The sequence below is a fragment of the Pseudomonas sp. m6p genome (assembly GCF_055760375.1).
Genome location: NZ_CM147084.1, coordinates 6,593,105 through 6,650,775 on the forward strand (window position 1 = coordinate 6,593,105; position 57,671 = coordinate 6,650,775).

The 57,671-nt window shown below is 61.6% G+C and carries 47 protein-coding genes and 1 pseudogene (2 of these 48 running past the window's edge); 24 read left to right on the forward strand and 24 right to left on the reverse strand.

Going from position 1 to position 57,671, the window contains the following annotated elements; all coding sequences use genetic code 11:
- The 8 genes from ACYZUM_RS30045 to cbiE form a co-directional block, all read right to left on the reverse strand.
- Positions 1–992 carry the 5' portion of a PepSY-associated TM helix domain-containing protein gene (locus ACYZUM_RS30045; protein WP_108181546.1) on the reverse strand. It extends 388 nt beyond the left edge of the window, so the window shows 992 of its 1,380 coding nt (coding positions 1–992); it begins with the start codon at positions 990–992; its stop codon lies off the left edge, out of view.
- Between the two features lie 115 nt (positions 993–1,107).
- A complete protein-coding gene (locus ACYZUM_RS30050; RefSeq protein ID WP_108181547.1) occupies positions 1,108–3,228 on the reverse strand; it encodes a TonB-dependent copper receptor in 2,121 nt (706 codons plus the stop codon).
- A gap of 85 nt (positions 3,229–3,313) precedes the next feature.
- Positions 3,314–3,754, reverse strand: a complete 441-nt coding sequence (locus tag ACYZUM_RS30055) for a DUF2946 domain-containing protein (RefSeq protein WP_108181548.1) — start codon at positions 3,752–3,754, stop codon at positions 3,314–3,316.
- 21 nt (positions 3,755–3,775) lie between these two features.
- Complete coding sequence (locus ACYZUM_RS30060) at positions 3,776–4,252, reverse strand: copper chaperone PCu(A)C (protein WP_108181549.1); 477 nt, start codon at positions 4,250–4,252, stop codon at positions 3,776–3,778.
- Between the two features lie 48 nt (positions 4,253–4,300).
- Positions 4,301–4,699, reverse strand: coding sequence for a DUF2946 domain-containing protein (locus ACYZUM_RS30065; protein WP_108181550.1), 399 nt, complete (start codon positions 4,697–4,699; stop codon positions 4,301–4,303).
- Between the two features lie 279 nt (positions 4,700–4,978).
- Entirely contained in the window at positions 4,979–5,707 is a 729-nt protein-coding gene (locus tag ACYZUM_RS30070; protein ID WP_108181551.1) for a cobalt-precorrin-6A reductase, read from the reverse strand.
- Entirely contained in the window at positions 5,704–6,801 is a 1,098-nt protein-coding gene (locus tag ACYZUM_RS30075; RefSeq protein WP_108181552.1) for a cobalt-precorrin-5B (C(1))-methyltransferase, read from the reverse strand. Before ACYZUM_RS30075 ends, ACYZUM_RS30070 begins: the two co-directional genes overlap by 4 nt.
- Complete coding sequence (gene cbiE / locus ACYZUM_RS30080) at positions 6,794–8,005, reverse strand: precorrin-6y C5,15-methyltransferase (decarboxylating) subunit CbiE (protein WP_108181553.1); 1,212 nt, start codon at positions 8,003–8,005, stop codon at positions 6,794–6,796. Before cbiE ends, ACYZUM_RS30075 begins: the two co-directional genes overlap by 8 nt.
- Positions 8,006–8,233: 228 nt before the next feature.
- Between cbiE and ACYZUM_RS30085 the strand changes: the two genes are divergently transcribed.
- The 6 genes from ACYZUM_RS30085 to ACYZUM_RS30110 all read left to right on the forward strand — a co-directional run bounded on the left by ACYZUM_RS30085 (position 8,234) and on the right by ACYZUM_RS30110 (position 20,864).
- The gene (locus tag ACYZUM_RS30085; RefSeq protein WP_108181554.1) at positions 8,234–8,890 is read left to right on the forward strand and encodes a hypothetical protein; all 657 of its coding nucleotides are present in this window, start codon (positions 8,234–8,236) and stop codon (positions 8,888–8,890) included.
- A 147-nt stretch (positions 8,891–9,037) separates the two neighbouring features.
- Complete coding sequence (gene cobG, locus ACYZUM_RS30090) at positions 9,038–10,336, forward strand: precorrin-3B synthase (RefSeq protein ID WP_473061376.1); 1,299 nt, start codon at positions 9,038–9,040, stop codon at positions 10,334–10,336.
- Positions 10,329–10,955, forward strand: coding sequence for a precorrin-8X methylmutase (locus ACYZUM_RS30095; RefSeq protein WP_108181556.1), 627 nt, complete (start codon positions 10,329–10,331; stop codon positions 10,953–10,955). The genes cobG and ACYZUM_RS30095 overlap by 8 nt, the downstream gene beginning before the upstream one ends.
- Positions 10,952–11,686, forward strand: coding sequence for a precorrin-2 C(20)-methyltransferase (locus tag ACYZUM_RS30100; protein ID WP_371260372.1), 735 nt, complete (start codon positions 10,952–10,954; stop codon positions 11,684–11,686). Before ACYZUM_RS30095 ends, ACYZUM_RS30100 begins: the two co-directional genes overlap by 4 nt.
- The gene (gene cobJ, locus ACYZUM_RS30105; RefSeq protein WP_108181557.1) at positions 11,686–13,386 is read left to right on the forward strand and encodes a precorrin-3B C(17)-methyltransferase; all 1,701 of its coding nucleotides are present in this window, start codon (positions 11,686–11,688) and stop codon (positions 13,384–13,386) included. The genes ACYZUM_RS30100 and cobJ overlap by 1 nt, the downstream gene beginning before the upstream one ends.
- A 410-nt stretch (positions 13,387–13,796) precedes the next feature.
- Positions 13,797–20,864 carry a TcdA/TcdB pore-forming domain-containing protein gene (locus ACYZUM_RS30110; RefSeq protein WP_142579688.1) on the forward strand — a complete coding sequence of 2,356 codons (7,068 nt, stop codon included), beginning with the start codon at positions 13,797–13,799 and terminating at the stop codon, positions 20,862–20,864.
- Between the two features lie 99 nt (positions 20,865–20,963).
- On the opposite strand, the gene ACYZUM_RS30115 is transcribed toward ACYZUM_RS30110, so the two are convergent.
- On the reverse strand, positions 20,964–21,560 hold the full coding sequence (locus ACYZUM_RS30115) for a MarC family protein (protein WP_003221263.1): 597 nt from the start codon (positions 21,558–21,560) through the stop codon (positions 20,964–20,966).
- Positions 21,561–21,800: 240 nt separating this feature from the next.
- Here ACYZUM_RS30115 and ACYZUM_RS30120 point away from each other — a divergent pair, with 240 nt between their 5' ends.
- Both ACYZUM_RS30120 and ACYZUM_RS30125 read left to right on the forward strand, forming a co-directional pair.
- Positions 21,801–22,583 carry a hypothetical protein gene (locus ACYZUM_RS30120; RefSeq protein ID WP_108181559.1) on the forward strand — a complete coding sequence of 261 codons (783 nt, stop codon included), beginning with the start codon at positions 21,801–21,803 and terminating at the stop codon, positions 22,581–22,583.
- A 69-nt stretch (positions 22,584–22,652) separates the two neighbouring features.
- Positions 22,653–23,333, forward strand: coding sequence for a hypothetical protein (locus ACYZUM_RS30125; protein WP_142579689.1), 681 nt, complete (start codon positions 22,653–22,655; stop codon positions 23,331–23,333).
- Between the two features lie 50 nt (positions 23,334–23,383).
- Here the strand turns inward: ACYZUM_RS30125 and ACYZUM_RS30130 are convergent, their stop codons facing one another.
- The 12 genes and pseudogenes from ACYZUM_RS30130 to gcbA form a co-directional block, all read right to left on the reverse strand.
- Positions 23,384–26,158 carry a hybrid sensor histidine kinase/response regulator gene (locus tag ACYZUM_RS30130; RefSeq protein ID WP_108181561.1) on the reverse strand — a complete coding sequence of 925 codons (2,775 nt, stop codon included), beginning with the start codon at positions 26,156–26,158 and terminating at the stop codon, positions 23,384–23,386.
- Positions 26,159–26,257: 99 nt separating this feature from the next.
- Entirely contained in the window at positions 26,258–27,553 is a 1,296-nt protein-coding gene (gene purD, locus ACYZUM_RS30135) for a phosphoribosylamine--glycine ligase (RefSeq protein ID WP_108181562.1), read from the reverse strand.
- 153 nt (positions 27,554–27,706) lie between these two features.
- Entirely contained in the window at positions 27,707–29,314 is a 1,608-nt protein-coding gene (gene purH, locus ACYZUM_RS30140; RefSeq protein ID WP_108181563.1) for a bifunctional phosphoribosylaminoimidazolecarboxamide formyltransferase/IMP cyclohydrolase, read from the reverse strand.
- An 82-nt stretch (positions 29,315–29,396) separates the two neighbouring features.
- A complete protein-coding gene (gene fis, locus ACYZUM_RS30145; RefSeq protein WP_003221275.1) occupies positions 29,397–29,717 on the reverse strand; it encodes a DNA-binding transcriptional regulator Fis in 321 nt (106 codons plus the stop codon).
- Positions 29,714–30,724 (reverse strand): tRNA dihydrouridine synthase DusB, encoded by a 1,011-nt coding sequence (gene dusB / locus ACYZUM_RS30150; protein ID WP_007961945.1) that lies wholly within the window; start codon positions 30,722–30,724, stop codon positions 29,714–29,716. Before dusB ends, fis begins: the two co-directional genes overlap by 4 nt.
- 185 nt (positions 30,725–30,909) lie before the next feature.
- Positions 30,910–32,202, reverse strand: coding sequence for a DUF3426 domain-containing protein (locus ACYZUM_RS30155; RefSeq protein ID WP_108181564.1), 1,293 nt, complete (start codon positions 32,200–32,202; stop codon positions 30,910–30,912).
- A gap of 30 nt (positions 32,203–32,232) precedes the next feature.
- Entirely contained in the window at positions 32,233–33,111 is an 879-nt protein-coding gene (prmA, locus tag ACYZUM_RS30160) for a 50S ribosomal protein L11 methyltransferase (RefSeq protein WP_041068147.1), read from the reverse strand.
- Between the two features lie 238 nt (positions 33,112–33,349).
- Positions 33,350–34,708: an acetyl-CoA carboxylase biotin carboxylase subunit gene (accC, locus tag ACYZUM_RS30165; protein ID WP_041068145.1), complete on the reverse strand. Its 1,359-nt coding sequence runs from the start codon at positions 34,706–34,708 to the stop codon at positions 33,350–33,352.
- A gap of 17 nt (positions 34,709–34,725) precedes the next feature.
- Positions 34,726–35,190, reverse strand: coding sequence for an acetyl-CoA carboxylase biotin carboxyl carrier protein (gene accB / locus ACYZUM_RS30170; protein ID WP_024164417.1), 465 nt, complete (start codon positions 35,188–35,190; stop codon positions 34,726–34,728).
- A gap of 48 nt (positions 35,191–35,238) precedes the next feature.
- Complete coding sequence (gene aroQ / locus ACYZUM_RS30175; RefSeq protein WP_108181565.1) at positions 35,239–35,691, reverse strand: type II 3-dehydroquinate dehydratase; 453 nt, start codon at positions 35,689–35,691, stop codon at positions 35,239–35,241.
- A gap of 262 nt (positions 35,692–35,953) precedes the next feature.
- Positions 35,954–36,460: pseudogene (locus ACYZUM_RS30180) on the reverse strand (methyl-accepting chemotaxis protein); the annotation flags it as partial.
- Positions 36,461–37,951: 1,491 nt separating this feature from the next.
- Positions 37,952–39,622: a diguanylate cyclase GcbA gene (gcbA, locus tag ACYZUM_RS30185; protein ID WP_108181567.1), complete on the reverse strand. Its 1,671-nt coding sequence runs from the start codon at positions 39,620–39,622 to the stop codon at positions 37,952–37,954.
- A 322-nt stretch (positions 39,623–39,944) separates the two neighbouring features.
- Here gcbA and ACYZUM_RS30190 point away from each other — a divergent pair, with 322 nt between their 5' ends.
- The 11 genes from ACYZUM_RS30190 (at position 39,945) to ACYZUM_RS30240 (ending at position 50,604) form a co-directional block, all read left to right on the forward strand.
- The gene (locus tag ACYZUM_RS30190) at positions 39,945–41,093 is read left to right on the forward strand and encodes a DUF2515 family protein (RefSeq protein WP_108181568.1); all 1,149 of its coding nucleotides are present in this window, start codon (positions 39,945–39,947) and stop codon (positions 41,091–41,093) included.
- Between the two features lie 109 nt (positions 41,094–41,202).
- The gene (locus ACYZUM_RS30195; protein WP_313902814.1) at positions 41,203–41,811 is read left to right on the forward strand and encodes a hypothetical protein; all 609 of its coding nucleotides are present in this window, start codon (positions 41,203–41,205) and stop codon (positions 41,809–41,811) included.
- Positions 41,790–42,296: an Hcp family type VI secretion system effector gene (locus tag ACYZUM_RS30200; RefSeq protein ID WP_108181570.1), complete on the forward strand. Its 507-nt coding sequence runs from the start codon at positions 41,790–41,792 to the stop codon at positions 42,294–42,296. Before ACYZUM_RS30195 ends, ACYZUM_RS30200 begins: the two co-directional genes overlap by 22 nt.
- A gap of 20 nt (positions 42,297–42,316) precedes the next feature.
- On the forward strand, positions 42,317–42,769 hold the full coding sequence (locus ACYZUM_RS30205; RefSeq protein ID WP_262947777.1) for a hypothetical protein: 453 nt from the start codon (positions 42,317–42,319) through the stop codon (positions 42,767–42,769).
- Between the two features lie 137 nt (positions 42,770–42,906).
- Positions 42,907–43,974 (forward strand): DUF2333 family protein, encoded by a 1,068-nt coding sequence (locus ACYZUM_RS30210; protein WP_007963034.1) that lies wholly within the window; start codon positions 42,907–42,909, stop codon positions 43,972–43,974.
- Positions 43,975–43,977: 3 nt separating this feature from the next.
- Entirely contained in the window at positions 43,978–44,535 is a 558-nt protein-coding gene (locus ACYZUM_RS30215; RefSeq protein WP_108181572.1) for an NUDIX hydrolase, read from the forward strand.
- A gap of 316 nt (positions 44,536–44,851) precedes the next feature.
- Entirely contained in the window at positions 44,852–45,223 is a 372-nt protein-coding gene (locus tag ACYZUM_RS30220; RefSeq protein WP_041068080.1) for a translation initiation factor Sui1, read from the forward strand.
- Positions 45,224–45,442: 219 nt separating this feature from the next.
- Entirely contained in the window at positions 45,443–47,356 is a 1,914-nt protein-coding gene (gene speA / locus ACYZUM_RS30225) for an arginine decarboxylase (RefSeq protein WP_108181573.1), read from the forward strand.
- A gap of 231 nt (positions 47,357–47,587) precedes the next feature.
- Positions 47,588–48,925 (forward strand): contractile injection system protein, VgrG/Pvc8 family, encoded by a 1,338-nt coding sequence (locus ACYZUM_RS30230; protein WP_108181574.1) that lies wholly within the window; start codon positions 47,588–47,590, stop codon positions 48,923–48,925.
- Positions 48,922–49,716 carry a DUF4123 domain-containing protein gene (locus ACYZUM_RS30235; protein WP_108181575.1) on the forward strand — a complete coding sequence of 265 codons (795 nt, stop codon included), beginning with the start codon at positions 48,922–48,924 and terminating at the stop codon, positions 49,714–49,716. Before ACYZUM_RS30230 ends, ACYZUM_RS30235 begins: the two co-directional genes overlap by 4 nt.
- Positions 49,717–49,728: 12 nt before the next feature.
- Positions 49,729–50,604: an alpha/beta hydrolase gene (locus ACYZUM_RS30240; RefSeq protein ID WP_108181576.1), complete on the forward strand. Its 876-nt coding sequence runs from the start codon at positions 49,729–49,731 to the stop codon at positions 50,602–50,604.
- Here the strand turns inward: ACYZUM_RS30240 and ACYZUM_RS30245 are convergent.
- Both ACYZUM_RS30245 and ACYZUM_RS30250 read right to left on the reverse strand, forming a co-directional pair.
- Complete coding sequence (locus ACYZUM_RS30245) at positions 50,598–51,947, reverse strand: MATE family efflux transporter (RefSeq protein ID WP_108181577.1); 1,350 nt, start codon at positions 51,945–51,947, stop codon at positions 50,598–50,600. The genes ACYZUM_RS30240 and ACYZUM_RS30245 overlap by 7 nt on opposite strands.
- A 152-nt stretch (positions 51,948–52,099) precedes the next feature.
- Positions 52,100–52,393 carry a hypothetical protein gene (locus tag ACYZUM_RS30250; protein WP_007963021.1) on the reverse strand — a complete coding sequence of 98 codons (294 nt, stop codon included), beginning with the start codon at positions 52,391–52,393 and terminating at the stop codon, positions 52,100–52,102.
- 239 nt (positions 52,394–52,632) lie between these two features.
- Between ACYZUM_RS30250 and ACYZUM_RS30255 the strand changes: the two genes are divergently transcribed.
- The 5 genes from ACYZUM_RS30255 to ACYZUM_RS30275 all read left to right on the forward strand — a co-directional run bounded on the left by ACYZUM_RS30255 (position 52,633) and on the right by ACYZUM_RS30275 (position 57,174).
- The gene (locus ACYZUM_RS30255; protein WP_108181578.1) at positions 52,633–52,935 is read left to right on the forward strand and encodes a MazG-like family protein; all 303 of its coding nucleotides are present in this window, start codon (positions 52,633–52,635) and stop codon (positions 52,933–52,935) included.
- Positions 52,935–53,684, forward strand: coding sequence for a methyltransferase (locus tag ACYZUM_RS30260; protein WP_108181579.1), 750 nt, complete (start codon positions 52,935–52,937; stop codon positions 53,682–53,684). Before ACYZUM_RS30255 ends, ACYZUM_RS30260 begins: the two co-directional genes overlap by 1 nt.
- A 12-nt stretch (positions 53,685–53,696) precedes the next feature.
- A complete protein-coding gene (locus tag ACYZUM_RS30265; protein ID WP_108181580.1) occupies positions 53,697–54,308 on the forward strand; it encodes a DUF4136 domain-containing protein in 612 nt (203 codons plus the stop codon).
- A 51-nt stretch (positions 54,309–54,359) separates the two neighbouring features.
- The gene (locus ACYZUM_RS30270) at positions 54,360–54,917 is read left to right on the forward strand and encodes a DUF4136 domain-containing protein (RefSeq protein ID WP_007963018.1); all 558 of its coding nucleotides are present in this window, start codon (positions 54,360–54,362) and stop codon (positions 54,915–54,917) included.
- 253 nt (positions 54,918–55,170) lie between these two features.
- Positions 55,171–57,174 carry a pilus assembly protein TadG-related protein gene (locus ACYZUM_RS30275; RefSeq protein ID WP_108181581.1) on the forward strand — a complete coding sequence of 668 codons (2,004 nt, stop codon included), beginning with the start codon at positions 55,171–55,173 and terminating at the stop codon, positions 57,172–57,174.
- Here the strand turns inward: ACYZUM_RS30275 and ACYZUM_RS30280 are convergent.
- A protein-coding gene (locus tag ACYZUM_RS30280; protein ID WP_108181582.1) for a PAS domain-containing sensor histidine kinase crosses the window boundary here: on the reverse strand, positions 57,171–57,671 show its 3' end. Its footprint extends 2,247 nt past the window's final position; 501 of the gene's 2,748 nt are visible here — the last part of the coding sequence; its start codon lies beyond the right edge, outside the window; it ends in the stop codon at positions 57,171–57,173. The genes ACYZUM_RS30275 and ACYZUM_RS30280 overlap by 4 nt on opposite strands.

Below are 57,671 nucleotides of genomic sequence, written 5' to 3' on the forward strand. Positions count from 1 at the left end.
ACATGCAGGGTCGCATCGTTACGCGGGTCGTCGGCGAACACGGCAATGGTGAATACCCCGGTCGCGGTGGTCGGCAGAGTGATGCTGTAGCCGGGTTCGACCTTGCGCTCAATGGCGATGTTCTGCACGTCTTGCAGGGTGATCGCGGGTGCGGCGGGACCGTGTTGCATGCCGCCGTGGGCCATGTGCTCGGCATGGTCACCGGACATCGGCATCGGCGTGTTTTCCATTGCCCATGGCACGGTCTGGCGCGCGGCGTTGTTGAGGCTGCCGGCCTCGACATCGGAGGTCGGCACGTTGTTCCACATCGCGGCCGGGAACACGTTCCAGACTTGGGCGTATTGCTTGCCCCAGAAGCCGGTCCAGGTCATGCCGCTGAGCAGCATCACCAGCAACAGTGCGGCGCCCCAGAATCCGGTGACGGCGTGCAGATCACGCCACAACACCCGACCGCGACTGTTCAGGCGTGGCCACAGAATTCCGGCGGCCTGCCCGCGCGGCCACCACAGGAACACTCCGGACACCACCAACACCACACCCCAACCGGCGGCGAGTTCGATCAAGCGGTCACCGAGCGTGCCGATCATCAATTCGCCGTGAATGGCGCGGGCGACGGCTTGCAGATTTTTCTTTGCATCCTGCTCGCCGAGGATGTCGCCGTGATACGGATCGATGAATACGTTGAGTTCATGACCTTCGTTCTTCACGACAAATTGCGCACTGCGTTCGGCGTTGGCCGGCGGTAGATATTGGGTGATTTGGCCCTGTGGATAAGCGCTCTTGACCCGTTGCAGCAGGTCATCGGCCGGCACCGTGTGATGCCCGGCCGGAACCTTGAGCAGGCTGCTGTACATCAGTGAGTCGAGTTGCGGTTTGAACAGGTAAACGATGCCCGTCAGGGCCAGCATCACCATGAACGGCGCGACGAATAATCCGGCATAGAAATGCCAGCGCCAGGCCAGGTTGTAGAAATTCGGTTTGGGCTTTTGCATCACGTTTGCTCCGCTTGGCGAATCGTTTTTAGATCAAAAGATCGCAGCCTTCGGCAGCTCCTACAGGATCTACGCGCTCCCATGCAGGAGGCTGCGATCTTTTGATTTTTTCTTGTCAGAAACTCATGTCGACCTTGGTCCAGAGCGTGCGCCCCGGCTCGTTAATCGCTTGCGGGTCGTTGGCCGGGTAGCCGAAACCGGCGTTGCCCGCCAGGTTCAGGTGCTCGGCGTAAGCCTTGCCGAACAGGTTGTCGACGCCGGTGCTGACCTTCCAGTTCTTGTTGATCCGGTAGGCGCCGTTGAGCGAGAACACGCCAAAGCCGCCGCTCTTGTCGTAGTCCTTGCCGACCACGTTGCCTTTGTTCTGGTCGATGCGGTTTTGCGCCGCGACCACGCGCCACAGCGCCCCGGCGCTCCAGTGGTCTTCGCTGTAGGTCAGGCCGAAGCGGGCATCCAGTGGCGGCATTTGCGGCAGGGCCTTGCCATCGCTGCTGTTCTTGCCCCAGGCGTACGCCAGGGTCGCGTCGGCTTTCCAGTTATCGGTGAGTTTGTAGGCGGCGCCGAGTTCGCCACCTATGATCCGTGCGTCGATGTTTTCCGCGCGCGAAGTGCTCATGCCCATCATCGTTGGCGTGTAGTCGAACAAGATGTAGTCGCGCACCACACCGACGTAGCCCGAGGCCCAGGCTTCGAGTTCGGCGGTCTTGTAGTTCACGCCAAAGTCGAACTGGGTGGTCTTCTCCGGCTTGATCGAGTCGAACGCATTCAGCGAACCGGCCGGGCCGGACTTCGGTGAAAACAGCTCCCAGTAATCCGGAAAGCGCTGCGCGTGACCGAGGCCGGCGTACAGCGTGGCCGGTGTGTCGGCCAGGTCATGCTCGTAGCGCACGAAACCGCTGGGCAGGGTGTCGGCGCGGGTCTCGTCGGCGGTCGGGTTTGGCCGGCTCATCATTCCCGAACCAATGCGCTGCCGGTAATCCTTGGCCGAAGCACGGTCAACCCGGGCGCCGGTAATCAGCCGATCGCGGTCGGCGGCGTACCAGGTCATTTCGCTGAACACGCCGTAGTTATGGAAATCGGCGTCCTTGGTGTAGGGCTGATCCTTGTAGGTGTCGATGCCCATGCCGCTGCGCTGGCGGTGTTCGTTGGTCTGCGCATCGAGGCCGGTGATCAGCTGGATGTCGGCCCAGCGCCAGGTCGCCTTGATCCGCGCGCCGAGGGTCCGACGGTCGACGTTGGAGGCCATGGGCCCGGCCATCATCCCGGTGCCGGACGGTGTGCGCAGGGTGTAGTTGTCCATCACGTGGTCGGCGTAGTTGTAGTAGACCTGTGCTTCGAGTTTCTCCAGCACGTCGGTGATGTTGGATTTTTCGAAGCGCAGGCCGAGGCTTTCGCGCAGGAACTGCGAACCGTCCATGCCGCGTCCGGCGTAGCGCGCTTCGCCATCGCCCTTGCCGGCGGTCAGCTCGATCAGGGTGTCGGCGTCCGGGGTCCAGCCGACGGCGATGTCACCGTTCCACTTGTCGTAGCGCGAGGCAACGATGTCGTTGTTGCCGTCGCGGTAGTCGTCGGAGTGCGCGGTGTTGCCGATCACCCGCACGTAGCCCAATGGCCCGCCGGCAGCAGCATCGACGACCTTGTCGAAGCGTCCGTTGGAGCCGGCCAGCACGCTGGCATTCACCCGCGTGCCGAGTTCGCCGAAGCTCTCCGGCTCACGGTCGAAGAGGATCGTGCCCGCCGATGCGCCCGGGCCCCAGAGTACGGTTTGCGGGCCTTTGATCACCGTGAGCTTGTCGTAGGTTTCCGGCGAGATGTAGGAGGTCGGTGCGTCCATGCGCCCCGGGCAGGCGCCGAGCAGCATGCTGCCGTTGGTGAGAATGTTCAGCCGCGAACCGAACATGCCGCGCAGCACCGGGTCGCCATTGGTGCCGCCGTTGCGCACCAGGGCGAAGCCGGGAATGGTCTTCAGGTAATCGCCGCCGTCGCTGGCCGGCACCGGTTGGCGCGGGTCCTTGGGGTTGGTGACGATGGTCAGCGGCGAGTTCGGGGCGATGGCCGTGATCACCGTCGGGCTCAATTCTTCGTTGTGCCCGGCGTGGTCATCGGCCAGCACCAGCGGCGACAGCAGGACGCCGCAAAGGACGGCGGTAGCGTGCGAGAAACGAATCCGCGATTCGTTCAAGGCGAAAGACGCTTGAGCAGTGCTCAAACGTGGAACAGCAGAAAACCTGGACATGACAATTTCCATCAAACAGTCGTAAACGACACGGCCGGCAGCCTGAAGCTGTCTTCTCAACCGTGTGCAATCAAAGGTGCGGTGTTTACGCTGTGACGGGCGGGGCGCGGGTGCGGGCGCCAGGGAAGAAGGTCTGCCGGGCATGGCCCAGACGCGGGGAGGATGGGACGAAGGTGTTGACGTGGGCGATGCTGAACGTGGCGAACGTGCCGCCACCGGTCAGCGCCGGGCAATTGAACAGCAGGCTGCAATAACCACACTTTTCCCACAGGGCGTGGTGCGAGGATTGCGGCGGACAGTGTTCGGCAGCCGGTTGTGCGCCGTGCGCGGCGTGATCCATACCCGGCATGGCCATGTCCATGCTCATCGGCATGGAACTCGAGGCGTGCTGATCCATCGGCATCGACTGAGAAATCAGCGGGCCGATGAAGATCATCAACATGGCGAACAGGGCGATCCAGCTACCGCGGGTCAGAGCCTGACTCTGGCGATGCTTGCTGGACGCCCCGGCGCGTTGCGGGCGCACGGGCGTGGTCAGCCGGATCGGTTACTGGGCGTGATCGTGTGCCTTGGTTTCCGGTGGTTTCTTCTGCACCGCGACTTCGACGGTCACGTTGCCGGCCTTCTCGAAATGCAGGGTCAGCGGGAAGCGTTTGCCGTCGCTGAGCAGGCTGCGGTCTTTCGGGTTGAGCAGCATCACGTGATAGGCCATCGGCGCGAACGTCACTTTGCCGCCGGCCGGGATCACCACGTTGGGCACTTGCTGCATTTTCATCAGATCGCCCTGCATCACGTGCTCGTGCAACTGAGCCTCGTCAGTGATCGGCGAGTCGACGCTGAGCAGACGGTCGTCGGTCTTGCCGGGATTACTGATCACAAAATAAGCGGCGACGGTTGGCGCGTTGGGCGGCAACTCCTGCGACCACGGGTGAGCGATTTCCAGCTCGCCGGCCTTGTATTCGTGGGCATGGGCGAAGCACGCCGGCAGCAACAGCGCAGCGATGACGAAGAGTTTGTTCAACATGGCAGTTCTCCAGAACGATTTGATACGCAGGTCAATTGCGAGAACAAATCAAACCAGAGGCGAGGCGCGGGGATTAAGGCTCGGCCATTGCTGGCGCGGTGTCGGTGTTTGCAACGAGGGCGGCGCCACGCTGCGATTGCTTTCGAAGCGGGCAAAATACAGCTGCGGCGCATGCCCCGGCAACGCCACCAGCGGCGCTGAACCCGAGCAGCACCAGCAATGCTGCATGTTGGAATGGCTGTCGTTGGACGGGGCTTTCTGCTCTGGGGCGCCGATGTTGATCGCCACCATCTTCGTCCCGCTGCCGGTGCAGAAACTGCTCCACAGCAATTGTTCGGCCGGTGAATTGGCCGCCTGCGCCAGCGCCCCGGTCATCGGCATGGCGAGCATGTTGAACAGCACTGCAAAGCAGGCGATCCAGGCAAATGCGAGCCGGTGTCGGTTCATGGGACAGATCCGTTGGGTGGGCGATCAGGCGCGGGCTATTTAGCCTGATCAGGGCCGATAAGTAAAAAAGCGTCGTGCGGTTTGGTGTCGCAGATCAATGGAAATGAGTGTAGCGGTGGAAATGTGCAACGCCAGACTCATCCGCCGATCCTGTAGGAGCTGACGAGTGGAACGAGGCTGCGAACTTTTGATCTGCTTTTTAACGTTCAGGATACGAGCTGTCAGGTCGCACGCCTTCGCGAGCAAGCCCGCGAAGGCGTATTCGGGATCTGCAACTGGCTAAAGCCGGGTGAAGGCGGCAAGGGCAGCGAGGACTTCTTCCGTCGTCAGAAACTCCCGATCAACCCCCGGCAACATCGGCCGCTTCAACACCAGCACCGGCACGCGCAACTCCCGCGCCACTTCCAGTTTCGGCTCGGTCGCGGTGCTGCCGCTGTTCTTGCTGATCAGGACATCGATCTGCCGGCGTTCGAACAGTGCGCGTTCTTCCTCAAGCAAAAACGGCCCACGGGCGCCGATCACTTCGCAGCGTTCGTTGCCGGGGTAGACGTCGAGGGCGCGCAGGGTCCAGAACTGGTTGGAGGGGATTTCATCGAGGTGTTGCAGCGGTTCGCGGCCGAGGGTGAACAGCGGGCGGCGGAATGGTTTGAGGGCTGCGGTCAGTTCGGCCCAGTCGCTGACTTCGCGCCAGTCATCGCCCGGTTGCGGCTGCCATGCGGGGCGGCGCAAGGCCCAGCAAGGGATGCCGGTCAGTTGCGCGGCGCGCGCGGCGTTGTGGCTGATTTGCGCGGCGTAGGGGTGGGTCGCGTCGAGCAGCAGGTCGATGCCTTCGTCGCGAATGAACTGCGCGAGCCCTTCGGCCCCGCCGTAGCCGCCGACACGTACCTGGCAGGTCAGGTCGGTCGGTACCCGGCCGACGCCGGCCAGGCTGTAGATGTGTTCTGGCCCCAACGTACGGGCGATGGCCAGGGCTTCGGTGACGCCGCCCAGCAACAGAATGCGCTTCATGCAAAACCTCCGGCGTGGCCGACAATGCCGCCCTGGCGATCAATCGCAAACACTTCGACCTGAACCTGCGCCGGCACCACGCTGCGGGCGAAAGTCAGCGCGTGGCGACAGACTTCATCGCCAAGGGCCACGCCTGCCGCACTGGCCATCGCCAAGGCCTGCTGACTGGTGTTCGCTTCACGAATACTTTGCTGCAACGCCTGATCGGCGCCAATCGCCGCCGCCCATTCGGCCAGTTGCGGCAGGTCGATGCTGGAATGGCGCGAGTGCAGATCCATGTGCCCGGCCGCCAGTTTGCTGATCTTGCCGAAGCCGCCGCACAGGCTGAGTTTATCCACAGGCACTTTGCGCAGATGCTTGAGCACCGCGCCGACAAAGTCGCCCATTTCGATCAAGGCGATTTCGGGCAGGTCGTAGACCCGGCGCATGGTGTCTTCGCTGGCGTTGCCGGTGCACGCAGCGATGTGCAGGTAACCATTGGTTTTGGCGACGTCGATGCCCTGATGGATCGAGGCAATGTACGCCGCACAGGAAAACGGCCGAACGATACCGCTGGTGCCGAGAATCGACAGCCCGCCGAGAATGCCCAGCCGTGGATTCATGGTTTTCAGCGCCAGCGCTTCGCCGCCCTCGACATTGACCGTGACCTCGAAGCCGCCGCCATAACCGCTTTCGGCGGCGAGCAGGCTCAAGTGATCGCTGATCATCTTGCGCGGCACCGGGTTGATTGCCGGCTCACCGACGCCGAGCACCAGCCCCGGCCGGGTCACGGTGCCGACACCTGCGCCCGCGACGAAGCGAATTCCCGGGTCGGCCAGCAGCCGCACGTGCGAATAGAGCAGCGCACCGTGGGTCACGTCGGGGTCGTCGCCGGCGTCCTTGATCGTTCCGGCCTCGGCGCCGTCGGCGGTCAAGCGGCAAAACTCCAGGCGCATCTGCACCTGCTTGCCCTTGGGCAGGACGATCTGCACCGCGTCCGCCGAGGTACCGTCGAGCAGCAGGCGCGCGGCGGCAAGGCTGGTGGCGGTGGCGCAGCTGCCAGTGGTCAGGCCGCTACGCAGCGGCGCGGGTTGTTCGGCGGTTTCGTCACGCATCGAGAGGTTTGACCAGATCGAGCAAGGTGATCGGCAGCGCCTGCCGCCACGTGTCGAACTCACCGAGCGGTTGCGCCTGGGCAACGTGGATTCGGGTCAGTTCGCCGCCATGGCGTTCGCGCCAGTTCATCAAGGTGACTTCGCTTTGCAGGGTCACGGCGTTGGCCACCAGTCGACCACCGGGTTTGAGTTGATCCCAGCAGGTTGCAAACACGCCCTCACGGGTCACGCCGCCGCCGATGAAGATCGCGTCGGGGCGCTCCAGCCCGGCGAGCGCCTGCGGTGCGCGGCCCCGCACCAATTGCAGACCGGGTACGCCCAACGCGTCGCGGTTGTGTTCGATCAAGGCCTGTCGGCCTTCGTCCGCCTCGATGGCAATGGCACGGCAGCTGGGGTGCGCGCGCATCCATTCGATGCCGATCGAGCCGCAACCGCCGCCAACATCCCACAGCAGTTCGCCGGGGATCGGCGCAAGGCGGGCGAGGGTGATGGCGCGGACATCGCGCTTGGTCAGTTGCCCATCGTGCTGGAATGCCGAGTCGGGCAGTCCGGCCAGACGCGACAGGCGCGGTGCGTGCGCATCGGCCAGGCATTCGATGGCGATCACATTCAGATCGGCAATCGCCGGGGCGCTCCAGTCATTGGCAGTGCTGTCGATGCGCCGCTCGGCGTCGCCGCCCAGGTGCTCGAGAACACTCAGGCGACTGCCGCCAAATCCGCGCTCGCGCAGCAGCGCCGCGACCGCCGTCGGACTTTGCCGGTCATTGCTCAGCAGCAACAGGCGTACGCCGCTGAACAGCTGTGCATTGAGTGCCGCCAAAGGTCGCGCGACCAGCGACAGTGTCACTACATCCTGCAACGGCCAGCCGAGCCGGGCGGCGGCCAGCGAACAGGAAGAGGGTGCCGGCAGGATCAGCATCTCGGCACTCGGCACCTGCCGCGCAAGACTGGCGCCGACGCCATAGAACATCGGATCACCGCTGGCCAGCACGCACACCGCTTCGCCGCGCTGCTCCAGTACCGGCGCGAGGGAAAACGGGCTTGGCCACAACGCGCGTTCACCGCGTATGCATACCGGCAGCAAGTCCAGTTGCCGCTGGCCGCCGATGATCCGCGAGGCGCCCATCAGGGCCCGCCGGGCATTTTTGCCCAGGCCCTTGAAGCCGTCTTCACCGATTCCCACAACCGTCAGCCAGGGTGTCATGCCGTTCCTTAAATCCAGGGTAGATCTTCAAGGGCGGCATGATAACGCGGCGGCCGGCATCTGACGCGGGTCTGTCGTCGCGGGGGCCGAAAGCCGCGCGGAAACGTGTTGTTGAGCAATATTGGTTTTTTCAACTGCTGTTTTTGTTAGTTTGCTTCAAGTCGGTTTTTTATAAGCCTGACGCAATAGATCAATAAATTAATCAATGCCAAGTTGGCAGGAGATGATATGGATATCAGTTCCAATACACGTTTAAGTCAGAATAACGCAGTGGCCGTTAACAATATGTTGTTCACCGGCCTGGAAGGTCGGGCCGAGGCCGATAACAACTTTGTGAAGCACTGCGTTTATCTCGCGCAGATCAAGGCGGACGGCGTTTATAACAGCAATACTCAGCCTGCGCAGTGGTTCGATCATTTTGCCGGCATCCTCTGGTCGTTTGGCTGGAGTCTTGAGGAACAGCCAGTGGTGCTGGTCCAGACGGCGTTTTCCGGGAGTGTGCAGGAGGCATGGCGGCGATTGACTGCGCCGTTGCTCGCGCGTTCGCAACTGACCCAGGTTGAAGCGGGACTTGCAGCGCTGGAAAAAGATGCGGCATTGTTGAAGCAGTTTTCCGCGCTCAGTGGCAAAACCTTCAACTCGCACATTTTGCCGGTCAGTCAGAACACCCGTGACGAGATGGTGGTGGTCATCAGCCATATCCGCTTTATCAAGTTGGTACTCAATACCAACTATCTGTTCTGGCAGGTTCATCAACCCATGTCACAACTGGACATTCGCGCCAGGAAGCTGCTGATCAAGCGCCGGGCCATGGAAGCCAACCGGGCAAGTGTGGAGCAAGCCATTCGCGAGAATGCGTCCAGGTTTGAGGAATACCAACTCTGAAGCAGCGCCTGACAGCGGGAATTGCAGCCTGGGTGCAATTTCCGACCGGCAGGCATTTTCATGCGCTCGGGCAAAGCAGGCATAATGGCGACCTTTCGCCCACCACAGCGCTGCCAGCCAGCCGGTCATCCCTTGAACGAACGCCCTCTGTCCACCGCTCTGCGCCCCTCGGCTTGTCCGGGGTTGCTGCGTATCGTCCAGGCGCTGGACGGCGGCATCTGCCGGATCAAGCTCAATGGCGGCTCGATCACTGCCGATCAGGCCGACGCGGTGGCCAATGCCGCCGAGTGTTTCGCCCGTGGGGAAATCGAGGCGACCAACCGCGCCAATCTGCAGATTCGCGGCATCGGTGAGCAGTCAGCGGTATTGATCGACAGCTTGCTGGCCGCCGGCCTCGGGCCGCAAACCGCAGCGGGTGACGATGTACGCAACCTGATGCTCAGCCCGAGCGCCGGTATCGATCGGCGGTTGCTATTCGATACCCGGCCTCTGGCCGAACAGATTCTGCTGACATTGCAGACGCATCCGCGCTTTCCCGAGTTGAGCGCCAAGTTTGCCGTGCAACTGGACGGCGGTGAGGCGCTGGCGATGCTCGAACATCCGCATGATCTGTGGTTGTCGGCGTTTGAGTGTGACGGTGAAGTCTTGTTGGCGTTCGGTCTGGCTGGCTGCCCGACCGATCGGGCGGCCGGTGCCGTGACCGTGGAAAATGGCCATGCGCTGGTGGTCGCGGTGCTGGAGTTGTTCCTCGAGCGGGCTCGGCCGGAGCAGACGCGCATGCGCCATTTGCTTGATGAATGGCCGATGCAGGCCTTCCTCGAACAGTTGCGCGAGCGCGTGGCGATCAAAGCCGTCGTTGCCCGACAGCGCACGCCGCTGGCGGAGGCTCTGCACATCGGTGTTCACCCGCAAAACGTTGCCGGCCGGGTGTATGTCGGCGCGGTGCCGGCGCTCGGTCGTCTCGACCCGGTCATGCTGCGTGGCGCCGCCCGGCTGGCCCGCGATTACGGTGATGGCAGCCTGCGTTTCACCCCGTGGCAAAGCCTGTTGCTGCCGAACGTGAAGCCCTCCGACGCGGCGCAAGTCTTGCAAAAATTGACGCAATTGCACTGGCTGTCCGATGCCAGTGAGCCGCTGTCCAGGCTGATTGCCTGCACCGGTTCCAGCGGTTGCGGCAAAGGCCTGGCCGATACCAAACACGACGCCCGATGGCTGGCGACGCTGTTGCCTCAGGCGCAGAACGTGCACCTGTCCGGCTGCCCGCGCTCTTGCGCGGCGGCCCACCGCGCACCCGCCACATTGCTGGCGATCAGCCCCGGTCATTACGACCTCTATTTTCGCGATGCAGCGCTGCCGGGTTTCGGCACGCTGCACGCACGCAACCTTACTATTGAAGCGGCCGCGATCCTGCTCGACGCCCGCTCACGGAGCCCCCTTGATGCTTGATTACATCCGCGACGGTCAGGAGATCTATCGCAACTCCTTCGCGATCATTCGCAGCGAGGCCAATCTGGCACGCATCCCGGCCGATCTGGAAAAACTCGCGGTGCGGGTGATCCACGCCTGCGGCATGGTCGAGGCCATCGACGGTCTGCAATTCTCCGAGGGCGCCGGCAAGGCCGGGCGCGATGCGTTGGCGGCCGGTGCGCCGATCCTGTGCGATGCGCGGATGGTTTCCGAAGGCGTGACCCGTGCGCGTTTGCCGGCGAACAACCCAGTGATCTGCACCTTGCGCGACGACAGCGTGCCCGACCTGGCCCGCGAGCTGGGCAACACCCGTTCGGCGGCGGCGCTGGAGTTGTGGCGACCGCATCTCGAAGGCAGCGTGGTGGTGATCGGCAACGCGCCGACCGCACTGTTTTATCTGCTGGAAATGCTCGACGCCGGCGCACCGAAACCGGCGCTGATCCTCGGCTTCCCGGTGGGCTTCGTCGGCGCCGCCGAATCGAAAGCGGCGCTGGCGGCTGACAGTCGCGGTGTACCGTTCGTGATCATGCAAGGCCGGCTCGGCGGCAGCGCCATGGCCGCCGCCGCAGTCAATGCCCTCGCCACGGAGGTCGAATGATGCAGGCAACAGGACGTCTGATCGGCCTCGGCGTGGGCCCCGGTGATCCGGAACTGATTACCGTGAAAGCCCTGCGTCTGCTGCGCGAGTCACCAGTGGTGGCGTACTTCGTCGCCAAGGGCAAGAAAGGCAATGCGTTCGGCATCATCGAAGCGCACCTGCAGGACGCGCAGAATCTGCTGCCGCTGGTGTACCCGGTGACCACCGAAGTGCTGCCGGCGCCGCTGTCCTACGAGCAAGTGATCAGTGATTTCTACGACGCTGCCGCCGAAGAAGTCGCGGCGCATCTGGACGCCGGGCGCGACGTTGCAGTGATCTGCGAAGGCGATCCGTTCTTCTACGGCTCCTACATGTATCTGCATGACCGGTTGTCCACCCGCTATGAAGCCGAAGTGGTGCCGGGCGTGTGCTCGATGCTTGGCGGCGCCTCGGTACTCGGCGCGCCGCTGGTGTATCGCAACCAGAGCCTGTCGGTGCTCTCCGGTGTACTGCCGCACGAGGATCTGAAGCGCCGTCTGGCCGACGCCGATGCGGCGGTGATCATGAAACTGGGGCGCAACTTTCCCAAAGTTCGTGCGGTACTCGAAGAACTCGGTCTGGCCGAGCGGGCGCTGTATGTGGAGCGCGCAACCATGGCCAATCAGAAGATCGTGCCGCTGGATCAGGTCGAGCCGATGTCCTCGCCGTACTTCTCGCTGATCATCGTACCGGGTGAACGGTGGCAAGGTTGATGACACTGTCCACTCCGGCCATTGTCATCCTCGGACAGAGCGCGCTGGCCACCGCGCGACGTATCCAGCAGGTGTATCCGACGGCGCAGATCCACGGCCTCGCCGGACGCGTCGAAGGCGCCGACCGCCGCTATCAGGAATTCGGCGCAACCCTGCGTGAGCTGTACCAGCAAGACACGCCGATCATTGCCCTGTGCGCGGCCGGCATTGTCATTCGCACCCTGGCGCCGTTGTTGCTGGAAAAAGGTGCTGAACCGGCGGTACTCGCCGTTGCCGAAGACGGCAGCGCCGTGGTGCCGCTGCTCGGTGGCCTCGGCGGGGTGAATGTCATGGCCCGGGAAATCGCTGGCGCATTGCAGGTCGCAGCGGCGATCACCACCAGTGGCGAATTGCGCTTCGGCACTTGCCTGCTCAATCCACCCAGCGGCTATGTGCTGGCGGATCTGGAACTGGGCAAGCGTTTCGTTTCCGACCTGCTGGCCGGGCACAGCGTGCGCATCGAAGGTGCGGCGCCGTGGCTGGATCAGGCGCAGTTGCCGCAAGACCCGCAGGCGCAGCGCTCGATTCATGTCGACAGTGCCGAGCGTGTCGCGAGCGCCAACGAGTTGCTGATCTATCCGCGCAGCGTCGCGGTGGCGGTGAGTGCGCAGCTGGAGAACCTGCCGAACGCTGTGCGCGCCGCGTTGCAGCAGGCCGGGGTTGCGCAGCAGGCGCTGGCCTGTCTGCTGGCGGCTGACACTGAAATGGCGTCGGCCAGACTGCGTGAAGCCGCCCTCGAACTGGGGGTGCCGCTGCGCTTTGTCGCGGCGCACAACGACCTCGACGTGTTGGCGCGTCAGGCACTGCCGCAGGCCACGATCAGCCGTGCCAACGGCTTGGCGATTGCGCGCGCCGAACAGCCGCTGGACGTCGCGCAGATCGGTCGTCAGCGTGGGCGCCTGGCGGTGATCGGCCTCGGCCCCGGCGCTGCCGAGCTGATGGTGCCAGCGGTCAAGGCGGAACTGGCGCGGGCCACCGATGTGCTCGGTTACGAAACCTATGTGCGCATGGCCGGCCCGTTTCGCGCTGATCAGGTGCAGCACTGCACCGACAATCGCGAAGAAATGCAGCGCGCCCGCCACGCCTTTCGGCTGGCGGCCGAGGGCCGTTCGGTGATCGTCGTTTCGTCCGGCGACCCCGGCGTGTTCGCCATGGCCGCGGCGGTGCTTGAAGCATTGCACGAGTCGACCGATCCGGCCTGGCACAGCGTCGAGCTGGAAATCCTGCCGGGAGTGTCCGCCTCGCTCGCCACGGCTGCGCAAGCGGGTGCGCCGCTGGGTCATGATTTCTGCGTGATGTCGCTGTCGGACAACCTCAAGCCGTGGTCGATCATAGAGAAGCGTCTGGATCTGGCGGCCGCCGCCGATCTGGCCCTGGCCTTCTACAATCCGATCTCCCGGGCGCGTCCGTGGCAACTGGGCCGTGCACTGGAAATCGTTGCGCAACATCGGACTGCGGCGACGCCGGTGGTGTTGGGGCGCGACATCGGTCGGCCGGGGCAGTCGCTGCGGGTCACCACACTGGGGCAACTGACCCCGGATCAGGTGGACATGCGCACCATGGTGCTGATTGGTTCTTCGACCACGTGCACCTTCCCCAAGGCCGAAGGTGGCGAGTGGGTCTACACGCCGCGCTGGTACGGCGAAAAGCCGCAGTCATGAGCGCAGGCGAGGGGGCATGCTCCCTCGCCGTGCCGGACATGGCGGGTAGATTGTTTCCGGATTTGCCGATGTCATATCTTTCAGCAGGGCGTGTGTGATTTGCTCCACTGCCGCGTGGGCTCTTTCTTATGACTTACATTTTGTCGGACTTATCCTGAATCTTGATTGGCCGCAGTAAAAGTCGATGCGCAGTTTTGCCGCCGATTTTCGCAGTTCTTTTAATTTATTGATCAGGCTTGTCGCAATAACTTGTTGCGGTTACATGCGTTATCAGTTGTTTTTCAGTCGCCTGTTTTGACATGTATTGAAAGTTCTGAAGTTTGAGTGTGAATTTGCCATTCGTTAACTTCGCTGCCATTCAAGTGCCTGGGTGCACTCATGATGTCGGTCAGAATAACGGAGGAACTTTCATGCGCAATCAAAGATTTAAAGATGCCAGTGGTTATGTCAGTTTTATCAATCTGTTCAAACAGGCTGATCTCGAGCAGGCCCTGTTGGTACACCGGGACAGTGACGTTTATCCGTCAGTGTGGCGCTATTACTTTGCATGTATCGGTTTGCTCAATTCCCCGCGACTGATTGAACCCCTGACATTGCTCAAACATTCCCTGGCACAGTTGATCGGCGTGCCGCGTGTGCGCCGTGACACTCTTGGCCAGTCTGAGCCGCCGAAAAACTCTTTATCGGGTATTTACAACAATATCCAGGCGTTTGAGACCCGTCTGCGAAACAGCGAGATTTACGCGAAGACCGCCGCCACTCCGGTTGTAAAAAATCTGCATTTTGTCTGGCTGGGCGGTGGTCTTGGCGCGATCCAGCGAGACTACCTCGACCTGTGGAAGCAGGTATTGAGCGGGCAGGGGTACAGCCTCCATCTCTGGTATGACAGTGACGCGCTACTGGCCTGGCAAACCAATCAGTTGATCGTCGAGGCCGCCAAGGCTGACGCCATGCAACATGGCGGTAGCGAGAGTATTACCGACAGCAGACTGGGGACGCTGTACGAAGAACGGGTCATCGTCCTCAAGCAGCAGATGTTCATGCACATCAACGAGGCGCTGGAACGAGGGGAATCGGCGGATGACGCACGGGTCGATTTGTTGTCCCGCGCTTACGGCCATGATGCGGAACAACTTGAAGCCTTGATCGAGCAGAACCGGCGCAGTCTGCTCGATCTGGCAGGCGATGATTTGCAGTTGCGTGACTTGCGTGACCTCGAAGCACCGCTGCGACTGCAAGCCATCTATGAGCGCGAGACCCGGTTGCGCGGTAATCTGGCCGCCGCCTCCGACGTGGTGCGGGCCGAGGTCTTGTACGAGGAGGGCGGTCGCTACGTCGATGTCGATAATCTGCCGCCCCTGGTCAAAACCATGGGCGGGGTCGACATCAGTGCGTTCGGCGGCGACGCGCGCCTTGGCGTTCTGCAACTGCTGCTCGATCACAATCCGCACTGGATGCCGGGACGCCAGGCATTGCGCGACCGGTACACCGATTATCTGGGCCGGATTCCCGACGAACACCGCGCCGCGCTGGAGGCTTTTGCCCGGCAGCAACCGGCACTGCACGAGGTGTTCCAGGCGCCGGCCGAGCTGCTTGTGCGCCCGCAGGACCTGCGCGCTGTTGCCGTGCAAAACACGTTGAGCAACTCGTTTCTGATGGCTCATGCGCAATCGCCGATGCTCAACAGCGTGATCGAGCGGTTCCGGTTCAACTATCAGGCCATTGACCAGACGGCCCGCCTCGCCGCCAAGCGAGGCGTCGCATTGAGCGATTTTGACGGCATGACAGAGCTGGCACGGGAAGTACTCGAGCAGGCATTTGGCCCTCTGGCCGAACTGTCGATGACCGAGGACGTGGCGGCCAACTTTTTGATGCTGGCCATCGCGGGCTACTTCAGTGACGGCATTCGCCCGCAGAGCGAGGGGACGATTTATCTGACCGGACCCGCCGCGATGCGCGATGGCATGGCCGATTACGCACGGCGCAATTTCGTCCCGCGCGAGGAGGAAACCTTGCGTGTGGAAGCGGCTATCGAGCCATTGTGGATGGTCAACGACAAGACCGAGGAAGAGCAGGACCACTCCTGGAAAGACAACGCCGTTGATGTCGAGCAGTGGGTGCTCGACGAGCAGCAGCGCTGGCACGAAGGACAGTACAGCGCGCGCTACCGCGGCGATGTAAAAGCATTGCTGACCCAGCAGAGCATAGCGTTCGAGGAGGGCTGGCCGGTTATCGAGGGCCGGCCAGTGCTGTTGACGCAGGTGCTGCAACGGATGATCGACAGACTCGGTGAACCGTTCGTGGTCGCGATGCGCGACGGACATAACGGCCCATTATGGTTTCCCGACGGACCGGGGCTCAGCTTCGCTGATCGCCAGGCCATCAAAGCCCAGCCCGTCACTTTGCAGGCTCCGGCGTCGCTCAGCGATGCGCGGATTAAGGGGCTGGCGCTGGATGAGCTGCTAAGCGGCATTGCCGAGGGTTCGCTGCCGTTCTTTCAGATCAGTCCGTTGCAACGGGTGGTGTTGGGACAGATGCTCGGCGCACGCTCACTGGATAACTCAAGTCTCACGCAACTTGCCTCCGAGCTGGATAATCTGGCCAACAGCGTTGCCGAGGTAGGGGCGTCGGTGCGTTATGCGGCCATTGAACGCCATCTGTATCAGCAGCGAGCCCCGCAATTCATGGCCGGTCTCGCCAGTCATGTCGAGCAGCCGATGATGTCGTCAGACAGTGCGTTGACGCTGAAGCGAGCCGCGCTGTCGCAGGCGCACACGCTGTTTCAATGGGGGCGTCATGTTGCCCATATTCAGACCGTCGCCACCCGCGAGCATCGCGAGCAGGTGATCCTGCGGCTGGGTCAGGTGCTGGGGCAAATCGAGGCCAGTGACGTCAAACTGGTGCCGCAGGATCTGTTGCTCGAAGGGCCGGGCGATCCCGGTGGCCGCTGTTACCCGCTGGCGCTGATCATGAGTGCTGCTCTGGAGCAGGGCGTTGTCGCGTCGCGACGATTGCGCGAGCGGTTCTTTCTGGCCACTGCCGAGCCGCAGCAGCATGATTCAATGGTGTTTCTGGAGGCGCTCGAAGAGTTGCGCGGCGTGCAATTGCACGACATCGGCAAGCCGTTGGGGCGGGTCGATCTGCAACAGCTCGGCACCACGCTGCAAGCGTTCGCCAGCCCGCGCACGCTGATGCTCAACTCGGACAACCACGCCATGCTGGTGGCGAAAACCTTCAAGGGTGGGCACGCCACCTATCACTTTTATGATCCCAATTTCGGCGTGTTCGAGTTCAGCCAGCCGGATCAGTTGCAGCTGGCACTGACTGACCTTTTCCAGAAACAGGGCATGGCGAAATACTATGCGGCCTATGGCGACAACGCGCGTCCGACCTTTGATCTGATCGAGCTGCAGGGGCAAAAGATATCGGCCCTGAATCTGTCCGGCGGATTTAGCGTCGGGCAATTGCTGGAGTCCGACAATGTGCTGCCGGAGCAGGCACAGCGGCCAATCCGCCGGCGCCTGAACAGTGCCCGCGGCCATTCGCTGGTCAGCAATCCGCACCTGGGGCGCAGCCTGCGCGAACTGGACAGTCACTGGTGGGGACAGCAGATTGCCCAGGCGACCGACGCTTTACAGGACTTGCACGCTTCAGCAAAACCGTTGGTGCCGTTGTTCGAAACCCTGGAGATGACGCCCGCCGGCGAGTACCGGATCAACCTGATCGATCCCGCGCAATCCGAGCATGTGGTGCAGGTCGTCAGCAGCGATCATCGCCTGCTGCGCATCAGAAATTATCTGTCGGAGCAGTTTTCGGCACTGGGCACCCGAGCCACGCCGCAGATGGTTGAGGTCGGTGCCGTTCACACCCTCAATACCGGCTTCACGATCCAGGCACTGATGAACGTCTTGCGTGGACGAGAGGGGGATGGCCGCACCTTGACCACCGCCGTCAGGTTGCATGCTTACGTCAATTACGCGCAATTGCTGCACGGCAATGTCACCGACGTCGCCGGTCTGATCAGTCTGATCAAGACCGCACTCAATGAGGAGAAAGTCATTGCCCGTACCTGTGCGCCAGTGGTGGGCGAGGCGCTGGGACATGTCGCCAACGATGGCGTGGGCGCGGTGCTGGGGCTGGCCAATGTCGGTTTCGACATCTATCAATTGGCGACGGCAGACAACGAGATCGAGCGCGCGCAGTTCGGCACTCAGTTGGCCTTCGACGCCACCAGTCTGGCGTTGACCGCTGGTGGTCTGGGAGCCGCCACGGCGGGTGCGGCGACTGCTGCCGCTGTGCTCGGCGGCGCCGGGGTGGTGCTGGGCGGATTAGCTGTGGGTGTGGCGGCACTGGCTCAGGGGTTCGCCAGGATCGCCGGGCAGGCGCAGGAGGTGGGGCTGTTTTTCGATGCTCTGGAGCGGGCCTGTCGCGGTGTCGGTTATCGTTATGACGACGGGCTTGGGGCGTGGGTCGCTCACCCCTCGCTGGTGGTCCAGAGCCTGGACTTCAATCGCGCGATGATGGTGCTCGACAGCCCGAAGGTGTATCGGCTGCGCGACCATTTCGGGGTGCCGGGTATCAATCCGGATGATCAGCAAGCACTCGATCTGCGGCGTGAGCTGGGGCTGCCAGGCTACATCCGCTTCGATCCGCCGAGCACGCAACTGGTCGTCCTGCCATGCACGCCGACCACCTACTACGGTTACGAATACAAGGCGCTGCCGTTCTCGACGCTGCGTCACGACACCGGTTTCGATACGGCCCGCAAGCTGGAGAAAAAGGATGCGGCAGGCCAGTGGCAGTTCCTGTTTTCGTTCTACTCTTTTCCCACGCACTACATCATCAACCGTCTGATACCGTCGTATCGCTCAACCGTGATCGAGGTGCGGCTGGATGCCCGCGAACGTGCGCTGGCAGTCCCCATGACGCCGCCGGTCTGGCACGACAAGTTGTCGTATCGCATCGAAGGAGCGGGCGGCGCCTGTTCACTGATTCTCAATCGTGGGGTCGATGTCCAGTTGCAGTCTCCCAGCCTGCAGCTGTGTCGCTGGAAGCTGGTCGCCACCTGGGCCAGCGAAAGGGATGTGCGGATTGACGCCGCCGGGATTCTTGCTGTGGGCGGTGTGAAGGTGACGTTCACCGGCAGAGGACGGCATGACGTCACGCTGCAACTGACCGGGCGACAAACGTTCAAGGTCAACCGCGGTGACGCACGACTGGACATTCTCGAGCAGGACGCGCCAGCCGGGGAGCATGAGCAGTCGCTGCTTACGCATTACCAGAGGCTGGCCCGGGAGCATCGGCTGGTGATGCCTTACACGCCGGTTCATCACTTTCCGATTCCTTTCGAGCCCGAGGGACAACCGCGCTATACCACGGCCTGGTACGACGCTGCCAAGGATCGTTTTCTGTACATTCGCAGTGAAGAGGTACTGGCGGCCGATGAAATGCTGCTGGGCTCCGTGGTCGACGATTCTGCGTTTTTCTATGAGACGCACAACTACGATATCTGGCAGGTCGATGCCGTCAGCGGTTTACTCAAATGCCGCTACCGCCTGCTGGTGATGAAGGGGCAGAGCAGCGTGCGGCGTATCGATGTCGATGCCCAAGGGGTGATTCACATCGAGCAACAATGTCAGGGGGCCGATCAGCAATTCACGCAGTTCAATTACCTGATCCGTGAGGGCCAGCTGCAGCTGGTTGCGGTGACCCGAGAGATGGACCGTGACCTGGGCCAGCGAGTGTTCGCCAATCCGACCCTGACACATTGGTCGGCGGTGCTGGGTCACTATTTCCCGTTATCGCCGGTGCCCGAACGCGCAGGCGTCACCACCGTCGACTGGCAACCGGCCGCCTACGTGTCGGTGTGCTGGAAGTTCAATCCGGACAAGCGCGATCTGGCCTGGATTCGCAGCCGTGACCTGTTGTGCATTCATCCGTTTGCCTCTGGGCGTCACCGCGGTTGGGCCGATTCGATCAAGCATCTAGATGATCTGGTGCTGCTGCCGGTCAACGACGAGCACACGCTGTTTTTCATCTACGACCGGCTGGCACAAAAACTGTGCAGGGTGCAACGCAGCGCGCCCGCAGGCAGCGAGCGCTGGCCAGCGCAATGGACGCATCAATGGCTTCAGCCTGACGGACTGAATGACGTGGTGCCGGTACAGGACGGGTATCTGGCCCTGACCGATGACGGCTTGTTCTTCAATCTGACCGCCGAGGGTGAAGTTCAGCTGGGTGGCTTGAGTGAGCGCTGGCTCAAAGGACGGGCCCAGTGGTGGCAAGCATTGGAAGCGCTGGCAGCAAAGTACCCGGTCGACAGTTTTGCCATTCTGGGTGTGCGCAACGCCAGCGGTGATCGCAACCTGTGTGCCTGGTACGTGGATAACCGCGTGCTGCTGTGCGACCCGGGGCACGACCGGGAAGTGCGCCTGCTCGGCGTGACCCCGGACAATCGGGCGGTCTGGCTGTTCGACGTCGGCAGCGGTGAGATCTTGAGTCAGCAGTTCTTTGACAGTCGACAGCTCGCAGCAGCATTCGGCGTTGGCGCGCAGTTACTGGCGGGCGAGCTGTTGCCGGCACCGCAGGCCGAGTGGGACGACTGGCGGTTCAGCACCGTGAGCAATGATGGCTCCGGTCTGCGCGGGACGTCAGCCGATGGCGTGTCTCTCGAGCTGCGATATCAGGAACCTGAACGAATCATTGGCGTCGATCATCAGTGGGCAAGCGAACACGCAGAGCATTTGTCAGAGGCTCTGCAGGCATTGCTGGAGACTGCCGAGCATGCTCCCTACATCGCCGTGAAGTCCGACGCGGGCAAACTGCAATGGTTCGACGTGGCGAATGCCCGATTGATCCGGATCGCGGGCCAGAACCTGCCGCACGATTGCGAATTGCTCGGTACGCGCCATCGGCATGTGCTGTTGCACGAGCGCGCGGCACATTGCGTGTTCGTCTACCCCGATCACCAGAGCATTGGCCCTTTCGAATATATGCGGCGCGAGGCCGAGGTGTTGGTGGTCGAGGGCCAGAAACAGGTCGACGACCTCTTGCCACTGATCGCTGATGACGTGAGTTGTCTGGTATTGCGCGTGGGGCAGGGCGGTGTGACGTATCACCTGTCGAGGGCCAGCTGGTTGCGGCTGGAATCGGTCATCGTCGATTGTCGACCGCCACTGGGCGAGGCTCCGGTGATTCCCGGCAAGCTGGTCTGGGCGCTGGAAGCTCCGCAAAAGCTGCAACTGTCGTTTGTCGACGATCACTTGCTGATCGTCGACCCGGATCGCCAGCACAGCCTGATCCTGAGGGATGTGTGCTCGACGGATCCGGCGATGCGCGGCGATGTCTTCCTCGGCTTCGAGGGCAAGCGTTCCTATGCGGTATCGAGTCTGGTGCAGAGGTTGCGTGAAGTCACTGAGGCCGATGATGCCGACGGCAGTGCAACGCTTGCGCAGTTGCTGGGAGCCGTGCCGGCCTGACGTGGAGGGGAAACTGACCAGGCCTGCGCAGATTACTGCGCGGGCCTTTTTACTGATTCTGTCTCGTCCTGAATAAGGTTTACACCGGCTGACTTCACCTCAGGAAACCAGATAGCCCTTCACCCCGGTAAAGATGATCTGCGCCGCCAGCGCGCAAACAAACAGGCCCATTAACCGACTGACGATCTGCAAGCCTTGGTCGCCGAGAATCCGCTCGATGTGATTGGACAGGTACAGCACCACGCCGACGGTGAAGCTGGCAAGGGTGATACTCATGATTGCGGTCAGTTTGTCGTCCCAGTGCGGTTGGCTCACGCCCATCACCAGCAGGGCGCCGATGGTGCCCGGGCCGACGGTCAGCGGGATGGTCAGCGGAACGATCGTCACGTCCTGCTGCACGTTGTCACTCTGCACGACCGGCTTGCCCTGGGCCATGCCCAACGCCGAGATGAACAACACGCTGCCGGCACCGATGCGGAATGCGTCCGCCGTGATCCCGAACACATCGAAAATCACCCGCCCGAACAGGTACAGCAAGACGCTAGACACCAGCGTGGCAATCGCCACTTTCCAGGCCAGGCGCCGCTGCTCCTTGCGCGAGTAGCCACGGGTGAGGCTGATGAAGCAGGACAACACGAAGAATGGGCTGTAGAGCACCAGCATCTTCAGGTAAACGCTGAATAACACGTGGAGCATGGTATTGGCTCGCGGCGGCAGATGGACAGAGCGGAGTCTATCAGCCGGTTTAATTTTTGGGGGGGTGGCGTAAACAAATATCCCCGGAGTAACTAAATAAGTTGTAGTTTTTAAGTGTGTGTTTTTTTTTGGTCTTATTATTAGCAAGTTACATGTTCTGGTTTGTGGTTTTTTATTGTTCTGTTTATTGTTCTATCGCGGGTTCAAGGGGAGCTCGTTTTTATTAATAGGGATTTGATAATGAATATTCATGATGTTGAAGATTGCGCCGTTGCTGAGTGTGTCCACCGCTTGCAGAGTTATGAACTGGACGGCGCAGCTATTCGTCCTCGCGGTCTTTCGCTGCCGGCAATCGAAGAGCCGGGCAAGGGTTCCATCGTCGGTGAAGGCATTCTGTCCTTTACCGGAAACTTGAGTGAACAGAATCGCGAAGATGTGCAACACGCGTTCCTGTTCGCCACGCTGGTCGCCAACAAGAAGTATCCGTACGAATATCAGGGCAAGGAATGGTACTACCTGTTTCTGCAAGTGATGACCGATGCCGGCTGGCTGCCAACGAGCAAGTACTACAACGACATGAACATCGGCGGTAATACCGTACGGATGGATCAACTGGTGCTGGAGATCCTCGGCAGCGTCGTGGCCGGGCTTGCTGTACCGGGCTCGGCTTCGGTGTTGATGCTGAAAGTCGCAGGCGACGCCATCACCGCCCTGAAAAAGCGTGAAACCGCGCTGACGCTGTACGAGCGCAACATGCTTGAACATGGTGTCGGCGGTATGGCGGCGGGCACGTGTACCGAAATCAATGGCGAAGTCACCATGGCCCTGGGGACTGTGCGTTTCATCCGCAAAAACACGGCCAAACAAGTGTTGTTCATGGATTGGGATTCGCGTGAAGTGAAACTCTATCGGGGCGATTCGGTATTCCGCAAAGTGCCTTCGATCGTCGAACAGACCCGCGATACCATCCGCGTCAGACTGGGTTTGAACGCAAAAACCAAGATCGAAGATTACGAGATCTGACTGAGTGTTATTGATAGGGCGGCCGTTATCGGTCCGCCCTTTTTCCATTGAGGGTTGATAATAACTCGGTTGTATAAGTTGTTGGCAGTGGGGCATGCTGTTCTGGCGTTGCCGGAATCCGGGCACAGCACGGATTATGATGATCTCGTCCAATCAAGTCTGTTGGCGCAACTGGTCGCCAATAAAAAAATCGAAGACGCGAAAGTTGAAAGTTGGTACGACGCTTACATCGCTGTGCTGGATGACTTCTGGGTGCGAAGCGTGAAGTTGCGCGAGGATTTCTCTGTCGCTCAGGCAGGTACGGGTTCGGCGCTGGAGTGGGCCACGACAGTGCTGACCAATAACGCTGGCAACGATCCGGCACTTGGCGGGCTGATGGCATATGCGGCGCGAATCACTGACGGTGTTTCGGCAGGGCAGACGTTGCCCGAGCCGCCTGGCGAAGCGCTCATGCAGACGCCGAGGCCTGCGCTTCAGGTGGTGCGCCTGCTGACCATTGCAGCGCAGAGTCCGACATCGATCAGCAGCCTTTATCTTGAGTTCAAGACGCGACAGACGCTGGCTGCCAATCCGTGGTCGCAGCGTTTCGCGAGCGCTGAAGTCGAAGGTCCGGTGTGTGTGCGTTATGCGCGAGCGACGCTGTCACAAACGCTCTACGCACTATCGCGTCAGGCCGTGGCGCGAAAGCTTGGAGATCGACTGGCGCAGAACGTGGCGCCATTGGCTGAGGCAATCGATCTCGGTGTCTGAGGCGGATTGCCCGGGGGCTGCAAGCGCTTTCGGGCGATGAACGGCAATCGTCAGAAAGTCGAGGCCGTACGGTTCTGCTGATCACGCTGGGCCACCCAGTGTTCGATCAGCTCGCGCAGTTGCGACAACTCCACCGGTTTGGCCATGTGCCCGTCCATCCCGGCCTGGCGCGCGCGTTCCTTGTGCTCGGCGAGGATGTGCGCGGTCAGCGCGACAATCGGTGTGCGGGTACGCTGATTGCTGACTTCCCACGCGCGCAATTGCTGGGTCGCCGAGAAACCGTCGAGGATCGGCATTTCGCAGTCCATCAGCACCAGGTCGTAACGCTGAGCCTTCATCGCCTGCAGGGCTTCTTCGCCGTTGCTGGCAGTGTCAGGTTGCAGGTTGAGTTTGCCGAGCATGCCGCGAATCACTTTGGTCGAAATCGTGTTGTCTTCGGCGACGAGAATGCGGAAATCGCTCGGCACCTTGGCGGCGGTCGCGGGGGTGACCACTTGCGGCTGGAACACCACCTGCCCCTTGTTGCGCTGGTTCAATTCGTCGGCCAGCGTGGTCTTGAGCGTGTAGCCGGCCACCGGTTTGGCGAGGATGCGTTTGATCCCGGAGTTGCGCGCGATGATCTTGCTCGGCGCGTTACTGATGCCGGTGAGCATGATCAGCAGAATATCGTGGTTCAGACTCGGGTCTTCCTTGATCTTGGCCGCCAGTTGCATGCCGGTCATGCCGGGCATGTTCTGGTCCAGCAGCACCACATCAAAGTAGTCACGCAGATGCGCCTTGGTGCGCAGCAGCGCCAAGGCTTCCTTGCCCGAGGGCACCGCGCTGACGTTCAGGCCCCAGGCGCTGCATTGCTGCACCAGCACCTTGCGGCAGGTGTCGTTGTCGTCCACCACCAGTACGCGCGCACCTTGCAGCGGGCCGTCGAGGTCGGAGGTCGGGTGTTCGAGACGGTCAGGGTCCAGTGGCAGGGTCAGCCACAAGGTACTGCCCTGATTGGCGCCGCTCTTGATCCCGAACTCACCGTGCATCAGGCGGATCAGTTGCCGGGCGATCACCAGCCCAAGGTTGCCACCCAAACGATTGGCCGAGAGGAAGTGTTTGCTGTGCAGCTCGGCATGCAGCAGCGCCTCACGCTCTTCTGCCTCCATCGGCTGGCCACTGTCCTGCACGGCGATGCGCAGGCGCGGCTTGACGCTGCGCTCGTCGAGGGCGACGACGATCAGCACTTCGCCTTCGTCGGTTTTTTTCAGGGCGTTTTCCAGCAGGCTCAGCAGGGTCTGGCGCAAGCGGGTCGGGTCGCCGCTGATCACGCGCGGTACCTGTGGCTGGATGAAACTGATCAGCTCGACGTTCTGCTGTTCGGCCTTGGCCCGATAGATGCTCAGGCAGTCGTCGATCAAAGCATTGAGGTCGAACTGCACATCGTCCAGTTCGATCTGCCCGGATTCGAGCTTGGAGATGTCGAGGATCTCGTTGATCAATGTCAGCAGTTCGTTGCCGGCACTGTGGATGGTTTGCACGTAATCGCGTTGCTTGACCGACAGTGGCGTACCCAGCAGCAGTTCGGTCATGCCCAGCACGCCGTTCATCGGGGTGCGGATTTCGTGGCTGATCTTGGCGAGGAACTCGGCCTTGGCGTTGATCTCGGCGTTGCTGGCGGCGAGGTCGCGGCTGATGCTGAAACGGCTTTCGGTGATGCTGCGCTGGCGTTCACCCAAGGCGATGCTCATCAGCAGGCCACTGATGCAGATGAAGCCCATCAGGGTCATGATCAGGCCCTGCGGCGCTACCAGGGTCAGCCCCAGCAGTGCCGGGAGGATGATCAGCGTGCCGATGTTGAACACCACCATCCCGGCCACGAACAGCCGCGCCGGACGGTAGCCCTTCTGCCAGTGATAGAAACCGACCAGCAACATGCTCAGGCCGGCCAGCGCCACCAGCGCGTAGGTGATGATGTTCAGCGGCAGGGTGTTGACGAATAACAGCAGCAGGCTGCAGATCACGATGAACAGAATGTCGCCCAGCAACAGCTTGTTCAGCGGGTGCGGTCCCAGCGGGGCGAAGAAGCGCAGGGCAAACATCAACCCGGCGGGGGCGGTCAGCAGCAGCGCCAGATAAGCGCCCGGCGTCTGGATCGCGTGCCAGTTCGGCAGCCACGGGCCGGCGAGGTTGAGCAGCAGCAACAGACTCAGGCCCAGCAGGCCTTCGCAGATCGCCAGCCACAGGCTGCTGCGCGAGCGCGAGTAGGCATAGCGCACGAGGTTGTGCAGCAGCAACATGCCGAGGCAACCGAACAGCAAGCCGAAAATCAGCGTCTGGTTCTGATTGGCGGCACTCATCACCGCCGATTGCAGGGTGATGTGCGGGCGCAGCTGATGGTCGGAGACCATGCGCAGATAGATGTCGAGTGGCTTGTCGCTTTGCGGCAGCGGTAGCAGGAAGTCGCTGCTGGGCAGTGGTCGCTCGGCCTGCGGCTGGTGGGTGCCGGAGAGGCGTTGCTCGATCAGCTTATCGCCGTCCAGCACGTACAGACTGAGACTGGACAGGTCGGGCGCAAAGATACGCAGCACTTGCTCGTGCTTGCCCGGCGCCAGTTTGAAGCGCAGCCAGAGTGCGCCATCGGGCTCGGCCGCCGTGAGGCGATCAAGTTCGATGGGACTGAATTGATTGGTGTAGCGAGCCGAGCGGATATCGCTCAGTTGCAGATTGCCCTGATCGTCAAGCAATACCGACCAGCCACTGCCTTGCGCGGCCAGCGCCGGAAGCATGCAGAGCAAGGTCAGCAGCGTGACGGTGAAGCTTATGGCAATCCTGAGCCAGCGCACGGCGAAATCCCTTCGTAGGTTGATGCCAGAATATAACGATGCGCAGCGGCGGAACAGCCCGGCGAGGGACTGCATCCCGCGCCGGACCTGAAGGACAGCTTATTCCTGGGTTTCGCCACGTTCACGGGCAATGGCGCGGTAGCCAATGTCCTTGCGGTAGAAGCAACCTTCCCAGTCGATGGCGGCGGCCAGCTTGTAGGCTTGCTGCTGCGCTTCGCTGACGCTGGCGCCCATGGCGGTGGCGCAGAGTACGCGACCACCGGCCGTCACCACGTTGCCATCCTTGAGCGCCGTACCGGCGTGGAAGACTTTGCCTTCCAGGCTTGCGGCTGCGTCCAGACCGTTGATTGCTGCACCCTTGGCGTATTCGCCCGGGTAACCGCCGGCGGCCAGCACGATGCCGACGCTTGGACGTGGATCCCACTGCGCTTCAACCTTGTCCAGTGCCTGCGCCAGCGCGGCTTCGACCAGCAGCACCAGGCTCGACTGCAGGCGCAGCATCACCGGTTGGGTCTCCGGGTCACCGAAGCGGCAGTTGAACTCGATGACTTTCGGGTTGCCGGCCTTGTCGATCATCAGACCGGCGTACAGGAAACCGGTGTAGACGTTGCCTTCTTCGGCCATGCCGCGCACGGTCGGCCAGATCACCTGGTCCATCACGCGCTGGTGCACATCGGCGGTGACCACCGGGGCCGGGGAGTAGGCACCCATGCCGCCAGTATTCGGGCCGCTGTCGCCGTCGCCAACACGTTTGTGATCCTGGCTGGTGGCCATCGGCAGGACATTCTTGCCGTCGACCATGACGATGAACGAGGCTTCTTCGCCGTCGAGGAATTCTTCGATCACCACGCGCGAACCGGCGTCGCCGAACGCATTGCCGGCGAGCATGTCGCGCACGGCGTCTTCGGCTTCGGCCAGGGTCATGGCCACGATCACGCCTTTACCGGCGGCCAGGCCATCGGCCTTGATCACGATCGGTGCGCCTTTTTCCCGCAGATAAGCCAGGGCTGGATCGATCTCGGTGAAATTCTGGTAGTCGGCGGTCGGAATCTTGTGCCGGGCCAGGAAATCCTTGGTGAAGGCTTTCGAGCCTTCCAGCTGCGCAGCACCGGCGGTTGGACCGAAGCAGTCCAGGCCACGGGAGCGGAACAGATCGACCACGCCTGCCACCAGCGGCACTTCCGGGCCGACGATGGTCAGGGAAACGTTTTTCTCGGCGAAGTCGGCCAGTTGCTCAAGGGCCAGCACATCGATGGCGACGTTCTCGCACTTGGCTTCAATCGCGGTACCGGCGTTGCCCGGCGCGACGAAAACCTTCTGTACGCGCGGATCCTGAGCCACTTTCCAGGCCAGGGCGTGTTCACGGCCACCGCTGCCAATGATCAAAACATTCATTTCAAAAACCTCAAATTCTGTGGGGCGCTACCAAACCTCTGTGGACTGAACCTGTAGGAGCTGCCGAAGGCTGCGATCTTTTGCTCTTGGCCTTCAACATCAAGATCAAAAGATCGCAGCCTGCGGCAGCTCCTACACAGAGGGAGCGGTGTATCAGTGACGGAAGTGGCGCATGCCCGTAAAGACCATGGCGATGCCAGCTTCATCAGCAGCAGCAATCACCTCAGCATCACGCATCGAGCCGCCAGGCTGGATCACTGCCGTGATGCCCACCTTGGCCGCGTTGTCCAGACCGTCGCGGAACGGGAAGAACGCATCCGAGGCCATCACCGAACCCGCCACTTGCAGACCGGCGTGCTCAGCCTTGATCGCGGCGATACGCGCGGAGTTTACGCGGCTCATCTGGCCAGCGCCGACACCGATGGTCTGACGGTTCTTGGCGTAGACGATGGCGTTGGACTTGACGTACTTGGCGACTTTCCAGGCGAAGATCAGGTCGTGGATTTCCTGTTCGGTCGGGGCGCGCTTGGTTACCACTTTCAGGTCGTCGGCGCCGATCATGCCGATGTCGCGGCTCTGCACCAGCAGGCCACCGTTGACGCGCTTGTAGTCCCAGGCCGGAGCGCGATCCGCCGACCACTCGCCGCAGGCCAGCAGACGCACGTTGGCTTTGGCGGCGACGATGGCGCGGGCTTCTGCGCTGACGCTTGGAGCAATGATCACTTCCACGAACTGACGCTCGACGATCGCCTTGGCGGTCTCGGCATCCAACTCACGGTTGAAGGCGATGATGCCGCCGAAGGCCGACTCGGTGTCGGTGGCGTAGGCCAGTTCGTAGGCCTGACGGATACCGCCCTCGGCGTCCGGGCTCACGGCCACGCCGCACGGGTTGGCGTGCTTGACGATCACGCAGGCCGGCTTGACGAAGCTCTTCACGCATTCCAGCGCGGCGTCGGTGTCGGCCACGTTGTTGTACGACAGCTCTTTGCCTTGCAGTTGGGTCGCGGTGGCGATACCGACTTCGGCAGGCTTGGCTTCCACGTAGAACGCCGCGCTCTGGTGCGGGTTCTCGCCGTAGCGCATTTCCTGGGCCTTGATGAACTGGCTGTTGAAGGTGCGCGGGAACTCGCTGCGGCCTTCGGTGCTCAGGGTTTCGGCAGCCTGATTCACGGTGCCCATGTAGTTGGCGATCATGCCGTCGTAGGCGGCGGTGTGTTCAAAGGCCTTGAGCATCAGGTCGAAACGCTGAGCGTAGGTCAGGCCGCCGGCCTTGAGGTTATGCAAGACGTTGGCGTAATCGCTGGCATTCACCACGATCGCCACGTCTTTATGGTTTTTCGCCGCCGAACGGACCATGGTCGGGCCGCCGATGTCGATGTTCTCGATAGCGGTCGGCAGGTCGCAGCCTGGCTTGTTGATGGTGGCTTCGAACGGGTACAGGTTGACCGCAACCAGGTCGATCGGCTTGATGCCGTGCTCGCTCATGATCGCGTCGTCGATACCGCGACGACCGAGGATACCGCCGTGGATTTTCGGGTGCAGGGTTTTCACCCGACCGTCCATCATTTCCGCGAAACCGGTGTAATCCGCGACTTCCACTGCAGCAACACCGTTGTCGCGCAGCAGCTTGAACGTCCCGCCGGTGGAGAGGATCTCGACGCCGAGGGCTTCAAGCTCCCTGGCGAATTCGAGGATCCCGGTCTTGTCGGAAACGCTGATCAAGGCGCGGCGGATCGGCAGGCGGGTAGTCTGGTCGGTCATCTCAATTTCCATCAAAAGCAAAGGAAGTCAGCAAAAAAGGCGACCGGTTTTACGCGGGCGCCTTTCTGGTTTGATTGAATGCTTACAGCAGATCGTACTGCTTGAGTTTCTTGCGCAGTGTGCCGCGGTTGAGTCCCAGCAGCTCACTGGCCTTGGTCTGGTTGCCCTTGACGTAGTTCATCACGCTTTCGAGCAGGGGAGCCTCGACTTCGGAGAGCACCAGGTTGTACACATCCGTGACGGACGCGCCCTCAAGGTGGGCGAAATAATTGTGCAGCGCCTTCTCGACACTCCCGCGAAGGGTCTGACCTTCTTCGCTTGGGGTATTGAGGTGCTGTTTCAAATTCACGTTGTCGCTCACGGGTGCTGTTCCACTCACTAAAGTCTCGGTCATCATCGTCATGCGGCCACCCCTTCTTCGTCCCCTGTCAGGCTCTTGTAACGCTCGGCGAAGAACTCCCGAACGTTGGCGCATTGTGTTTCCGTACCATCCAAACGATTGAAGTGGGCGCGAAACTCCCTGGCGCCCGGCAAGGTTGCGAGATACCAGCCCACATGCTTGCGGGCAATGCGCACGCCCATCACATCCCCATAGAAGGCGTGAAGGGCGGCCAGATGCTCCAGCAGGATGCGTTCCACTTCGCTCAACTCCGGCGCCGGCAATTTCTCGCCGGTACGCAGGAAGTGTTCGATCTCGCGAAAAATCCATGGCCGCCCCTGGGCAGCCCGGCCTATCAGCAGGCCATCGGCACCGGTCGCGTCAAGCACGTAGCGGGCCTTTTCCGGCGAATCGATATCGCCATTGGCAAACACCGGGATCGACACCGCCTGCTTGATCGCGGCAATCGTGTCGTACTCGGCTTCGCCGGTGTACAGATCGGCGCGCGTGCGGCCATGCACGGCCAGCGCGGTGATCCCGGCCTGCTCGGCGATCTTCGCCACGGTCAGGCCGTTCTTGTTGTCGCGATCCCATCCGGTGCGGATCTTCAGGGTCACCGGCACATCCACTGCAGCGACGACGGCCTGCAGGATCTCGGTAACCAGTGCTTCATCCTTCAATAACGCGGAGCCGGCGGCCTTGTTGCAGACCTTCTTTGCCGGGCAACCCATGTTGATATCAATAATCTGTGCGCCCAGTTCGACGTTGGCCCTGGCCGCATCCGCGAGCATCTGCGCGTCGCCACCGGCAATCTGTACCGAGCGTGGCTCGGGATCGCCTTCGTGGATCATGCGCATGCGCGACTTGCGGGTGTTCCACAGGCTCATGTCACTGGTGACCATTTCCGAGACTACAAGCCCTGCGCCCAAACGCTTGCACAGCTGACGAAAGGGCTGGTCGGTGACGCCCGCCATCGGGGCGAGAATCAAACCGTTCTGCAATGTATATGGGCCGATGCGTACCGCCGACATAGGACTTCCCTGAAGTGGGGCCGGATCATGAGAGTTCGAAAAAGGGTTGGCATGATACCCGCTCTCGATGACTGGATAAAGGCTGAATTGAACAAAATCTGAACAGTTATTCTGTTATTACCAGCGGTTTGGTGGCCGCGGAGGGAGTCAGAAAACTGCCGTCAAACCTGAAGCGATAAAGCGATTCACTCGGGGGAGTGGAAACTCAGGCTGTAATTCACCGCTTTGGGGCCTGGATCGAGGATATCCAGTGCGATGTGGATCGGCGTCTGTGGCGGCATTTCCGCCATGCCCTCAAGGTCGCCGTTGAGGTATTCGCCGGGTTTGAAGCGACGACTGGCAATCAGGTGACCGTTGAGATCGGCGAAGCGCAACTCCAGCAGCGGGAACGGCTGGGAGAATGTTGCGCGGTTATAAATGATCGCGTCGACCACCAGCGCTCCACTGAATTCCGGATGGCTGCGCACCACCAGGTTGCTGCTTTTGATTTTGCCGATGTCGACCTTGGACGGCACCGTGCAACCGATCTGCGGACAGAACTGCTGGAACCACGGGCGGTACTGATCCTGGCGCGCCAGTTCGTCGAAATGATAGGCGATGTACTGACCCGCCAGACCGGCGGCGGCGAGCAGCACCAGCAAACTCCAGAGCAGGCGCCGGCCCCAAGGCGAACGGCGCTTCTGCCAGTCCAGTTGCAGCGGGTCGTCGGTCAGATCCTGCAGCACTTCGGCGCGTACGCCGGGTTCGGCACGTTCACGTTTTTTGCGCAGCGGTTCGACCGATGGCAACTCGTCATCGTCCGGCTCGACGCTGGCCGACAGGCGTTCGCGGCGGGCATTCGGATCGATCGGATCGTGCAGGCGCAGTTGCGGGATCGGCGGCTCGTCATCCAGATCCACCGGCTCCAGCGACAACGAAGGCTCGGTGCGCGCGGTTTTCAGCGGTTCGGCTTCGACGATCTCGGGCTCGGCTTGATCGTCGGGCTCGGACAGGCGTTCATCGTCGCGTGCGCTGAACAAGCTGTCGCGCCAAACCGTTTCATCGGCTTCAGGGCTGTCGCGGCGCGCGCTCAGGGACTCCTCGCGCTGACGACCGAATTCGGTGGTCGGCTGGATTTCCCGTTGTTCGAGGCGGGCCAGTTCTTCGTCCAGATCGAGGCTGTCCAGATCCAGCTCGCTGGCGCTCCATTGCTTTTGGCTGATGGCGCGCGGCACGGGCGGTTCGTCGTTGACGGGCGCTTCGACCACTGGCGGCGGTTCGCTGACCACAGGTTGAGACGGTGCTGGCTGGACAATGGACGGCGCCACCGGCGTAACCGCTTCCTTGCCGGCGTGTTGTTCCAGCAGCTGTTTGGCGGCATTGAACACTTGCAGGCAGGAGCCACAGCGAACCACCCCGCGGGCCACGCTCAACTGAGCATGGCTGACGCGGAAGCTGGTTTGGCAATGCGGGCACTGGGTGACGAAGCTGTCGGTCATGCGGCGATCCGGTTTATGCAGGCGGCCATTCTAGCGCCGACGGCCGGTGATGCGCACCCAGCCATCACGATTGGCGATCGGGTCCAGATCGAAGTCCTGCGCATAGGCTGCAGCGACCTCTTCGCCTTGTTCAGCGAGGATCCCGGACAACGCCAGACGCCCGCCGGACTTGACCAGGCCGGACAGCTGTGGCGCCAGGGAAACCAGCGGGCCGGCCAGAATGTTGGCCACCAGCACGTCGGCTTTGACCTGCGGCAGATCTTCCGGCAGGTACAGCGGGAACAGCTCGTCGGCAATATTGTTGCGCCCGGCGTTGTCGCGCGAGGCTTCCAGCGCCTGCACGTCGATGTCGGTGCCGACCGCTTCTTTGGCGCCGAGCAGCAGGGCGGCGATCGCCAGAATCCCCGAGCCGCAGCCGAAGTCCAGCACGTTGCAGTCTTTCAGGTCCTGACCGTCGAGCCATTCCAGGCACAGGGCGGTGGTCGGGTGGGTGCCGGTGCCGAATGCCAGGCCCGGATCCAGCAGCAGGTTGACCGCGTCAGGCTCAGGCGCGGCGTGCCAGCTCGGCACGATCCACAGGCGCTGACCGAAACGCATTGGCTGGAAACCGTCCATCCAGCTGCGTTCCCAATCCTGGTCTTCGATGACTTCGCTGTGATGCTCGGGCAGCGGGCTGCCGGTCAGCAGTTCCAGATGGGCCAGCACCGGCGCAGGCTCGGTGCCGCCCTCGAACAGGGCCAGCAGATGTGTGTGCGCCCACAGCGGGGTGGTGTTGAGTTCCGGCTCGAAGATCGGCTGATCTTCGGCGTCCATGAAGGTCACCGAAACGGCGCCGACTTCAAGGAAAGCGTCTTCGTAGGTTTCGGCTTGTTCCGGGCTGATGGCGAGACGTACTTGCAGCCAAGGCATGGCGGGCACCTTTGAAAAAATATGATTGCAGCCTAGCGGCCAGCGAGAAGCGCGCAAGTTTACGCGAGCGCGCCAAAGAAGACGAACTTGGTTGAAAAGCAAAAGATCGCAGCCTTCGGCAGCTCCTACATTTCGAATGCATTCTCCTGTAGGAGCTGCCGAAGGCTGCGATCTTTTGACTTTGCTCCAGAAACAACAAAGCCGCCCGAAGGCGGCCTTGTCTGGTGCGGGCTGAAGCTTAGTGCTTGTCGCCAGCCAGCTTGTGCTCGAGGTAGTGAATGTTCACGCCCCCTTTGCAGAAGCCTTCGTCGCGGGTCAGATCACGGTGCAGCGGGATGTTGGTCTTGATCCCGTCCACCACGATTTCGTCCAGGGCATTGCGCATGCGCGCCATGGCTTCGTCGCGGGTGGCGCCGTAAGTGATCAGCTTGCCGATCAGCGAGTCGTAGTTCGGCGGAACCGCATAACCGCTGTACAGGTGCGAATCGACGCGAACGCCGTTGCCGCCTGGCGCGTGGAAATGCTTGACCGTGCCCGGGCTCGGCATGAAGGTTTTCGGGTCTTCAGCGTTGATCCGGCACTCCAGCGAGTGACCGCGGATCACCACGTCATCCTGAGTGAACGACAGCTTGTTGCCAGCGGCGATGCTGAGCATCTCCTTGACGATGTCGATACCGGTGACCATTTCCGAAACCGGGTGCTCCACCTGAACACGGGTGTTCATTTCGATGAAGTAGAAACGACCGTTCTCGTACAGGAACTCGAACGTGCCGGCGCCGCGGTAGCCGATGTCGATGCACGCCTTGACGCAGCGAGCCAGAACTTCCTGACGCGCCTGCTCGTCGATGCCCGGTGCCGGCGCTTCTTCAAGCACCTTCTGGTGACGACGTTGCAGCGAGCAATCGCGGTCGCCCAGATGGATGGCGTGACCCTGGCCGTCGGACAGCACCTGAACTTCGACGTGACGCGGGTTGGTCAGGAATTTTTCCAGATAGACCATCGGGTTGCCGAACGCTGCGCCAGCTTCGGAGCGGGTCAGTTTGGCCGAGGCGATCAGGTCTTCTTCCTTGTGCACCACACGCATGCCGCGACCACCACCGCCGCCAGCGGCCTTGATGATCACCGGATAGCCGACTTCGCGACCGATGCGGAGCGCCGTTTCTTCGTCTTCCGGCAGCGGGCCGTCGGAACCTGGAACGGTCGGCACGCCGGCTTCGATCATCGCGTGCTTGGCCGACACCTTGTCGCCCATCAGACGAATGGTTTCGGCTTTCGGGCCGATGAAGGCGAAGCCGGAGTTCTCGACCTGCTCGGCGAAATCGGCGTTTTCCGCGAGGAAACCGTAGCCTGGGTGAATGGCGGTGGCGCCAGTCACTTCAGCGGCAGCGATGATGGCCGGGATGTGCAGGTAGGACTGAGCGGCAGAAGCCGGGCCGATGCAGACGGATTCGTCTGCCAGACCCAGGTGCATCAGCTCTTTGTCGGCCTTGGAGTAAACGGCGACGGTCTTGATGCCCATCTCTTTGCAGGCACGCAGAATCCGCAGGGCGATCTCACCGCGGTTAGCGATCAGAACTTTTTCCAACTTCGCAGTCATCAAAGGCTCTCCGCAGTTCAAACGATGGTGAACAGCGGTTGGTCGTACTCAACCGGCTGGCCGTCTTCGACGAGGATGGATTCGATCACACCGCTGGTTTCAGCTTCGATGTGGTTCATCATCTTCATGGCTTCGACGATGCACAGGGTGTCGCCTTTCTTCACGGTCTGGCCGACTTCAACGAAGGCTGGCGAGGTTGGCGAAGATTTGCGGTAGAAGGTGCCTACCATTGGCGAGCGGGCCACGGTGCCGTTCAGTGCAGGAGCAGCAGCGGCGGCCGGAGCGGCAGCAGCCACTGGAGCAGCAGCGGCGGCAGGTGCAGCGGCCGGAGCCTGCATCGGCGCCGGAGCGTAGTACTGCTGAGCCGGGGTCTTGCTGTGACGGCTGATGCGTACGGACTCTTCGCCTTCCTTGATCTCGAGCTCGTCGATGCCGGACTCTTCCAGCAATTCGATCAGTTTCTTAACTTTACGGATATCCATGAATCATCAACTCCCAAGGGTCGGTCAGGGGCGTTTAACGCTTGTGGTTCAAGTCGTTGCCTGTGTTTCAAGCTGCTCTAGTGCGGCCTCCAGGGCCAGTCGGTAACCGCTGGCGCCAAGGCCGCAGATCACTCCCACCGCTACATCGGAGAAGTAAGAGTGATGGCGGAAAGGTTCGCGCTTGTGCACGTTGGACAAATGCACTTCGATGAATGGGATGCTCACTCCCAGCAGCGCGTCACGTAATGCGACACTTGTGTGCGTAAAAGCTGCTGGATTGATCAGTATGAAATCCACACCTTCACTGCGTGCGGCGTGGATGCGATCGATCAATTCGTACTCGGCGTTGCTTTGCAGATACAGCAGATGATGGCCGGCTTCACGGGCGCGGCGCTCCAGATCCTGATTGATCTGCGCCAGGGTCGTTGAACCGTAAGTGCCGGGTTCGCGGGTGCCGAGCAGGTTCAGGTTGGGGCCGTGCAGCACCAGTAGCGTTGCCATCTGCGTGTTCCTTGTTATGAATGAGCAGTCGTCAAAACCCGGCGACTATGCCGCAAAGGCTTTGTGACTGTCCAGTTCTCTGCAATAGCCAGCACGATGACCGATGTTTACGCGAAATTTGTGACTGAGTCATTTGATCCGGTCACTACGGTCAAACCGTGTAGGAGCTGCCGCAGGCTGCGATCTTTTGATCTTGGTTTTTAAAAGCAAGATCAAAAGATCGCAGCCTCGTTTCACTCGACAGCTCCTACAGGGAGCGTGATCAGACGCGGAAGGCCTGTACGGCGGTATGCAGTTGCCCGCCCAATACCAGCAGGTTCTCGCCCTGTTCGCGGCCTTCGCCGATGCGCAGCAGGTTATCCCCACCCAATTGATGGATCCGCTCGCTGTGATCACGGATTTCGCTGACCGCGCCACTCTGCTGGGCGGTGATCTCGGCGATGCGGATCGCCGTGTCGGAAATGGTCTGGATCGCGCCGACGATTTTATCCAGCGCCCCGTCCGCCGCTTGTGCCTGGTCGGCCGTGGCTTCGGCGTGTTCGACCTGCGCGCGCATGCCTTCGACCGATTGTCGGGCGGCGGCTTGCAGGCCGGCGATCAGCGTCTGGATTTCCGCCGTCGCGCCGGCCGTGCGTTGTGCCAGTGAGCGCACTTCCTCGGCCACCACTGCAAAGCCACGGCCCATTTCCCCGGCCCGCGCCGCTTCGATGGCCGCGTTCAGGGCCAGCAGGTTGGTCTGGTCGGCGATCGAGCGGATCACCGTCAGCACGCCACCAATGGTCGCCGACTCTTCGGCCAGGTGCTCGATCATCTGTGCATTGCCCTGCACCTCGCCGACCAGCGCGTGCAGGCCGGTGAGGCTTTGGCCGATCACGGTTTGCCCGTGCTCCACGGCCAGTCCGGCATGGCGACTGGCATCGGCAGCCTGCCGTGCATCGCCGGCGACCTGCTGAATCGTCGCTTCCAGCTCACCCAGTGAATCGCGGATCAGCGCGGTGTCGCCGGCCTGATGCTCGGCACCGGCGTGCAGGTTGTTGCTCAGTTCGGCCAGGGTGCGGCTGCTGTCGGCGACCTGTTCGGCGTTGCCGCGAATCGTCCCGACCAGATCCACCAGATACGCGCGCAAGCGGTTGAGCGAAGCCTCGATGTCATGCAGTTCGCGGTTGGTGTTGCCCAAGTGAATGTCGTTGCTGAAGTCGCCTTCGGCCCAGGTCGACAGCGCCGGAGCAAGGTTGGTCAGGGTGCGCGCCAGGCGCCGCTGCAAAGTGTCGATCAGCAGCGCGATCAGCAGAATCAGGCCGATCATCACGCCCTGCATCAGGCGCACTTCGCCCTGAATCTGTCCGTGCTGGGCGCGCACCACCGGCTCAAGTCCAGCGATCGCCTGTTGCACGGCGGCGATTTTCAGGTGAGTCGCGGTGCTCAGTTCGGTGCGTTTCTGGATCTGCTCGCGGGTGCGTGCCAGTTCCGCCGGGTAGCGGCCGAGCAGGCTGTTCAATTCACGCTTGAGGCCGATGCCGGCGTCTTCGGCGGCGGATTTTTCGGTGCTTTCGATGCCCATCATCGCGGCGAAATCATCACTGCCGGATTCATTTCTGGCGACCACGCCGAGCAGGGGCAGGGCGTCAATGGCCTGAGCCTGGGCGCGGATGTTGTCGACTTCGCGCTCGACGTCGGCCGCCAGTTCACTGCGGCCGCTGCTGACCAGTTTGTCGCGGGCCAGCGACAGCTTGCCCAAGTGCTGCGAAGCGACAAGCAGCGGTGTCAGATACGTAGCGTTGCCATTGGCGTAGGTGCTGAGTTGATCGAGACTGGCGCTCAGTTCGCGTTCGGCCTGCAACAACAACGCCTGCGGATCACCGGCCAGTTTGCCGGCGGCGAGCAGGTCGGTTTTGCTGAATGCTTCCAGGCTCGACAGGCTCGGGCGCAGGGTCTCGGCCAGCGCCGGCGGCAGTTCACCGAGCTCTTTCTGCAAACCGTCGATGGCCTGGCTGGCGCTGCTCAGTCGCAGGGCGTCGCCGCTGGCGAGGTAGTCCTCGACATTGCGCGCCACGTCATTCTGAAATTGCTGCGACAGGCCGAGGTAGCGCTCCATCAACAGATACGGACGCTCCAGGGCTTTTTGCGACCACCACAGCGTCGCGCCGAGGGCCACGCAGACGGCGACCAGCAGCAGGGTGTTGAGATTGGTGAGCAACTTCAGGCGCATGACGGCTACCAACGGCAGAAATGGTAAGTGCCTGAATTTATTGCGGTTCTGTTACAGGGTTATGACCGAATCGGTGGATTCCGATGAAAAGGTGGCACTTTGATTTGAGTCGCGCGCAGTCTGCACCCGATTGCGTCCGGCACCCTTGGCGCGGTACAGCGCTTCGTCGGCCTGGCTGGCCATCATCAGGCTGTCGGAGTCTTCGTGCATTTCCACCACGCCGGCGCTGAAGGTGCACCACAAATCCTGCGGCTGCGCCGGATAGTGGATTTCGGCAAAGCGCTGGCGGATCTCGTCGAGCACTTTGTGCGCGGCTTCTATATCAGTGTCGGGCATGACAATCGCGAATTCTTCGCCGCCGTAACGGCCGATGAAGTCGGTCTTGCGCAAGCGTTGCTTGAGGAACAGCGCCAGGCTCTTGATCACTCGGTCGCCCATCGGGTGACCGTGGCTGTCGTTGACCCGTTTGAAGTGGTCGATGTCGAGCATGGCAAAGCTCAGCGGCTTGTTCTCGCGCCGGGCGCGGAACGAGCAGTCTTCGAGCAATTGCAGGATGTGCGTGTGGTTGTACAGGCCGGTGAGGCTGTCGCGGACCATGCGTGCCTTGAGATTGCGCGCACGGGCGGCGCGGTTGCGCACCGTCGTAATCAGATGTCGCGGCTTGATCGGCTTGGTCAGGAAGTCGTCGCCGCCCTCGCTCATCGCGTCGAGCTGCTTGTCCAGATCGTCCTCGGCGGACAAATAGATGATCGGCACGCTGACGTAACGGTCGTTGTGACGAATCACCTTGGCCAGTTCAGTGCCGGTGCAGGCCGGCATGTACATGTCGAGGATGATCAGGTCAGGCTGGAAATCCGCCAGTTCGGCCATCGCCTGGATCGGTTCGATCAGAGTACGCGTGACAATTCCGGCGCTGTTGAGCAGGCGCTCGGTGTGCAAGGCCTGGGCGCGGGAGTCGTCGATGATCAGCACTTTATAAGGTTCGTACTGGGCGACGCAGGTCAGGACTTCGATCTTTTCCAGCAGGCTCGACGCTTCGAGGGTGCCGGTGAGAAATTCCTGGCCGCCGGCGCGGACGGCAGCGAGGCGGGTCGGGGTGTCGGTTTCATGCAGGCTGAAGAACAGCAGCGGCAGTGGTTCTTCCAGACCTGTCTGGGCTTCGGCGGCCAGTTGCAGGCCGACACCGGCGCCGCTGAAGTCCACGTCCATGACGATTGCCGCCGGCAAGCGCTCGACCATCGAGGAGCGAAATGCGGCGACACTGTCCAGCGCCTGTGCGGTCAGTCCGAAGAATTCCAGCTGCTTGGCCAGGCGTTCGGCGCGGTCGTGATCCTGCAGCATCACGTAGATCGGCTTGCGCAGTGGCGGCAGGAAGGTCTGGTCGAGTTGATCGCCATGGCGCAGACCGGTGCGGGACAGGCGCTGCATCAAGCGATTGAGGTCGGTGATCAAGCCACTGCTCAGGCGGCCGCGATTGGCATCCACGGCCTCCAGCGACTGGCTGATGTGATGAGCCAGTTGCGTGTGCTCGGGCTGCTCGAAGCGCTCGGCAAAACGCAGCAGGCGCAAGTTCGCTTCGCTCAGTTCGGCGAGGTCGGCAGTGGACCACTCACTGCGTTGCAGGCGCTGCCATATCTCAAGAATCTGACGTGCCTGATGAATTACCCGCTGGGCAAAGTGGTGCTTGAGGCGCTCACGGCTGGGGTCTTCTGGCTCGGTCATATCCTGACTACTAGTTAGGGCGCATGCTGAGATCGACTGGTGGCTCTATGCTAGCACCTCTTTTCCCTTATATGAGTGTCGTGCGTCAATAATCTGCGGTGCTGCACAATTCAGTTTCTGACCGAGCGGTTTTCTTTTTGACTTGCTCGTCGGTCAAGCCCCCGTATTACGGGCTCTTTGGGATTTTTCCTGTCGTTCGCGAAGGAGTGTCCCACCGCTTTGAAATCATTGTCTTTCAGAGTCTTCTGATTTTTCTTCGACCCCTTTCACAGGGATTACGGACGGGTAGGGTTAAGGGATTCCCTTAGATGCCTTCGCCACCATGACCCAATGTTTCAACCCGCATCCCAGCGATGGATTACGCCTGAACCACACCACCGCGCCCGTCGCCGAGTGTGAGTGCAAGGAAGAGTGGCTGTACGGCGAAAAGATGCTGGTTACCGAGGTTCCGGTACTGACGTGTCAGTGCCTCTGGCGCGCCTGTCAGCAGGAGGCCGAGAAAGTTGTCGCGCCTGAGGGCGTTCTGATCGCCGACCCCGTTGCACGCAACCGGGCGATCAACGCCGCCTATGCCCGCTTGTGGCAACACGATCCGCGGTTCCAGTGGGCGGGTCTGGCGGCCTTCGCTTCCAAGCAGGTGGGTTGTGGGCTGCTCCATGCCGCGGACAGTATCGAACGTATTCGTGAAGAACATGAGGCGCGGCAGCGGGTGCGGGATGCTCGCCGCGAGTCCGGATTGCTGACTCCTGCAAAAATACCTGAGCAAGCCGATGCGTTGCGCGAGTACGACGAAGCCCGGGCGCGCAATCCTGTGTCGTCGCTGGATTTCCATGGCCCCGGTGAAGCGTTGTCAGTGGCGCAGCAACAGTTCCAGCATGTGTACGACATGATGGCGATGGGCAATACCACGCTGTTTCTGGATGTACATCCGTTGCACCGGTTTTATGCGGTGCGTGGGTTGGCGGAGTTGAAGAAGTGTCTTGGTGAGCGGAAAAAAATATATGGGCACCCCACGTTTCCGGTGCTTTGGCCGGTGGGGCAGGAAACACTTGAGTTTGGAAAGCGCTCTACAGAAATTCTGGATGCTTTTGAAGCGATCGAGGCAGGGAATATTGCCGAAAGTGTGGAGCATCTGGCTTGGCATGAGCAACGAAACATTCTTCAGCCAACCATCTACGAAAACCTTCATCTGGTGGCGCTGCTGCGTGGCAATCATTTTTCTTACGTAACGGATTTTCCCTCAGGCGTTGCCCAAGCCATCGAGTTGACCCTCACCAGTCAATGCCAGCGTGTCGATGATGGCCGCACCATCGGTTTCGATACTAATCCTCTAGCGGATTTATCCGATATCGATCAACGAATGGCGTTCGTGCTTCGGGCGGCGGCTCGTTTTGACCAGATGCTCAATAACGACGATAGACATGCGCTAGCACAATCCATCCATGAAATTGCCACCATGGAGGGGAGTTAACTTGCACTTCTTTCTGTTCAGCAGGCGCTGTTGGGGGGCGTTGGTGCTTTGTACTGTTCTAGCGATAGCCGCCGCACGTCTACTGACGCAGCCATTGTGGGATGACCCCGTGATTACCGTGAAAATGGGGGGAACATATGAATACATGGAAGCGCACTCGACAGCCGGATTCAAGGCGTGGGGTCGCGGCCGAGGCGGCGTTTCAGGTGGGATCCCGAAGACTGACGCCCGCCTTCGCTTTATTGATCCGCAGTATGGATTCGAAACACCTCTTGCGCGTTTTTTTACGCTGACTTTCGTTGGCAACCTGGTCATCGACATCCGCATGTCCCCGCAAATCGAGCCTTTACTCATCGACGATGCGATGAAAGTTGTAGTCGATCTGCAGGCACAGTGGTGTGCAAAGGGCTGGAAACCGATGGGTACGCGGCGCGATCCGACTATGGCGGATACCCCGCAGTGGCGTGCATACGTCCGACAAGGCGTGCTCTCGGGCACGTCCTATTGGCAGGCTGGCGACAAGTACCAGGCAATGCTGTCACTGGCACGATTTCGAGACTCCAGGCATCCGGATCAGGAGCGCTACCTCATCACCCTTGAGGTCGCCGAACCCTGGATACCTTTCGAAGAAATCGAAAAGCTCCCCGACGAACCCGACCATTTCCCCCCGCCCCAACCACAAAAAGGAGCAACCCCATGCCCAGCCCAGCCTTCATGACCATTCATGGCAGCCGTCAGGGGCTGATCAGTGCCGGGGCCTTCACCGAGGAGTCGGTGGGCAACATCTATCAGAAGGGGCGTGAGGACAAAATCATGGTTCAGGCCCTGAGCCACGGCATTTTCCTTCCCAAGGGGCAGGGCGCGGGGCGGCGGATGCACAAGCCGCTGATCATCACCAAGGCACTCGACAAGGCATCGCCCCTGATCGAGGTGGCGATGTGTTCCGGTGAGCTGCTCAGCCAGTGTCGCGTGGAGTTCTATCGCACCTCCGCCCAAGGCGTGCAGGAGCACTTCTACCCTATCGAACTGGAGGATGCGCTGATCGTCGGTGCCGAGGTGCTGATGCCGCATTGTCTGGATTCGGCGGTGTCGCACTTCACTCAACTGGAAAAAGTCCATTTCAGCTACCAGCGCATTTACTGGCGACACGAGGTGAGCCGCACGATGGGCTCCGACGAGTGGCAAGGCGCGGCGCAGGGGTGAGGCTGGTTCATCATGCTCAATTGACCAGCGCCGAGCGTCAGCATGTTTACCCGGTGGATCAGGCGCTGGAGCGCGTCTGTCAGGTATTGCTGGAGCGCCGCCGGCTTGAAGGGCTCGATGAGCTGCGGGCCAGCTTGCTGATCAATCTGGACAGCGAAGTGCTGGGGCAGATCGAGTGTGGCGACTGGTTGTTGCTCAAGTCACAAGCCGAATTCGGCCAGTGGCCGGTTGCTTCGTCGGTCTTCGATCAGACTGTGCTCGAGATGATGAACAATCCCCCCGCGCAGCCCGTCCGAACCCCGCGAATTTTTCGTCTTGTCGACAGCATGACCGGTGAGCCGCTGGCGCAGCAGCCTTGCCTCGTAACGGTTGACGGCGTTGTCAGCCAGCGCAAGACCGACGCTGAGGGCATCGCCCATCTGTTCGCAGCTGACGCCGTCCGGCCGATTTCAATGAAAATTTTCAGCGTCTGAAGGGCGCGTCTATCCTTTCGCTCACCGACCGCGCGCGGTTTTTTGTTCCATGACCCGATCACGGGTGCCCGGCCTTGGCACGTTGTTGTATGGTTGTGGTCGAACCGTTGAACCCAAGTGATTGAAAGGATATCGCCATGCTGGACTGGAAGAACCGCGCGGGCAGCGCGCCTGAACGTGCCGCTGAACCGAAGTCGGCCACCCGCAGCTACGTGGGCGGGCTGCTGTTCAGCCGCGCGCTGGCCACGCTGATCGGCATTTATCTGCTGGTCACCATTGGCCTGGGCTGGTACTGGAGCCAGGAGCCCGCGCTGTTCCCGGTGGCACAAAATGCCCAGGCGGCTGCCGAGAAAGAAGGCAAGCAAATGGTGGTCGGCTACACCACGGTCGAAACCCTCAAGACCGTTGCCGGCACTCTGCTGAACAAGCCGGGTGGCTACATATCCAACGACCGCTTCCCGCCAGGCCTGTGGATGGACAACACGCCGAGCTGGGAATACGGCGTGCTGGTGCAGGTGCGTGACCTGACCCGGGCCCTGCGTAAAGACTTCGCCCGTTCGCAGTCGCAGTCGGCCGAAGATGCCGACCTGGCAAAAGCCGAACCGCGTTTCAACTTCGACAACAAGAGCTGGATCCTGCCGTCGAGCGAGTCGGAGTATCAGGAAGGCATCAACTCCCTGAGCCGTTATCAGGCGCGTCTGTCTGATCCAACGCAGAAAAACGCCTTGTTCTACGCCCGCGCCGATAACCTGAACAACTGGCTGGGCGATGTCGGCACTCGCCTGGGTTCGCTGTCGCAACGTCTGTCGGCCAGTGTTGGCCGGGTGAAGCTCAACACCGCACTGAAAACCGAAGTACCGGCGGTGGGCGAAGTGCCGCAGGTTGACGAGGAAGTGGTCGAGACTCCGTGGATGCAGATCGACAACGTGTTCTATGAAGCACGCGGTCAGGCCTGGGCGCTGTCGCACCTGCTGCGCGCCATCGAAGTGGACTTCGCCGATGTGCTGGCGAAGAAGAACGCCACGGTCAGCGTGCGCCAGATCATTCGTGAGCTGGAAGCCTCGCAGGAGCCGGTCTGGAGCCCGATGATTCTCAACGGCAGCGGCTTCGGCGTGCTGGCCAACCACTCGCTGGTCATGGCCAACTACATCTCCCGGGCCAACGCCGCCGTGATCGATCTGCGTCAACTGCTCAATCAGGGCTGAGTCATGGACGAGAGCGCCAAAGAGGCGGCCCATCGCGCCGCCTCCGATGCTGAACAGATCGCCTGGGTCGACGAGCAGGACAACCTGATCGGCGCCCTGGTGCGGGCCGATCTGCGTGAGCGTGGGCTGATCGGTCGCGGCACTTACATCATGCTGTTCAACAGTGCCGGTGAGCTCTGCGTGCATCGGCGCACCTTGAGCAAGGCGATCTATCCCGGTTACTGGGACGTGGCGGCCGGCGGCATGGTGCAGGCCGATGAGACCTACGCCGAATCGGCGGCCCGCGAGCTGGAAGAGGAATTGGGGGTGAGCGGGGTGGAATTGACTGCCCACGATCATTTCTTCTTCGAGGACACCGGCAATCGCCTGTGGTGCTCGGCGTTTTCCGCGGTGTGGGACGGCCCGCTGAAACTGCAGCCGGAAGAAGTGCTGGAAGCACGCTTCCTTCCGGTCGAACAGGTGCTGCTGGAAATCGAGCAAAAGCCTTACTGCCCGGACTCTCTGGCCGCGTTGAAGCGCTATCTGAAGGCGCAGCAAAGCGACGTCGCAAAGAACACATAAATTGGCGCCGATTGGCTCTTAGCAATTGCGCTTTTTGCCGTTACACTGCGCGACCTTTTCAAGCTGCACCGAATGGTTTGATGTGGGCCTGAACGATGACAGGCCTGTAGGCGCTGCCGAAGGCTGCGACCTTTTGATTTTTGAAGACCAGGATCAAAAGATCGCAGCCTCGTTGCACTCGACAGCTCCTACAGGTCGAAGTCGAGCGGTTCAATTGTTTCGGTGCAGTAGCGCTGCCCCTGCCTGAGTGGGGCTTCGCGGTCGATGACCTTGCCCAAGGTCGCGATCAGTCTTTGTCCTCCCAAGAGGATTGCCGGTGGCCAAAAAAGCCGCATCCTTCGCCGCCCTTGGTGGTCTGGTATTTTCCACCGACGCAGGTCGTCATTGCCCGGAATGCAGCAAACCGGTGGACGCCTGTATCTGCAAACAAACCGTAATCCCGGCCGGGGACGGCATTGCCCGCGTGCGTCGCGAGAGCAAGGGCCGTGGCGGCAAGACGGTGACCACCATCACCGGCGTGCCACTGGCCGAAGACGCCCTCAAGGAGCTGGCGACAACGTTGAAGAAACGTTGCGGCACCGGTGGGGCGTTGAAGGACGGGGTCATCGAAATCCAGGGCGATCATGTCGAGCTACTCTTGGCAGAGCTGATCAAGCACGGTTTCAAAGCGAAGAAGTCCGGCGGCTAGCAGCCTCTGTGAAATCCATCTGCGGCTTGATCCGGCACTGAAGCAGTTCAGATCCGGCGTCGTCTCCATGGTTTTCACAGAGCCTGTTCATGACCGGTTTCTAAACTACACGCGGTCAGCGCGGTCTACCGCCGCGCTGACGAACCGTCATTTTCATTCTTTAGACTGCGCCGGCCTGCGATCAGGCGACGCACTATGACTTCTTTATAGGGGACTTCGATGTCCGTACGACGCACACGCAAAGACGATGGCAGCCAATGGACAGTTGCGGACAGCCGCAGTGTTTACGGGATTCGCCATTGGGGGGCCGGGTATTTCGCGATCAATGACGCCGGTCGCGTCGAAGTTCGTCCGAACGGCCCGAGCAGTTCGCCTATCGACCTGTTCGAACAAGTCGACCAACTGCGCAAGAGCGGCTTGTCCCTGCCGTTGCTGGTACGTTTCCCCGACATCCTGCAAGACCGCGTCCGTCAGCTGACCGGTGCTTTCGACTCGAACATCGAGCGCCTGGAATACCAGAGCAAGTACACCGCGCTGTACCCGATCAAGGTCAACCAGCAGGAAGCGGTGATCGAGAACATCATCGCCACCCAGAACGTTTCCATCGGTCTGGAAGCCGGCTCCAAGCCTGAGCTGCTGGCGGTGCTGGCGCTGGCGCCGAAGGGCGGCACCATCGTCTGCAACGGTTACAAGGACCGCGAGTTCATCCGTCTTGCGCTGATGGGCCAGAAGCTCGGCCACAACGTGTTCATCGTGATCGAGAAAGAATCCGAAGTCGGCCTGGTGATCGAAGAAGCGGCCTCGCTCAAGGTCAAGCCACAGGTCGGCCTGCGCGTGCGCCTGTCGTCGCTGGCGTCCTCGAAGTGGGCGGACACCGGTGGCGAGAAATCCAAGTTCGGTCTGTCGGCGGCGCAACTGCTGTCGGTGGTCGAGCGTTTCCGCGCCGCGGGCCTGGATCAGGGCATTCGCCTGCTGCACTTCCACATGGGTTCGCAGATCGCCAACCTGGCTGACTACCAGCACGGTTTCAAGGAAGCGATCCGTTACTACGGCGAGCTGCGCAACCTGGGCCTGCCGGTCGATCATATCGATGTCGGCGGCGGTCTGGGTGTCGACTACGACGGTACCCACTCGCGCAATGCCAGTTCGATCAACTACGACATGGACGACTACGCCGGTGTCGTGGTCGGCATGCTCAAGGAATTCTGCGACGCGCAGAGCCTGCCGCATCCGCACATCTTCTCCGAAAGCGGCCGCTCGCTGACCGCACACCACGCGATGCTGGTGGTGCAAGTGACTGACGTCGAGAAGCACAACGACGACGTGCCACAGATCGAAAACAAGGACGCGCTGCCGGAAACCGTGCAGTGGCTGGTTGACCTGCTCGGCCCGACCGACATCGAAATGGTCACCGAGACCTACTGGCGCGCGACGCACTACATGAGCGACGTGGCCTCGCAGTACGCCGACGGCAAACTGACCCTGGCTGAAAAAGCCCTGGCCGAGCAATGCTACTTCGCGGTGTGCCGTCGCCTGCACAACTCGTTGAAAGCCCGTCAGCGTTCGCACCGTCAGGTGCTTGATGAACTCAACGACAAGCTGGCCGACAAGTACATCTGCAACTTCTCGGTGTTCCAGAGCCTGCCGGACACCTGGGCGATTGATCAGGTGCTGCCGATCATCCCGCTGCATCGTCTGGACGAAGAGCCGCTGCGTCGTGCCGTGCTGCAAGACCTGACGTGCGACTCCGACGGCAAGATCAACCAGTACGTCGACGAGCAGAGCATCGAGACCAGCCTGCCCGTGCACGGTCTGAACGAAGGTGAAGACTATCTGCTGGGGGTGTTCCTGGTCGGCGCCTATCAGGAAATCCTCGGCGACATGCACAACCTGTTCGGCGACACCGACTCGGTGAACATCTATCAGAACGCCGATGGCAGCGTGTACCACGCCGGTATCGAGACCCACGACACCATCGAAGACATGCTGCGCTACGTGCACTTGTCGCCGGAAGAACTGATGACCCACTACCGTGACAAGTGCGCCAGTGCCCGCATCAGTGCCAGCGAACGCACGCAGTTCCTCGATGCCTTGCGTCTGGGTCTGACCCGCTCCTCCTACCTGTCTTCCTGAGACAAGTGCTGTTGCACCGGGTTGTCTGAAATTTCCACGAAAGCGGTGGAAAATTCGGATGACCCGGTGGGATATCTCCCAAATTTCCCGCGAAATAACTGCCTGCCACAGCCGGTGAAGTGATCCCGTCTGCTTTTCGCGTAGGTCATTTCCTAAGTTGTACTTCAGCTCTCTACTCGGCCATGTCTCTCGGCGAGAATCCCCGGCCGCCCCTCCTGTAGAGATCCGCCCATGTTCGAATCAGTCAACGAGCCGTCGTTTCGTCTCGATGTAACGGGGCTGCCCGACCCCTTCGAGGTGCTGGCCTTTACCGGCAGTGAGGGCATCAGCGAACCTTTTGCGTTTGACATCGACCTGTTGATCGATGACCCGCAACTGGACCTGGCCGGTCTGCTGTACCGCTCGGCATTCCTGCATTTCGGCCCCAGGCACAATGGCCTGAGCGGGCAATTGCAGAGCGTCGTGCAGCATGAGCACGAGGCGGGGGTGCGGTTGTGCCGAGTGACGCTGGGACCGAAGTTGAGTTGTCTGGCGCTGCGTTTCAGTCAGCGCATTTTCAGCAGCCAGTGTGTGCCGCAGATCCTCGCACAGGTCCTCAAGGAGCACGGTATCGCTGGCGCGCAACGGCGTTTTGATTTGCACGGCGAATACCCGGTACGCACGTTTTGCACCCAATACCGCGAGTCGGACCTGCAGTTCGTGCAGCGGCTGTGCGCGCAGGCGCGAATTGACTACTACTTCGAGCATCGGCCTGACGGGCACTGCCTGGTCTTCGTTGATGATCCCGCAAGGTTTCCGCTGGCTGGCGGGGCATCTGTGGATGATGACGCGAACTTGCCGAGCGTCCGGCGCTGGCAGATGCAAGTGGATGCCAGCGATGTGCAGGAGCGTTTGGCTCGGCCCGGTAAAGCCCACGGCCACAGCGATCTGCCAGCCTTGCGCAGTGCGCGGTGGCTGGCACTGAGCGAACATCCGTTTGCCGAGTGCAACCGCCGCTGGCTGCTGAACCGGATCGAGCATCGTGCTGATCCGGCCAGCGAACCGCCGTACAGCAACCGGATTCTTGCCTCGGCCGAGGCGCCTCTTGCCCCGCCGACGAGCCTTGCTACACCACCGCGCATGCACAGTCTGCAACGGGCCTGGGTGGTGACCGTCGCTGAGCCCCAGCCTGACGAATGGCGGTCAGTAGCGGTGCAGTTTGACTGGCTCTATCAGGGTGAAGGCGCTGCTGCCAGTCACTGCTGGCTGCCCCTTTCTGCGGCGTTGAGCGAGACGGCGCCGGCAGCGTTGGACGAGGGCGTCGAGGTGGTGGTGAGTTTTCTTGAGGGCGATCCGGATCAGCCGGTGATCAGTGGTGTGTTGCAGGAACCGGCCCTGATCGAAGACTGCCAAGAGCCTCCGGTACTGCCGGACGTTCTGCCGAGCGCAGGTCTGGCGCGGTGGCTGATGTCCGCCGAACCGCTGTTGCTGTTGTGTCTGGTGCCCGGCGGTGGCAGTTATAACCACTGCACGGCGGCAATCTGCAGTTGCCGGCTGGTCGCGTCGCTGGGACAGGGCGGCGCCACTTGAGCGGCGCGCCATTCACCCCGCAGACACAGTGGCTGCTGCTCGATGGCGCCGATGCGCGGCAGGCGCTGACGACGTTGCGTCAGGGGTTCGCCGCAGTCGATTGCACGCGGCTGTTCGAGGGCACCGAATTTCAGGCGGTAAGCGAGCTCGGGCCGCTGCTGGTCGACCTGCACGAGTGCCCGGCACTGGCGGCGCTGTGTCACCGTGATCCGCAGACCTGGCGCGGTCTGCTGATCGCAAGCGATGCCTCGTTGCAGGTTCTTCTGAGTCATTTGCGACGAATGCTGACCGTCTCGTTCGGGCTCAATCATCGCGCCTTGCTCGGTTACTACAACCGGCAGACAGCCAGTTACTTCTTCGATGCCTGTGATGCCGCCGACCTGAGCCGCTGGCTCGGGCCGATCCAACTGCTGCGCTGGTTCGGTGGTACCTGGGCAGACCTCGCCATTGGCAGTGAGGGCTGGCAGCAACTGCGCAATCCGCAATGGGTGGTCGAGCCGCTGAGCGTCGACGAAAGCCTGACCCGGCGCCAGCGCGAACGCTTGCAAAACTGTCTGCTGGAACAACACATCTGGCGCTGGTGCCAATCCATGGGAACCGACTATGCGCGGATGGCCTCCCATGTGCAGGAGGGCCTGAGCCTGGGTTTCAGCGACCGCACGGTGCTGGATGGCTGGTTATGGCTACGCTTGCAGCATCCCCGGGCGCAACTGCCGGACGTGCCGGACGGGCTGAGCCAGCAGGCACGGCTCGACCATGTGCGGCGGCACTGGCAGAACGATCAATCTTGAGGTGTGGCACCCATGACAAACCCGCTGTGGCAACGGTTTGGTTCAATCCTCGGCGGGTGCCTGCTGCTGATGCTGTCGGGGTGTTCGCCGGTCAAGGTGCTCAATGCGCTGACACCCGATGACACGTTCCAGCGAACGGCGGGCATTGCCTACGGCGAAGATCCACGGCAGAAGCTCGACGTCTACGTGCCTCGCCAGCCACTGGAGGGCGCACCGGTGGTGGTGTTTTTTTACGGCGGCAGCTGGAACAGCGGTGATCGTGGCGATTACGCCTTTGTCGGCGAGGCGCTGGCGTCGCGAGGGATCGTCGCGGTGCTGGCGGACTATCGGCTGTACCCGCAAGTGCGCTATCCGCTGTTTCTTGAAGACTCGGCGCGGGCAGTGGCCTGGACCCGGGCGCATATCCGCGAGTTCTCCGGCAACCCGCAACGCCTGTTCCTGATGGGCCACAGTTCCGGGGCCTACAATGCGGCGATGCTGGCGCTCGACCCTGCGCTGCTCGGTGCGGTGGGCATGTCGTCGAGAGACCTCAGCGGCTGGATTGGCCTGGCCGGGCCGTACGATTTTCTGCCGATCAAGAATGCCGCTGTGCGCCCGGTATTCTTCTGGCCTGACTCACCGCCGCAATCGCAGCCGATCAACCATGTCCGGCAGGGCGAGCCTCCAGCGCTGCTGATCGCTGCGACCAAAGATAATCTGGTCAACCCGACGCGCAACACCGCCGGTCTCGCGCGCAAACTGCGCGAGGCCGGTGTGCCGGTGCAGGATCTGTACTATTCGCGCCCCAGTCATGTGACGCTGGTGGCGAGCCTGTCGCGGCCGCTTCGGCGCTTGGCGCCGGTGCTTGAGCAGGTCGTCGCGTTCGTCAAACACACGCCGGTTCAGTGAGTGGCGCCGCTGAACCAGCCGTCGTCGCGGCGCAGCCACAGGGCAAATACGCCGAGCGTCAGGCTGCGCAAGACCATGAACAGCAGGAACGTTATCCACAGCCCGTGATTGCCCAACCCTTGTAGCGCCCAGGCAAACGGCAGCAGCAGGGCGACGGTCAGCAGCATGCCATTGCGCATTTCCCGGGCGCGGGTGGCGCCGATGAACAGGCCGTCAAGCAAATAGCTCCAGACCGCAATCAGCGGCAACACCGCCAGATACGGCAGATAGATGAACGCGGTGTCGCGCACGCTCTGGATATCGGTCTGCATTTCGATGAACAAATGCCCGGCCAGCAGAAACAGCGCGGCAAATCCGAGGCTGGCCAACAACGACCAGCCGCCGGCCACCACCAATGAGCGGCGCAGGGCGAGGCGATCGCGGGCGCCGATCGCGTGCCCGCACAAGGCTTCGACCGCATGCGCCAGACCGTCCAGCGCATGAGCGGTCAGCAGCAGGCCGTTGAGCAGCAGGGCATTGGCCGCCACCGTGGCATCGCCCAAACGCGCGCCTTGCACGGTGATCAGGAAGAACACCGATTGCAGCGCCAGGCTGCGGATGAAAATGTCGCGGTTGACCGCCAGCAACGGGCGCCAGCTCTGCCACACCTTCAGCGCTGCCCAGGCGATTTGCCCGGGATAGGCGCGCAAGGCGCCACGGGTCAGCCACAGGCCAAGCAGGGCACCGCTCCACTCGGCAATCACCGAAGCCCGGGCCGAGCCGACCACCCCCCATTCCAGGCCAATCACGAACCACAGGTTCAAAGCGATGTTGATCAGGTTGGTGCTCAGCAGAATCGCCAGCGGCGCCCGGGCGTTCTGAGTGCCGAGGAACCAGCCGACCAGAGCGTAACTGGCCAGCGCAGCCGGCAGCCCGAATAACCGGGTGTGGAAGAATTCGCGGGTCAATTGATCAAGCTCCGCCGACGGCTGCATGAAGTGCAGGGCCACACCGCTCAACGGCACGCCGAGCGTGCCGAGCACGATTGCCAGTCCCAGCGCCAGCAGCAAACCCTGCAACAGAATCTGCCGCAACGCCGCGCCATCGCTGCGCCCGGCGGCCTGGGCGGCAAACCCGGTGGTGCCCATGCGCAGAAAACCCATGGCCCAGGCGAGAAAGGTATAGAGGCTGGCGCCGACCGCCACCGCGCCCAACTGATGGGCGTGGGGCAGGTGGCCGATGACGGTGCTGTCGACCAGCGCCACCAGCGGTACGGAAATATTGGAAAGAATCATCGGCGCGGCGAGCGCCCAGACCTTGCGGTGAGTCGGACGGTCGCGCCAGTCGGCAATCAGGTTGGACATGCGGGCTCCTTGGGGGAGCGGGGATTGTAGCGATTCATGCGGCTTGCGATACAAACCAATGTGGGAGCGAGCCTGCTCGCGAAAACGGTGTGTCATTCAGAGCCGTTTTGGCTGATCTGACGCCTTCGCGAGCAGGCTCGCTCCCACGAGGGTTAATGGATGATCCAGCTCAACAGCCACAACCCCAACAGCAACCAGATGATCCCGGCAATGATCGACGCATTCATGAACGCGCGAATCGCCGACCACAGCAGCATCAGGCCGACAATCAGCGCGAGGATGCTGATGATCGAGGTGTCCATGCCCAGTGTCTTGGCCAGGCCATCGACAAAATTGCCGCCAGCGTTGCTCAGTATGTTGAACAGGCCGCTGAGCCCATCGACGATGAAGCGGATGATCGAACCGAGTGCCTGGCCGAGCCATTCGAAAAAGCTTTCTACCTGCATGTGTGCATCCTGATGAAAGAGCTGAGCCTTGGGCCACAACGCGGGTGGCCGAGTTCCCTGACAGGAGTATGGCCCAATGCTGCGCCGAACGGAAAATCTGTAGGAGCTGCCGCAGGCTGCGATCTTTGGCTGTTGATTTTCAGGGGCAAGATCAAAAGATCGCAGCCTGCGGCAGCTCCTACGTGGGCCTTGCCTTCAACGCGTATCCCCCCGAAGCTATACGCCTTCAGGAGAACCCGATGAACCTTGTTGAACTGACCGAACGCCTGCACGCCATCCGCGACCGTAATGACTGGCGACAATTTCACAGCCCGAAAAACCTCGCCATGGCCGCCTGCGTGGAAATGTCCGAGCTGGTGGAGATTTTCCAGTGGCTGACCGAAGACCAGTCACGCCAGTTGCCGGCGGACAAACTGGCGCATGCCGGGCAGGAAGTCGGCGACATCGTCCTGTATCTGTTGCTGCTGTGCAGCGAGTTGGGGCTGGATATGAATGAAGTGGTGCGCAGCAAGCTCGCCGACAGCGAACGGCGGTTCAGCTGATGAGCGACCGGCATTTCGATCAGTTGGCGACCCGTTTCGCCGAAAAAATCTACGGTGGTGCCAAAGGCGCGATTCGCCTGGCGGTGTTGCAGGCCGACCTGGCCGAAGCGTTGCCGGACCGGCCGTTGCGCGTGCTGGACGTCGGTGGCGGTCTGGGCCACATGTCGCTGTGGCTGGCCGAGCGCGGCCATGACGTAACCTTCACCGAGCCGGCCGAACCGATGCTCGAAGGTGCCCGCCAGCGCTTCGCCGAGGCAGGGCAGAGCGCGACGTTCATTCAGGCGCCGTGGCAGGAGCTGCTCGGTCAGCTCACCGAACCGTACGATCTGGTGATCTGCCACGCCGTACTCGAATGGCTGGCCGAACCCCATGCGATCCTGCCGGTGCTGCATCAGCTGACCAGCCCCGGCGGCTGGCTGTCGCTGGCGTTCTACAACCGGGATGCGCTGATTTATCGCAACCTGCTCAAAGGCCATTTCAAGAAAATGCGCAAAAACACCATGGCCGGTGAAAAGCAGAGCCTGACCCCGCAGCAGCCGCTTGATCCGCGGGAGCTGGCAACGCAACTCGAAGGGTTGTGGCAGGTCGAAACCCAGAGCGGGATCCGGGTTTTTCACGACTACATGCCCGTGGAATTCCAGGCCCGCGCCGAACTCGTGGATTTGCTGGAGATGGAGCTCGCTCACCGTCGCCACCCAAGCTTCGCCGGGCTTGGGCGTTACTTGCACTGGATCTGCCGGCCGATCTGATCGGAGCACCGCATGAAAGCTCAATCCGGTTTATTGCTGATCTGTCTGGGGCTGGCCGCTTGCCAGGGCAGCAACCCGTACGTCGCGCAGTCACGGCCGTTGCCGCCGGCACCGCCGCAAGCGGCCAACACCTTCGATCGCAGTGCTTATCCGGCACCGCCACGCGATTACGGGCGCTATCGCAGTTGGGCCTGGCTCAACGGCCAGTTGCCGCCGGGCACGGCGTGGGCCGACTCGGCGCAAGTGGCCGAAGCGGTGAGCAATGCGCTGGATCAGCGCGGATTGCGGCCGTTGCACGACAACCGGCCGGCCGACCTGCTGGTCAGCGCCAACCTGCGTCTGGAAACCCGCTTGCGTCAGGTGCAGGACGACTACGGCTATTACGGCGGATACGGTGGCTATGATCGCTACGGACACGGTTACGGCATGTACAACACTGTGCCGATTGTTCGCACCTATCAGGAGCAGGTCGTGGTAGTGCAGGTCGATCTGTTCGACGCCGGCACCGGGCAACCGGTGTGGAGCGCCAGCGCCGAGACGGCCAACCAGGGCAGCCAACTGGTGCGCACCGATGCCATTCGCGAGGCGCTGGAAAAAGCCCTGTCGGCCTATCCGCCGAGCTAGACTTCATATGAGAACGCTTCGCAGGTTCAGGCCTTCAACCGGAGAAAAATCATGTTCCGCCGTCTCGCTTTATTGGCCATGGCCGCGCTGCTCAGTGCCTGCGCCGCCAATCAGGTCAACCATGACTTCGATGCCAGCCGCGACTTCGCCGCCTATCGCAGTTGGAGCTGGAAAGAACCCGCGCTGCAATATCGCCCGGATGACCCACGGATCAAAAGCGACCTGACCGAGCAACGCATCCGCCAGGCCGTCAGTGATCAGCTCGACCAGCGCGGTTTGCGTCCCGCCGCAGCGGGGGCCAAGGGTGACCTGAGTGTGCAGACCTACCTGATTGTCGAAGACCGTCAGCAGCAAGTGACCACCAACTACGGCGGCGGTTGGGGTGGCCCGTGGAACGGGTATTGGGGCGCGCCGATGTACAACGAAACCCGCAACATCACCTACAAGGTGGCGACCATCCAGATCGATTTGCTCGATGGCAAGGACGGCAAACTGGTGTGGCGCGGCAGCGATGAACAGATGCTCAGCAGCACGCCCAATCCGCAGGATCGCAGCAACGCGGTGCGCGAAACCGTCAGCCGGATATTGGCCAACTATCCACCGCGCTAGTGCGCTGTAAAAAAAACGGGAGCCCAGGAGGCTCCCGTTTTTTTGCCCCGCCACAAATCCCCTGTGGGAGCGAGCTTGCTCGCGAAGACGGCGTGTCAGCCACATCCATGTTGAATGACACCGCGCATTCGCGAGCAGGCGAGGTCTGCAGGGTTTTGTGCGGCACCAAATGGCGCGTTGCCACTAGCGCCGTCTACACTCAAACCCACCATCGGAGGTAGCGCTCGGCAACGCGCCAGCAAAGGAGTGCGCCATGTCGCCTCGTACGCAGTTCAATGGCAAGGCCCGGCAACGCGGGGCGATCGGCTTGATGGCGGCTGCGACCCTCAGTCTGGCGCTGGTGTTGATGCTGTTGGTGGTCGACACCGGTCGGCTGTACATGGAGCAGCGCAAGTTGCAGCGGGTGGTCGACAGTGCCGCGCTGGAAGCCGTCAGTCGCGGCGGCAATTGCCAGTCCGGTCTCAGCGCTGCTACTTATGCCGGGCAAAGCGCGGTGCGTAATGGCTACACCGTCGATGGCAACAACACGCTGGTGACCACTTGCGGCAGCGTACAGACCGCCGCCACCGGACTGCGCGCGTTCACTGCCGATGCGACGCAGTCGACGGCGGTGAAAGTCGCTGCCAGTCGCACGGTGACCACCAGTTTTGCCGGTGGGGTACAAGCGCTGTTCACGGGCTCGGCGGTCAGTCTGAACACCACGCTGAATGCTTCGGCTGTCGCCGCCCAGCCGACGCCGACGGTCGCGCAACTGAACATCCGCAGCAACCTTGCGAGCATCAACACTGCACAATCGAACATCCTCAATCCGCTGTTCTCCGGGCTGCTCGGCGGCAACGTCAACCTCACGGCTCTGGGCTGGGATGGCCTGCTCAATACCGACATCAACCTGCTCAGCTACCTCAACCAACTGGCAATCAACCTCAACGTCGCGGCCGGTAACTACACGCAACTGCTCAATACCCAGGCCACGGTCACCCAACTGATTCAGGCGGCCGCGACGGTGGTGCAGCTCAATGGCGCGACCGCCACGGTGATCACTGCGCTGGGTCAGTTGCAGGTTGCGGCGATCAATGCGGCGCCGGTCAAGCTCGGCGACATCCTGCAGTTACAGACCGGTACCACGGCAGCCGGGCTGGATGCCAACCTGCAACTGCTGCAATTGATTCAGGGCGTGGTGCAACTGGCCAACAGCAAAAGCGCGGTGGCTGCGACCTTGCCGATCAGCGTGCTGGGGCTAGCGAATGTCACGGTGCGGGTCAAGGTCATCGAGCCGCCGCAGTTCTCGGCCATTGGTGATCCGGCGCGGGCCAAGGCCAATCCGTTGGGGCCGGACCGGATTTATGTGCGCACGGCGCAGATTCGCACGCTGCTCTCGGTGAATCTGCCGGTGCTGACCGGGGTGACCGGGTTGACCAATGCCGTATTGGGGCTGGTCGGAACATTGACCCCGACTCTCAATGCGCTGTTGAGTCTGAATCTGGTGGCGACCCTCAACTCGGTCGGTTGTCTGCTGGGTGCCGGTTGCGAACAGCTTGATCCGCTGCTGTTGCCATCGCCGCAAATCGACATCGCCCTGGATGCCGGTGGGGCGGTCAGCTACGTCACCGATTACAGCTGCCCGGCAGGCCAGGGCACTACGGGCACGAAAAGCCTGACCGCCCACACGATCACCTCGATCGCTGACCTCAAGGTCGGCAAGATCGACCCGACCAATGCTTTTTCCTCGCTCGCCGAACCGACGGTTACACCGTTGCCACTGGTCGATCTCGGCACCGTGACCTGCCACAAGATTCTCGGCATCGGCAGTTGCGACGAGAGCACCCACGTGCAGTACGGGGCGGGCGGGATCGCGATCATGGTCAACACCAGTGTCGCGCAAAACGCTCAGGATCTGCTGTATTCCAGCAGCACGCCGTTCGCCACGCCGGCCAACCTCAAACTGCCGCCAAGCGTGATTTCGGCGGCGCCGTCGAGCAATATCGTCAACAGCCTGGCGAACACGTTGGCGGGGATCAATCTGATCGTTTACAAACCACAGGGCAGCAATCCACTGGGCGCCATCGTCACTGGCGTGGCCAGCCTGATCAGTGATGTCACGGCGATTTTGCAGCCACTGATTACCAACCTCGTCAGCCCGTTGCTCGACCCCTTGCTCAACAACCTGCTGAAAAGCCTGGGCATCAACCTGATGGACGTCGACGTCGGCGCCAACATGACCTGCGGCCAGACCGGCAAGGCTTATCTGGTGATCTAGACGCCCGGCGCTATCGGCAACTCGATGCAGAAACGTGCGCCCTCCAGCGAGTTGCGCACGCTCAAATGGCCGCCCATGTTTTCAATGATGCCGTAGCTCACCGACAGCCCCAGACCGGTGCCGACGCCCACCGGTTTGGTGGTGAAGAACGGTTCGAATATGCGCTCCAGCAAACGCGGGTCGATGCCGCCACCGTTGTCCTCAACCCACAGCCGCACCTTGCTTTCATCGCGCTCGGCGTAAATCGAAATCCAGGGTTTGAATGACGCGTCCTTCTCGCGTTTGCCGAGCAGCGCATCGCGGGCATTGACCATCAGATTGATCAGCACCTGTTCCAGTTGATCGACATAACCGCGCACCTGCACGCTAAAACCGGTTTCGCTGATCCGCAGGTCGACACCTTTGCCGCGCATGCCTTCGGCGAGCAACGACAGCGTCCCTTCGATGGCCGAGGCCGGGTTGAACAGTTGCTGCTCGACCTCCGAGCGGCGGCCGAA

Coding starts and splice junctions, on each gene's coding strand:
- ACYZUM_RS30050 (WP_108181547.1), bottom strand. CDS start 3,228: ATGTCCAGGTTTTCTGCTGTTCCACGTTTGAGCACTGCTCAAGCGTCT.
- ACYZUM_RS30060 (WP_108181549.1), bottom strand. CDS start 4,252: ATGTTGAACAAACTCTTCGTCATCGCTGCGCTGTTGCTGCCGGCGTGC.
- ACYZUM_RS30065 (WP_108181550.1), bottom strand. CDS start 4,699: ATGAACCGACACCGGCTCGCATTTGCCTGGATCGCCTGCTTTGCAGTG.
- ACYZUM_RS30070 (WP_108181551.1), bottom strand. CDS start 5,707: ATGAAGCGCATTCTGTTGCTGGGCGGCGTCACCGAAGCCCTGGCCATC.
- ACYZUM_RS30075 (WP_108181552.1), bottom strand. CDS start 6,801: ATGCGTGACGAAACCGCCGAACAACCCGCGCCGCTGCGTAGCGGCCTG.
- cbiE (WP_108181553.1), bottom strand. CDS start 8,005: ATGACACCCTGGCTGACGGTTGTGGGAATCGGTGAAGACGGCTTCAAG.
- ACYZUM_RS30085 (WP_108181554.1), top strand. CDS start 8,234: ATGGATATCAGTTCCAATACACGTTTAAGTCAGAATAACGCAGTGGCC.
- ACYZUM_RS30095 (WP_108181556.1), top strand. CDS start 10,329: ATGCTTGATTACATCCGCGACGGTCAGGAGATCTATCGCAACTCCTTC.
- ACYZUM_RS30100 (WP_371260372.1), top strand. CDS start 10,952: ATGATGCAGGCAACAGGACGTCTGATCGGCCTCGGCGTGGGCCCCGGT.
- cobJ (WP_108181557.1), top strand. CDS start 11,686: ATGACACTGTCCACTCCGGCCATTGTCATCCTCGGACAGAGCGCGCTG.
- ACYZUM_RS30110 (WP_142579688.1), top strand. CDS start 13,797: ATGCGCAATCAAAGATTTAAAGATGCCAGTGGTTATGTCAGTTTTATC.
- ACYZUM_RS30115 (WP_003221263.1), bottom strand. CDS start 21,560: ATGCTCCACGTGTTATTCAGCGTTTACCTGAAGATGCTGGTGCTCTAC.
- ACYZUM_RS30120 (WP_108181559.1), top strand. CDS start 21,801: ATGAATATTCATGATGTTGAAGATTGCGCCGTTGCTGAGTGTGTCCAC.
- purD (WP_108181562.1), bottom strand. CDS start 27,553: ATGAATGTTTTGATCATTGGCAGCGGTGGCCGTGAACACGCCCTGGCC.
- purH (WP_108181563.1), bottom strand. CDS start 29,314: ATGACCGACCAGACTACCCGCCTGCCGATCCGCCGCGCCTTGATCAGC.
- fis (WP_003221275.1), bottom strand. CDS start 29,717: ATGACGATGATGACCGAGACTTTAGTGAGTGGAACAGCACCCGTGAGC.
- dusB (WP_007961945.1), bottom strand. CDS start 30,724: ATGTCGGCGGTACGCATCGGCCCATATACATTGCAGAACGGTTTGATT.
- ACYZUM_RS30155 (WP_108181564.1), bottom strand. CDS start 32,202: ATGACCGACAGCTTCGTCACCCAGTGCCCGCATTGCCAAACCAGCTTC.
- prmA (WP_041068147.1), bottom strand. CDS start 33,111: ATGCCTTGGCTGCAAGTACGTCTCGCCATCAGCCCGGAACAAGCCGAA.
- accC (WP_041068145.1), bottom strand. CDS start 34,708: ATGACTGCGAAGTTGGAAAAAGTTCTGATCGCTAACCGCGGTGAGATC.
- accB (WP_024164417.1), bottom strand. CDS start 35,190: ATGGATATCCGTAAAGTTAAGAAACTGATCGAATTGCTGGAAGAGTCC.
- aroQ (WP_108181565.1), bottom strand. CDS start 35,691: ATGGCAACGCTACTGGTGCTGCACGGCCCCAACCTGAACCTGCTCGGC.
- gcbA (WP_108181567.1), bottom strand. CDS start 39,622: ATGACCGAGCCAGAAGACCCCAGCCGTGAGCGCCTCAAGCACCACTTT.
- ACYZUM_RS30190 (WP_108181568.1), top strand. CDS start 39,945: ATGACCCAATGTTTCAACCCGCATCCCAGCGATGGATTACGCCTGAAC.
- ACYZUM_RS30200 (WP_108181570.1), top strand. CDS start 41,790: ATGCCCAGCCCAGCCTTCATGACCATTCATGGCAGCCGTCAGGGGCTG.
- ACYZUM_RS30210 (WP_007963034.1), top strand. CDS start 42,907: ATGCTGGACTGGAAGAACCGCGCGGGCAGCGCGCCTGAACGTGCCGCT.
- ACYZUM_RS30215 (WP_108181572.1), top strand. CDS start 43,978: ATGGACGAGAGCGCCAAAGAGGCGGCCCATCGCGCCGCCTCCGATGCT.
- speA (WP_108181573.1), top strand. CDS start 45,443: ATGTCCGTACGACGCACACGCAAAGACGATGGCAGCCAATGGACAGTT.
- ACYZUM_RS30230 (WP_108181574.1), top strand. CDS start 47,588: ATGTTCGAATCAGTCAACGAGCCGTCGTTTCGTCTCGATGTAACGGGG.
- ACYZUM_RS30240 (WP_108181576.1), top strand. CDS start 49,729: ATGACAAACCCGCTGTGGCAACGGTTTGGTTCAATCCTCGGCGGGTGC.
- ACYZUM_RS30245 (WP_108181577.1), bottom strand. CDS start 51,947: ATGTCCAACCTGATTGCCGACTGGCGCGACCGTCCGACTCACCGCAAG.
- ACYZUM_RS30250 (WP_007963021.1), bottom strand. CDS start 52,393: ATGCAGGTAGAAAGCTTTTTCGAATGGCTCGGCCAGGCACTCGGTTCG.
- ACYZUM_RS30255 (WP_108181578.1), top strand. CDS start 52,633: ATGAACCTTGTTGAACTGACCGAACGCCTGCACGCCATCCGCGACCGT.
- ACYZUM_RS30260 (WP_108181579.1), top strand. CDS start 52,935: ATGAGCGACCGGCATTTCGATCAGTTGGCGACCCGTTTCGCCGAAAAA.
- ACYZUM_RS30265 (WP_108181580.1), top strand. CDS start 53,697: ATGAAAGCTCAATCCGGTTTATTGCTGATCTGTCTGGGGCTGGCCGCT.
- ACYZUM_RS30270 (WP_007963018.1), top strand. CDS start 54,360: ATGTTCCGCCGTCTCGCTTTATTGGCCATGGCCGCGCTGCTCAGTGCC.
- ACYZUM_RS30275 (WP_108181581.1), top strand. CDS start 55,171: ATGTCGCCTCGTACGCAGTTCAATGGCAAGGCCCGGCAACGCGGGGCG.